The sequence below is a fragment of the Mycobacterium sp. genome (assembly GCF_036490025.1).
In the GTDB taxonomy this organism is placed as follows: domain Bacteria; phylum Actinomycetota; class Actinomycetes; order Mycobacteriales; family Mycobacteriaceae; genus Mycobacterium.
Map to the genome: position 1 here is coordinate 1 of NZ_DASXEP010000009.1, position 56,775 is coordinate 56,775.

Consider the following 56,775-nt stretch of genomic DNA (forward strand, 5'->3'; position numbering starts at 1 on the left):
AGCGAAACAAACATCCGGACACCCATGTGACGATGCTGATGCCGCGCCGCGCATACGGGCCCCTTGGACTGGTGTTGCATGACCGCACCGCCGACAAGATCGCCGAAGCCGTCAGCCGGACCCCGGGCTCCGCGGCCACGATCGTGCCCTACGAAGTACGCAGTCACAAATCAACGAAGCATTGATCGCGATCGTCGGCCGGTGAGTGTTGGCACGAAAAGCATTGGTGCTCAAGGGCTAAAGCTTTCCGCGCGTCACGCCAAGGTCTCAAGTTTGAATGTGATGCCCCCGCGGGTGCTGGTCCGAGAAATTTCCTGTCGAACTCCGCAGGCGGCAACCAAGGTCAACCCGTGACGCTTTGTGGCTTCAATTCAGCCCCACCGGGGCTGGCGCGGCGCGGCGATCGGCTTATCGCGTGCGGACACGTGCACCGCGTGGACGCCCGGTTTCTGCGACAGCTCTTCCAAGAGTCCCTCTAGATGCGCTTTGTCGGTGTGCCAGTGCTGCACCGACTCCGGCTTCTGCGACAGCTCCGCAAGGACGCGCCTGAGTTTCTCTTGCGTCTTGCTGTCCTTGTCGTTGCCCGCACCTTCGTTGTTGTCCCGCGAGCTAGCGCCACCTCCAGGCGAAATCGTTTCCTCCGCGGCACGGGGAACGGTATTCCCCAGCGCGCTGCCGGCCAGGCTTGCCAGCGCCATCTCACCAAGCAGGCCCCCCTGGCTGGACGCCGCGACCAACGGAGCGGCCGCCGGTCCAGTGGCCTCCAAGACGGTGGCGGCCAGCCTGACCGCCGGGGTGGCCACCGCCCAGCTCGGCGGCACCGACAACGACCCCACCAAACCGGCCTCCCCGACCCCCGCCGACATTGCCGACCCGGCCGCAGGACCGGCCGCGGACGCCGCCGACCCGGCCGTTGCGGTCGCAGTCGGGCCTACTAATGGCGGGTAAAGCTCTCCCGGCACAATTGGGGCTGGGACCTGCCCGGTACTGAATCCCCGCGCCAGCAGATTGAAAGCCAAGGTGCTACTGACCAGGGCATTTCTTGCCGGCAGCGACACCGTGGCCGGCAGTTCATAAAACTCGGCGCCTTTCTCAACCGGGGACAAAGAACCGAAGGGGTTCAGCACGTCCCTGATAAATAGGGACAGCCAGGACGGAAGCGAAGCTTGAGCCGGCGCGGTGGGGGCTGCGAGGGCGTGCAGTGCCGAGGGCGCTGCGGACATCGGCTGCCCCAATGCCGACTGCGCGCCGGTGCCGGCCGAGGTGCCGACGGCCTGGGCCGCCGTGGCGGACTGGGCAGCCTGTCCGCCGGGGTCCGTGGTCTGCGGAGGAGAGGTGAACGGCGTCACCTGCGCGGCGGTCGCGGACTGGCCGGCATAGCCGTACATTGCGGCGGCGTCTTGCGCCCACATGTCGGCGTACTGCGCCTCGGTGGCCGCGATCGCCGGCATGTTCTGCCCGAGAATGTTGGTCGCCACCAACGACGCCAGCGCAGCGCGGTTGGCCGCGACCACCGGCGGCGGCACGGTGGCCGCAAACGCCGCCTCGTAGGCGGCGGCCGCCGCCCGGGCCTGGGCGGAGGACTGCTCGGTCTGTGTCGCGGTGGCGCGCAGCCACGCCGCGTACGGGCCCGCCGCGGCCGCCATCGTGATCGATGACGGACCCTGCCAGTCGGCGGTCAGCCCGGAGATCGCCGAGGCGTAGGAGGCTGCCGTCGAACGAAGTTGGGCGGCCAGCCCGTCCCAGGCCGCCGCGGCGGCCAGCATCGAGCCCGAGCCGGGACCCGAATACATGCGCTCGGAGTTGATCTCCGGCGGCAAGGCTCCGAAATCCATTGCAACTCCAGTCCTTAAGTGGCCGCGACGGCGTTGGCGGCCTCGGTAGCGGCATAGGAGCCCGCGCTGGTTCCGAGCGTGTTGACGAACATCTCATGGATCGCCGCCGCATTCTGCGCGTTCATCTGCGAGCCGATGCCCGCCAACTCGCCGGCCGCCGCCAACTGTGCCGGCTGCGTAGTGACGAAAGACATGTCGTTACCCTTTCTCGTGGGCTCAACGGTGTTAGTCCTCCGGGATCACGATGATGGTGGCAGAGGTGGCCACGCCGTGAGCGGCGCCGGCGCCTCCCCCGATGGCGCCGGCAACCGGACCGCCGGTGCCGACCATGGCCCGACCCGCCAAACCCGACAAGGCCATATTGTTGAACAAGCCGCCCTGGCTCTCTGCCGCAACCGCCGCGGGAACGGCACCAACACTGGTTTGCGGCAACACGGCGGCGACGGTCCGGATCGCCGGGGCCGCACTCGCCCAACCTGGGGGCACCGACAGGCTTCCGACCAAACCGGCGCGGCCCATGCCGGGCGATAACGCGTCGCCTGCTGAGCCCGCGACGCGGATCCCTGGACCGAGCCCGCCGGCCGTCCCCGGACCCAGCGCGCCGACTGTCCCCGGAGCAACGCCGCCGGACGCGGGTGCCCCCACGCCAGCGATGGCATTTCCGTACGCCACCTGCATGTTGTAGTTGCTGAACGGAGCGAGGAAGCTCTGGGCGCCCAAGTCGTAAAAGGCGCCGAAGGGGTCATAAAGCTTTTCCGGGCTAAGTGGCCCGATGGTGCCGTTGAAATAGCTTGTCAACAGTGTCGCCCATATCTGCGCGGGGGTGAATAACGGGTCGCCCGGCGCAGCGGTCACCGCAGATGACACAGGTGCTGCGAGGCTTTGCAGCGACTGAGGCAACGAACCCATCAGCTGTGGCAACGACTGCGCCTGCGCGCCGGTGGCCTGGGTGACGGCGGGGGCCTGGCCGGTCGTCCCGGCCGGATTGGTGGTTTGCGGCGGAGGGTCGAACGGCGTGACCTGCGAGGCGGTCGCCGCAGAGCCGGCATAGCCGTACATCGCCACGGCATCCTGGGCCCACATTTGCGCGTATTGGGCCTCAGTAGCCGCGATCGCCGAAGCGTTCTGACCAAAAATGTTGGTCGCGATCAGTGACATCAGCAGAGCGCGGTTGGCTGCAATCACCGGCGGAGGAACCGTCGCCGCGAACGCGGTTTCGTAGGCGGCCGCCGCCGCCCTGGCCTGGGTAGCGGTCTGCTCAGCCTGGGTAGCAGTAGCGCGAATCCACACCGTATATGGAGCAACCGCATCAGCCATCGTGGTCGACGACGGACCCTGCCACTCAGCAGTCAGATCCGAGATCACCGAGGAGTAGGACGCCGCCGTCGACTGCAACTCAGCCGCCAAATCGTCCCAGCCGGCCGCGGCAGCGAGCATCGGCCCAGATCCCGGACCGGCATACATTCGACCGGAATTGATCTCCGGAGGCAGCAACCCGAAATCCATCATCGCACCCCTCCCGTGGCCACAAAGGGACGGCGGTCGCAGCGGGCCGCTAACTGTTCGGCATACCCTCGCAGATATCTGCCAAACGGGCCGCGCAGAATTTTCGTCGCCCTCGCCGGTGATGAACGCGAGCAAGGCGCCCCGGCAGTCGGTACGCCGGTCTTCATCGAAATCCCGAAAGGGCCGCCGACGCCCACCAAGCATCACATCACCAAACCGGCCACATTCAACTCGACCGCTTTCCGTACAGCGCCTGGCGGCAGGTACCTTGCAAGCACCTTTCTTCGGCGCGGCGCGAAACGCTCCGCGATAGGAAATGCCTTGGGCTGGCTCGATTCTCGACTGATTGAAGCCGTCGTCACCTCGTCATCGGGCATCGCCACTGGCGGGCCTCGCTGCCGAGCGAACACCGTTCTGCCAAACGGGTCGCGCCGCACCAATGTGGTTTTTCAGGACACCGTCGTTGTCGCCTGCACCTTTTCGGCGAACTCCGGTAATCGACCAGGACCGTCACCGTCCCCACCCCGAAGCGCCCGCGCGACCCGCGATCCCACGTCGTAGGCCACAATCTGCGGGCTCGCACCCGGAATTCGGCTGACCACCCGGGCGATCTTGTCGGCGGTGCGGTCATGCAACAACCGGCCCAGGAGCGGTGCGTACTCACGCCGCGGCAACAGGACCGTCACCATGGTGTCGGGATGGTCCCGTTTGACCTGCGAAACCAACTCGTCGGCGGCCCGGCTCAAGTTGCGATCCAGACACTCGACCAACCGCAACTCGGTGACGTATCCGAAGCGCTGCCAGCGCTCCCGCAACTGCCCGGCATGAGCCGGGTCCAACACAAAGTGCACCGCGACCAGCTCGTCGGCCTCCAACCCCTTGGCGTAGCGCATCGCCTCGACCTCGGCGAGATCGACGCTGTCCACGAAAACGAACACCCGGTGCCGGTCATGCTTGGCCAAGCCGGGACGCTCGGTGCGCGACATCTCCAGCACCGACGCCTCGGCGCGATACTGCCGGTTGAGCCGCATCAGCGCAAAGACCAAGAGCGGGAAGATAATGACAACCAGCCATGCACCTTCGGTGAATTTGGCCACCGCGAAGATTCCCACCACGATCGTCGACAACACTCCCGCGGAGAAGTTGATCACCAGCTTGGGCCGCCAGCCGGGCCCACGATGGGTCAGCCAGTGTTTGGTCATGCCGTAGCCGGCCATCGAGAAGCCGGTGAACACCCCGATTGCGTAGAACGGCACCAAGGCGTCGAGCGAACCACCCGTCACGATCAACAACGCCACCGCGAGCACGGTCAGCGCAATGATGCCGTTGGAGAACACCAGCCGATGACCACGCTTCATCAGCGGCCGCGGCAAAAAACGGTCCTCGGCAACGAAACTCGCCAACGCAGGGAAGCCGTTGAAGCTGGTATTGCCACCGGTGAACAAGATCAGCGCCGTCGATACCTGGACGAGAATGTAGAGCACCTTTCCAACGGTGCCGCTGCCGAAGATCATTCTGACGATCTCCGACAACATCGACGGATAGCCGTCGACGTACGGCATCGCGTGGGTGACGTGCGCCAGCCAGGCCACCCCTGCCAGCAAGAATGCCAGGATGCAGGCCATGACGGTGAGGACCTTGCGGGCGTTGAGCCCTTCAGGTTCACGAAAGCTGTTGACTGTGTTGGAGATGGCTTCGACTCCGGTGAGCGACGAACCACCGTTGGCGAATGCCCGCAGCACGATGAGCAGCGTCGCACCCATGATCAGGCCGTTGCCGTGATGAAGCGGCACTGTTCCCGCGATGTGCTCGGCGTCGTATGTGCCCAGATTCCCGAGAAGCTCGCGGATAACGCCGACCACGATCGTGAGCGAGACCATGCTCACAAAGAAGTAGGTCGGCAGCGCGAACGGCCGACCGGCTTCCCGTAAACCGCGCAGGTTGGCGAAACACATGAGCAGCACCACAGCGACAGTGATTTCCAGGCTGTAGGGACCGAGAGCGGGAATCATCGATGCCACCGCGACCGTGCCCGCCGCGCACTGCACTGCGACGGTGACCACATAGTCGATCAGCAACGCCGCGGCCGCGACCTGCGCGACCTTCGGACCGAAGTTGTCCCGTGCGACGACGTAGGAGCCGCCGGATCGGGTGTAGGCGATGACAACCTGGCGGTAGGAGGCTGCTACCAGCACAAGGATGAACAAGATGACGCCGGTGACCGGAATCAACAATGCGAATGCGGCCATTCCGGCCGCCGGCAGCAACTCGATCATGATCTGCTCGCTGCCGTAGGCAGTCGAGGATATCGCGTCGCATGAAAGCACCCCCAGTGCAACAGGATTCGACAATCTCTCGTGCTGCAACTGGTCGTTGATCATCGGCTTCCCAAGGAAGGTCCTCTTCCAGCCATCGGAAAAAGACGGCACGATCCGCTGCTCAAAAAAATCCGCCATCGGTTATTCCTAACCGGTGGCGCCACGTCGCCGCCGTCTTCATTACGGGATCTTGACGGCTGAAGGCGTTCCTTAACGCGATCTTGACACCCGCCGCGGCCCCGCCGTCGGTCAAGGATCCTGCGGAAACGCCGATACCCGGGCGTGCCGTGGAAGCAGCCTGAGATGATGGTCGACGTGGCAGACGAGGCGAACGGCGATTCCGTGAAATCACCGGGGACCGCAGACCCCGGCACAGTGTTCTCCGCGCTGGCCGAGATCATCTATCAGGGCTCGGAATCGAGCGAGGTTTACGCGGCGATCTGCGTCGCGGCGACGCTGGTGGTCACCGGATGCGATCACGCCAGCTTGCTGGTGCGCCGCGAGGGCCGCTACGTCACCGTCGGTGCCAGCGACCGCATCGCGCAGCAGGTCGACGACCTTGAACGCCTCGCCGGTGACGGACCGTGCGTCGACGCGATCGAAGAAGAGACGCCACAGATCGAAAGCGACCTGACCGCGCCGACGCAGTGGCCCAAGTTGGCGGCCCGGATGGTCGCCGAGACGCCGGTGCGCGGCGCGATGAGCTTTCGGATCCTGGTCGACAAGCGCAAGACCGGCGCGCTCAACCTGTTCAGCGACACGCCGAACGTCTTCGACACCCAGGCCGCCGGCCAGGCCGTCGTGCTGGCATCATTTGCCAGCGTGGCGATCAATGCCGTCGCGCAGGGCGAGGACGTCTCTACGCTGCGGCGCGGGCTGTTGTCCAACCGCGAGATCGGGAAGGCCGTCGGGATGCTGATGATGCTGCAGGGCGTGGACGAGCAGGAGGCCTTCAACGTGCTGCGCCGGTATTCGCAGGATCTCAACATCAAGCTCGCCGACGTTGCGCGCAGTGTCATCGAGAACCGTGGTAAGCCGATGTTCGGCGAGCACGACCAGTCGTCCCCCCGGCCCTAGAGTCGCCTATTCGGGCAGACGTAACTCGGGCTTTTCCACCTCTTCGATGTTGACGTCTTTGAAGGTGACAACCCGCACCTGCTTGACGAACCGGGCCGGCCGGTACATGTCCCACACCCATGCGTCGGACAGCCGCAGCTCGAAGTACACTTCGCCGTCGGCGTTGCGGGGAACCATCTCGACGCTGTTCGCCAAATAGAAGCGGCGTTCGGTTTCCACCACGTAGCTGAACTGTCCCACAATGTCCTTGTATTCGCGGTACAGCGAGAGCTCCATCTCGGTTTCATACTTTTCGAGATCTTCGGCACTCATCTGCTCAGCCGTCCTTCTCCATCCCGTGGTTGACCGCCGTGCTCCATCTTTCCCCACCCGTTCTCGGCCTGCTGACCCGGCTGGGCTGTATAGCCGGACTCCTTCTCGGGCCGATACCGGCCCGCATCGTCGCCCGGCAGGCACTCCGCCACCGTCCGGATACCCGAACTGGTCGCCACCCGACGCACATTGATGAATGAATGCCGGTGCTCCGAGCATGGCCCCAGCTCGTTGAGCGCGGCCGAGTGCGCCGGGGTGCTGTAGCCCTTGTGCACGGCGAAGCCATAACCCGGATGGTCGGTCTCCATCGCCACCATCAACCGGTCCCGGCTGACCTTGGCCAGCACGCTGGCCGCAGCGATGCACGCCGCCGCGGCGTCGCCTCCGATGACCGGCAGCGATGGCACGGGCAGCCCCGGCACCCGGAAGCCGTCGCTGAGCACATAGCCGGGACGAACCGCTAGCCCGGCCACCGCCCGTCGCATCCCTTCGATGTTGGCCACATGCACGCCGCGCCGGTCGACCTCGGTCGAGGGGATGAATACCACGTGGTAAGCCAGCGCGTATCGGCGAATCAGCGGGTACAACTTCTCCCGCGCCCTTTCGGTTAGCTTCTTCGAATCATCAAGAGCGGCAAGGCTTTCCAAACGACCCGAGCCAAGCACACACGCGGCGACCACCAGTGGTCCGGCGCACGCCCCGCGCCCGACCTCGTCGACCCCGGCCACGGGTCCAAGACCACTGCGGTACAGGGCCGACTCCAGGGTGCGCAGGCCCGATGATTTGCGGATCACCGTCCGCGGCGGCCAGGTGGTGACCATGACTAGTGGTTCTGCTGAGGATTCACCGCACGCACAGCACCCCATCGCGAGGGCGGCCACACAATGAATCTCGCCTTGCCGATGACGTTGTCGACCGGGACCGTGCCGGCCATCGGGTCACCGGTGCACAGCAGTCCGTTCATCGCATCGCCCGACGTGCTGGTGCAGTGCGCACGGGAGTCCGCGGAGTGAGTGCGGTTGTCCCCCATCACCCACAATCGTCCCTGCGGGACGCTGACGGGCCCGAACTCGGGCCCCAGGCAGGGGTAGACCGCAGGGTCGGTGTTCAGCGTGGCGGGATCCAGATACGGCTCGTTCAACCGCGTGCCGTTGACGGTCAGCCCGGTGGTGTTGCGGCACTGCACGGTCTGTCCGCCTACCGCGATGACGCGCTTGACCAAGTCGTTCTCGTCAGGAGGCACAAAGCCGATGAACGACAACGAGTTTTGCAGCCAGCGGATCGCCGCATCATGCGAGCGGATGGATTTGTAGCCCACATTCCACGGCGGCGGTCCTTTGAACACGATCACGTCGCCGGGCTGCGGTGAGCTGAACCGGAAGGTGACTTTGTCGACCATGATCCGGTCGCCGACGCAACCAGAGCAGCCGTGCAGCGTGGGTTCCATCGATTCCGACGGGATCAGGTAGGGACGGGCCACGAACGTCAACATGATGTAGTAGAGCACCAGGGCGATGACCGCCAGGATCACCGTTTCCCGCAGCGCCGCCCGCTTCTTGCCGACGTGTTCGTCCTCGTCAGCCGATCCATCCGGCTCTGGAATGGGCGGAGGGCTCGTTGCGACTTCTGGCTCGGCCGTACCGGATTTGGGTTGACCCTCAGGCGAGTCGGTCGGTTCAGTCACCGCTTCAGCGTAGTCAGCACCCCCGCGCGATTCGGCAGGGCTACGGCAAAATCGCCGACCGATCGGCGAAAATCAGCGCTTTTCCTTGATCTTGGCTTTCTTGCCGCGCAGCTCACGCAAGTAGTAGAGCTTGGCGCGTCGGACATCACCACGGGTCACGACGTCGATGTGGTCGATATTGGGCGAGTGCACCGGAAAGGTCCGCTCGACACCGACGCCGTAGCTCTCCTTGCGGACGGTGAAGGTCTCTCGGACCCCGCCCCCTTGGCGGCGCAGCACCACGCCCTTGAACACCTGGATGCGCTCCTTGGCGCCCTCGATGACTTTCACGTGCACATTGATCGTGTCACCGGGGTTGAAAGCCGGGAGGTCGTCGCGCAGCGACGTCTTGTCGACGAAGTCCAGCGTGTTCATGTCGGAAGACACTTCCTTGCAGTCGCGGCTGCGTGGTGCTGCTCACCGCTACGGGCATGTGAGCAGGCAACCTAGCCGATGGATCGGGCATCTGGGCGCGTCTCGCAGTGGGCGGGTGCGGGCCGGCCGGCCGACAACCGCTGGAGACAACTGGTCAATTGTGCCAGATCGGGACCACGCAGCGAAATCACGTCGAATCGCCGCCGCCTCCTGGCCGGCCGTGACGTCGCCGAATGGTACACATGACCGTGCATATGGCCATGCGAGCGCGGCTGCCGATCCTGCTGATCGCCACCGCTGCAATGCTGACGGTGTCGACGACCAGCTGCGCGACGGCGTACAGCTCGCCCGATGGCCCGCCGCCGGCGATCAATGCCCCCGACTCGCCGCCCGGGGCGCCCGCGGCCACGTTCGAGGGATTGCCGGCCCGCATCGCCCAGGCCACCGACGACGCCGCCGCCACCGGCGCCACCATCTCGATTGCCGTCCTCGACCGGATGACCAATCAGACATTGTCGAACAGCAATGACCAACCGGTCGCGATCGCGTCGGTGGCGAAGCTCTTCATCGCCGACGCTGTGCTGTCACAGGCGTCGAGCGACGGTGCCACCCAGCTCTCGTCGGCCGAGCGCCAGGCGCTGGACAGCATGCTGCGATCCTCCGACGACGGCGCCGCGGAGACGTTCTGGGCTGCGGGCGGCGGCGAGACGATCATCAACGACGTGGTGGGACGGTATGGGTTGACGTCCACCGCGCCGCCCAGCGACGGGCAGTGGTGGAACACCGTCAGCTCGGCCTCGGATCTGGTCCACTACTACGACATGCTGCTCAACGGGTCCGGCGGGTTGTCGGGCGAACGCGGCGAGATCATCGTCAACGACCTCGCCGGGTCGACGGCCACGGGAGCCGACGGCTACCCGCAGCGATTCGGCATTCCCGACGGGCTCTACGCCGAACCCGTCGCCGTCAAGCAGGGCTGGATGTGCTGCATGGACGGCAGCAGCTGGATGCACTTGTCCACCGGCATCATCGGCGCGGACCAGCGATACGTCATGGCGATCGAGTCGCTGCAACCCTCCGACGACGCCACCGCGCGGGCAACGATCACCCAGGCCGTCAAGACGATGTTTCCGTCCGGGCGGATCGAAGCCTAACCTCGGCCCCGCTGCCACAGGTCGGGACGGCGTTCGCGGGTGCGTTGCTCTGCGGCTTGCCGGCGCCACTCCTCGACGCGGGCGTGATCACCGGACAGCAACACCTCGGGGACATCGAGTCCACGCCAGCTCGGCGGCCGCGTGTACGACGGACCCTCCAGCACACCGGCGGAATGCGAATCATCTTGGTGGGAAAGGGGATTGCCCAACACGTTCGGCATCAGACGCAGTACCGACTCGATCATGACCAGTGCCGGCGACTCCCCGCCCGGCAACACGTAGTCCCCGATCGACACCTCCTCCACCCGCATCCGCTTACCGGCATCCTCGACGACCCGTTGGTCGATCCCCTCATAACGCCCACATGCGAACACCAGATGCGATTCATCGCCCCAGCGCCGCGCGGTCGACTGGGTGAACAATGCGCCCGCGGGCGTCGGGACCACGAGAAGCGTTGCCGGTGAACAGATCTCGTCGAGTGCCTCACCCCACACCGGCGCTCTCATCACCATCCCCGGACCGCCGCCATACGGCGCGTCGTCGACCGAGCGGTGCACGTCGTGCGTCCAGCGGCGGAGGTCATGCACCTCGAGCCGAACCAGACCGGACTCTATGGCCTTGCCCGGCAACGATTGTCGCAGCGGATCCAGGTACGACGGGAATATCGTCACGACGTCGATTCTCATCACCCTGTGCCCTCAGTTCTCCAGGTCCAAGAGCCCGTCGGGCGGATCGATCTCAACGACACGATCCTCCAGCGACACCGATGTGACGATCGCGCCGACGAACGGCACCAGCAACTCGGCGGCCTCGTCGCGCTTGACGGCCAGCAGTTCACCGGCCGCAGTGTGCAAAACCTCGGTGACAACCCCGATATCGCCGCCCGCGGCCGTCCGCACTCGCAGACCTTCGAGCTGGTGGTCGTAGTAGGTGTCCGGCTCATCGATGGGCGGCAAGTCGGCGGAGTCGACGACGAATACACAGCCCCGCAGCGTGTCGGCGCCATCGCGGTCGGCAACGCCGGACAACCGCACCAGCAGGCGGCTGCCGTGCGGACGGGCAGCCTCGACGGCATAGTTGCGCTCACGGCGATCAGATCCCCTGGCGCGCAACAGCGCACCGGGCGCGAACCGAAGCTCTGGGTCATCGGTGCGAACCTCGACGACGAGTTCTCCAGTGACGCCGTGCGCTTTGACGACGCGCCCGACTATCAACTCCAAGGGAGTTCCATCGGCTGGGCTCCGCTACTGGTCGGTGTCCACCACGTCGACGCGGATGCCGCGACCGCCGATGCCGGCAACCAGTGTGCGCAGCGCGGTCGCGGTGCGTCCGCCGCGCCCGATCACCTTGCCCAGATCGTCGGGGTGGACATGCACCTCGACGGTCCGGCCCCGCCTGCTGGTCACCAGATCAACGCGCACTTCGTCGGGGTTGTCGACGATCCCGCGGACCAGATGTTCGACGGCGTCGACGACGACGGTACTCATGGCGGTGGTCAGCTCTCGGTCGCCGGTTCGGCCTGCTCGGCGTCCTCGGCCGCCTTGGCGGCGTCGTCAGCCTTTTCGGCGTCGTCAGCCTTTTCGGCGGTGTCAGCCTTCTCGGCGGTGTCCGCGGGGGCGGCCTTCTCGGCGGCGGCCTTCTTCGCCGGAGCTTTCTTCTTCTTCGGCGTCGCAGCCTCGGTGTCGGGACCGCCGTCCGCAGCGGCCAGCGCGGCGTTGAACAGCTCGAGCTTGCTGGGCTTGGGCTCGGCGACCTTCAACCTGCCCTCAGCGCCGGGCAGTCCTTTGAACTTCTGCCAGTCACCGGTGATCTTGAGCAGCTTCAGGACGGGTTCGGTGGGCTGAGCTCCCACAGAAAGCCAGTACTGAGCGCGCTCGGAATCGATCTGGATCAGGCTCGGCTCTTCCTTGGGGTGATACCTGCCGATGACCTCGATTGCCCGGCCTTCGCGCCGCGTGCGTGAATCGGCGACGGCGACGCGGTACTGCGGGTTGCGGATCTTTCCGAGCCGGGTGAGCTTGATCTTTACAGCCATGGTTGAGCAACTTCTCCTACGGGTGTCACGCTGCAATTCAGCGATTCGGGCGGGATGCCCGGATCCGGTTTTGCCTCGCATGTGTGACCGCCGAGCAAGCACCGTGATTGCCGGTGGGTCGCGCGGCGGACAGCCGCCCATTGTGCCAGAACCAGGCACTAACTCAGAAATTCAGGTTGGGTGCGGCTTCTACAGGATTTTCTGGAAACACTTTGTTTCGACCCGACGGGTCATCCGCCAACCGTCGTCGGTGCGCTGGAAGTCGTCGTCGTACCACAACCCGCAGAACATCACCTGCTCCTTGTCACCGCCGAGCACCATCGGATTGAAGCAGATCGTCCGCGACGACGCGGTGTCCCCGTCGACGCGAACCGAGAAATTGCCCAGCATGTGTGCGTACATCGGAAAGTTCGGCAGCACCTCCGCCAACCAGGCCTTGACCTCCGGATAGCGCCCTTCAATGCCGCCCAGGGCGGTGTAGTCGATGTAGGCGTCGTGGGTGAAGACCGCGTCAAGGTCGTCGAAGCGGCGGGTATCGATCGCGGTGGAGTAATCAATGATCAGCTGCTGGATCTCCATCCGGTCAGAGATTTCGGCATGGCTCAACATTCGTCGATTGAACACCTCCGCGGACAACGGCGGACCGGCCGGCCCGATACTCCGCCCGGCGACGATGCGGGTTGTTCGGCAAGCCGAGGAGGAGCGGGCCGGTACGCTCTGTGGCCATGCGGATGCTTCTCGCCGCACTCGCGGCTGTGTTCTGCCTTGTCGGCACCGGCACTACTGCGTGGGCGGATGCCGGCGTTCAGCCGGTCGGTTCGGTGCCCATCCCCGATGGACCGGCGCAGACCTGGTTGGTCGCGGATCTCGATTCGGGTCAGATGCTGGCCGCGCGCGATGAGAACGTTCGTCATCCACCCGCCAGCACGATCAAGGTGCTGTTGGCACTGGTGGCGCTCGACCAGTTGAGCCTGGACTCGACTGTCGTCGCCGAACCGGCGGACAGCCAGGTCGAATGCAACTGCGTGGGCATCAAAGCCGGTCGCAGCTACACGGCGCGCCAACTGCTGGACGGGCTGCTGCTGGTGTCGGGTAACGACGCGGCCAACACGCTGGCGCGCATGATGGGCGGCGCGGACGCCACGGTGGCAAAGATGGACGCCAAAGCGGCATCGCTGGGCGCGGTGAACACCCATGCGTCGACCCCGTCGGGCTTGGACGGCCCCGGCGGATCGGGCTGGTCGACAGCCCACGACCTGGCGGTGATCTTCCGCGCGGCGATGGCCAACCCGGTGTTCGCTCAGATCACCGCCGAGCCGTCGGCTGTGTTTCCCGGCGACTCCAACAACGGCGGCGAGCGCCAGATCGTCAACCACGACGAGCTGCTGACCCGCTACCCGGGTGCAGTCGGCGGCAAGACCGGATTCACCGACGCGGCACGCAAGACGTTCGTCGGCGCCGCCGCTCGCGGGGGCCGCCGACTGGTGGTCGCGATGATGTACGGGTTGGTGCACGAGGGCGGGCCAAGCTATTGGGATCAGGCCGGCGGCCTGCTCGACTGGGGCTTCGCGCTCAACCCCGAGTCGGCGATCGGCATGCTGTAGGGCTTCGACGACACCCGCCGGGGATTGGGCTAGTCTTCCAGTGCCGTGGCAATCTATTGCGCAGGAGTCCGATATAACCGTTCACGGCCTCGCGTCGACACGAGTCGACACTGTCCGTGGGTTGAGTCGACAGCCGTTGCCAACGATGTCTGCGTCGCTAGCAGCCAAGGAATGAGAGATCGATAATGGCCGAAAACCAACATGCTGCGTCGGGGTCGCCACCTCAATCCGAGAAGGACGACTTCAGCGCCCATGCATCTGAGATGGAGGGGCTGGCGGTGGTGTCCGTCAGTGGAAGCGTGGACATGCTGACTGCCCCCGGGATGGCCGAGGCGATCGATTCCGCGCTGGCGACAAAGCCGAAAGGCCTGATCGTCGACTTGTCCAAGGTCGAATTCCTCGGGTCGGCCGGTATCAGTGTTTTGATGAAGACCCGGGATAACCTCGGCGAGTCCGCCCGGTTCTGCGTGGTCGCCGACGGGCCCGCCACCCACCGGCCACTCACCTTGCTGGGCATCAACGAGCTCATGAGTCTTTGCCGAAGACTGGACGACGCGGTCAGCAAACTCACCGACAGCTGACGGTCAGGCCGGCAGCCCAACTCCGCTCAACAACGACGACAGCAGGGCGATCCGTCGGTCTTCGATCTCAGGTTGCGGGAGCACTGCCCCCACCATCGCCGCACCGTCAAAGCTGTTGGTCAGCACCGCCACCAGGACCGGGAACGTCTCCCGTGAAAAATTCTCGGCGCCGGGCAGGGCACGCGCGGCGTCGCAGATCCTGCTGGTGTACTGCTCGAGGACGTTTTGCAAAGTGGCGTTGAGCTTTTTGTCGGTGCGCGCCGCGACCATCAGTTCGTAGAGCACCGCGTTGGTGGAACTACTGGTGATGTCCCGCAGGATCGTCAGTCCCGCCTCCAGCGCCGGCCGGTCGGAAGGTATCGCGGCCACCTGCTTGGTGAACGAATCCACTTGCCGCCGAAGCACTTCGTAGGCGGTGGCGGCCATGAAGTCGCCCATCGTGTCGAAGTGCCGGAACAAGGCGCCGACGGACACCCCGGCCCGCTTGGTGATCACGGCCGCCGAGGCCCGGGCATACCCGACCTCGATGATGGTGGCGATGCTGGCCTCGAGCAGTCGCGCCACCGTCTCTTCCCGGCGCTGCTGCTGGGTCCTTGCCATCCGCAGACCTATGCCTTCGAACCGACGAGTTGCGGTCGCCCGGCGGACGCTCGCAAGTAGCGGCCGGACTTCACGGTCTTGCCGTAGCCATCCCGGAATTCGCCGTTGCGGAAGACGATCGCACCGTTGATACCCGTTGCCACGACGGCGGCGTCGTTACGGTTGACCATGCGGCTCAGGCCGCCGTAGAACGGCACCTTCTCCTCGTGATAGCCGTCTACCGACCCGTCCAGGCCTACAGGATCGATCACCACGAAATCGGCGCGGTCGCCTTCCCGCAGCGTCCCGGCGTCCAGACCGAACCATTCGGCCACCTCTCCGGTCAGGCGATGCACCGCGCGTTCGATGGTGAGGAACGGCTGACCGTCTCGGTAAGCGTCCAGCGTGCGCTTGAGCAGCCGCAGCGAGTAGTTGTAGAAGGCCATGTTGCGTAAATGCGCGCCGGCATCCGAAAAGCCCATGTGGATGCTCGGATCGGCGGCCAACTTGTTCAGCTGCTTGGGCCGATCGTTGGCAACGACGGTGGTCCAGCGCACGTTGCGCTCACCGTTCTCGACGAGGATATCGAGGAAAGCATCCAGCGGATGTAGTCCCCGCTCCTCGGCAATCGCTCCGAAGCTCTTGCCGACCAACGTCTGGTCGGGGCAACCGACGATCACCGCTTCGTGAAAGTCCTTGTGCCACAGTGATGGTCCGAGTTTGACACGATCGAACTGTCGACGGAACTTGCGGCGGTACTCTTTGTCGGCCAGTAACTCGTTGCGCTCCAACTGGTCTCGCAGGTGTAGCGCCGCGGTGCCCGCGCCGAACTCCTCGAACACCGGCAAATCGATGCCGTCGGAGTACAGCTCGAAAGGCACCGGCAGGTGCTGGAAGCGCACCTTCGAGCCCAGCAGGAAGTTCATCAGCCGCGTGCCCAAGCCGAAGACGTGGACCGCCAACGGCATCGACTTGACATCGGCAGATACCAGCAGGCTCATGCGCACAGCTTTGCGCAGCCCGAACAGCGGGCTACTGGCCAGGAAGAACAGCAGCCCGGATTCGGCCTTGGCCACGTTGGGTGCGCTTTGCAGAATCCTGCCGCGCTTGCGCAGTACTTTGATCAGCTTGCGGCGTTCATGCCACGTCGCGAACGTCGAGGGCAGCGCCCGGGAGCGGAAGCGGTCGCCGTCGAGCTTGTCGATCGCCGCGTCCATCCCGGACATGCCGAGCATTCCTGCCTTGAGCGCATCGTCGAGCAATGCGGCCATCTTGTCGAGTTCGGCGTCGGTGGGCTGCACATCGCGGGTGGTGGCGCGATCAAGGCCGAGCACCGCGGTCCGCAGATCCGAATGACCAAGCAGCGAGCTGACATTCGGGCCCAACGGAAGGCCGTCGATCGCCTCGACGTATTCCGCGGCCGTCGACCACGTCTTGTTGTCCTGCAGCGCACCCAGGACGAATTTGCGCGGCACCGCCTCGACTCGGCTGAAAAGGTCGGCGGCATCATCGGCGCCGGCATAGACCGTCGACAGCGAGCACATGCCGAGCAGCACGGTGGTGACACCGTGGCGGACCGACTCACGTAGTCCGGGATCCAGCAATACCTCGGCGTCGTAGTGGGTGTGCACGTCGACAAATCCGGGGACGACCCATTTGCCCTTCGCGTCAATGATTTCGGGGCAACCGGTCTCGTCCAGCGGGCTCGATGACACTGTGCACACCACACCGTCGCGGATGCCCAACGTGCGGGTTTGCGGCGTGCGACCGGTGCCGTCGAACCACAATCCGTCGCGAATGATCACGTCGTAGCTCACTGCCGTCCTCCGCACCTTTGGGGTATGGCGACGCTATCATAGATAGCGAGTGCTCGCAATCTTTTTTGGGTCGGCCCGTTACAACCGGCCCCTGGCACGCGAACGCTGCGCCGCTGGACTCACCGCACCGAGCAGCGCCGCGAGCTCGGCTAGTGAGATCTCGTCCAGCCGGTGCACGGCGTCGATGATCTCGGCGCGTAGTGCGGTGTCGGCGAACGGTTCGGCGAGCCAGTGGAACTTCTCCACCACCCGATCCCATGACATGGGTCGGGTGGGTGATCCCTCGAAGTCGGACTGCTCGCGGTGAAAGTCGCGACCGTCCTTGAGCGTGATGTGCACGCGGGCCTGGGTGTGTTCGGGGTATGCCTGAGTCAAGTCCGGTGCGGCCTCGACATCCACCCTCGCCAGCAGATCTTGGACATCGCCGAGTCGGACACGTTGCGTCTCAAGCTGTTCGGGGCCTACTCGGCCGTCCAGCAGCGCCACGGCCACAAGATATTTGAGGTTGTAATCCGCTTGCTCCTTGGTCGACGGGTGCTCTTTGTTGCCGTAATGCCCACCGCCGGCGATGTCGAATGCACCCTGGAAGACCTCGAGCGTCACCGCCGCGACGTCGGCACCGGTGATGCCGTGCTGGTCGCGAAGGGCCAGCGTCGCATCGATGACCACCTGGCCATGGATCAGCGCGCAGTACCGCTTGAGATAGGTCTGCTCGACGGCGATCAGTGAGCGGTTCGACAAGTGCAAGTCGATAGGCTGGCCGAACAACTGCACCAGCCCGTTGGGGCCCTCGAAAAGCGCGCGGGGCCCGGTGATTCCGCGGCTCGCAAGCATGGTGGAGTAGACAGCCCGCATCCCGGTGATCGCCGGTGAGATACCCTTCCACGTCGAGACGGGTTCGGTATGCACGGCCGCAAGCGACACGTTGTCCACTGCGGAGGCAGCGACGGCACCCGCGGTCTGTCCAACTTCGAGATGGAGCAGCCTGGCCGAGCCGGCCGCCACCGAGATCGCCAATTGCAGCGCGTGGTTGAGACCGCGAGCCATCACGGGAACTTCTGCGCTGAACCGGCATTGGACCTCGTAGGCGACAGCGAGAGCCAGCAGGAAGTCCGCGCCGCTGGCGTCCACATGTTCGGCGACGGCGAACACCGCGCCGAAGTTGTCTGCCGGATGGCACAAGCCACCCGGGGTCAGATAGGTATCGAGCAAATCGGGATAGCGCACCAGCACCGCGTTGAAAAAGGCCGCCTGATCCACTGATGCACGTCCACCGCCGACGAAAGTCGTTGTCGGGCGGCCGCTGAACTGCTCGGCGTGTGTGCGGATCGCGGGGATGAGCTCACCGTCGAGGGCGCCCACCGCGCAGGCGACGCTATCGAGCACATTGCGTTTCAGCGTCGCCCATGCGTTCGCGCTGACGTCGGACTGATCAGCGTTGACAACGAATTCTGCGAGGTGGTCGACGGTGTAGGCGGGGCTTTGGTGAGTCATGACGTGCCTGTCTCGAAAACTGTCGCTGAATCGAGATTGCCCTCCCTGGCTACCTCGATTCGCCGATTCATGTCGTCGGACATATCCGGCATCTCGGCGAGATCGAACCAGCGGGCCTCGATGCTCTCCTCGTCTGCGGGGTATGGTTCGCCGGCCACCCAGTCCATCCGAAACACGTGATCGAGGTATTGCGCGTGATCCCCATTGGCGTGGACGGTCGGGCGGGTCACATGCACCCAGGCTAATCGCCTGGCGGTCGAGTGAACACCGCTCTCTTCGAACACTTCTCGGGCGGCGCACTCCGCCGGATTCTCCCCCGGCTCGACGATTCCGGTGACTGGTGTCCACGCGTGGTTGTCGGACCGTTTGATCAGCAGCACGTGCTGGTCGCGAACGACCACCGCGGTTACCCCGGGCAACCACAACGGCGCGTGTCCGATGTGCTGGCGAAGCGCGACGATGAATTCAGGGATCGGCACGGTGGGCCCGCCGGGTCAGTAGAACTGCCCGCGCAGGACGACCACGTCCGCGCGGTGCAGCACCTCAGGGCCGTAACGGGGATCGTCGTAGTAGCACAACATGTCTGCCGAAGCGCCGTCGTCCAATCCTGGACGGTCGAGCCACTCACGGGCGTCCCAGCACGCCGCGCCGAGCGCTTCGGTGGGGGTCATCCCGATGCGGGTCAGCGCCTCGACTTCGTCGCCGATCCGCCCGTGGGCGATCATGCCGCCCGCATCGGTGCCGGCATAGATCGGAACGCCGGCCTCTCGGGCCGCGGTCAACCGGGGATAGCAGTTGGCGTACAGGTCGCGCAGGTGGGCGGCGTAGACGGGATACTTTTGCGCGGCGTCGGCGATGCCGGGAAAGTTCTCGACGTTGATCAGGGTCGGCACCAGCGCGGTCCCGTATTCCACCATCAACTCGATGATGTCGTCGGTGAGCCCGGTGCCGTGCTCGATGCAGTCGATCCCCGACCGGATCAATCCGGGCAACGCGTCCTCGCCGAAGACGTGCGCGGTGACCCGCGCGCCATTGGCGTGGGCGGCGCCGATCGCTTCCGTCAGTACGTCGTCGGACCACAGCGGCGCCAAATCGCCTATGTCACGGTCGATCCAGTCGCCGATCAACTTGACCCAGCCGTCGCCACGTTGTGCCTGCAGCGCCACCGCCTCCGGGAGCTGTGATTCGTCCTCGATGTCGATCGGCAAGCCGGGGATGTACCGCTTGGGACGGGCCAGATGCCGACCGGCGCGAATGATGCGAGGCAAGTCGTCACGGCCGTCGAGGCTGCGGGTGTCGATCGGCGATCCGCAGTCGCGCAGCAGCAGCGCACCGACATCGCGCTCGGTCTCGGCCTGTGCGATCGCCTCGTCGAGTTCGACGCCGCCCTGCGGCCCCAGCCCGACATGGCAATGCGCGTCGACCAGCCCGGGCAGAATCCAGCCACCATCGAAAATCGTGTCAGCGCCGCCGAACGGTTCGCGGCTGATCCGACCGTCAACTATCCACAGTTCGATTGGTTTTTCGTCGGGCAGACCGATCCCTCGAACGTGTTGGGGCACTACTGGTTACCCGGGAACTTCAGCTTGGACAGATCGAAATCGGCCAAGCCGGGCGGCAATTCGTCCAACCCCTGCGGCATGTCGGACAGGTCGGGGAACCCGGCCGGCATACCCGCGCCGAGTGGACCGCGGGCCCTGGGCGGCGTCGGCCCACGCTTCTTGCCCTTCTTTCCCTTGCCGCCCTTGGCTTTTGCGTTCTTTCGGGTCGCCGACTTTCGGCCCAGCCCGGGTATGCCCATGCTGCTCACCATCGAGGACATCATCTTGCGGGCCTCGAAGAACCGGTCGACGAGTTGATTGACCTCGGACACCGCCACACCCGAACCGTTGGCGATGCGCAGGCGACGCGAGGCGTTGATGATCTTCGGGTCGGCTCGCTCCTGCGGCGTCATGCCGCGGATGATGGCCTGTAGCCGGTCGAGTTGGCTGTCGTCGACCGCCGCCAGGGCCTCCTTCATCTGGCCTGCGCCGGGCAGCATTCCCAGCAGATTGCCGATCGGACCCATTTTGCGGATCGCCAGCATCTGGTCGAGGAAGTCCTCCAGCGTCAACTCCCCGGACCCGATCTTGGCGGCGGCAGCTTCCGCCTGCTGCGCATCAAAGACCTGCTCGGCCTGCTCGATCAAGCTCAGCACGTCGCCCATGCCCAGGATGCGGCTGGCCATCCGGTCGGGGTGGAAGACGTCGAAGTCCTCCAGCTTTTCGCCAGCTGAGGCGAAAATTATTGGCACACCGGCTATTTCGCGGACAGATAGCGCAGCACCACCGCGGGCGTCGCCGTCCAGCTTGGTCAGCACCACACCGGTGAAGCCGACACCCTCGCCGAACGCCTGCGCGGTGGCCACGGCGTCCTGACCGACCATCGCGTCGAGAACGAACAACACCTCGTCGGGATCGACGGCAGTGCGAATCGCGCCGGCCTGGGCCATCATCTCCTCGTCGATACCCAACCGTCCGGCGGTGTCGACGATCACCACATCGAAGTGCTTGGCCCGCGCCTCCGCGAGTCCGGCCGCGGCGACGGCAACCGGATCACCGGGGCCGGCCTGTTGGTCGGCCTCCGCATCCGCCGAGGTGCCGGGGTGCGGCGCGAAGACCGCGACACCGGCCCGCTCCCCCACGATGCGCAGCTGACTGACCGCGCCGGGCCGCTGCAAGTCGCAGGCCACCAACAGCGGGGTGTGACCCTGGCCGCGCAGCCACAGCGCCAGCTTTCCGGCCAGCGTGGTCTTACCGGAGCCCTGTAGACCGGCCAGCATCACCACAGTCGGCGGCGTCTTCGCGAATGCCAGCTGACGGGTCTGCCCGCCAAGGATCGCTATGAGTTCCTCGTTGACGATCTTGACGACTTGCTGGGCCGGGTTGAGAGCCCCGGACACCTCCGCGCCCTTGGCGCGTTCTTTGATTCGACCGACGAACGACCGGACGACGGGCAACGAGACGTCGGCCTCCAACAGCGCCAACCGGATTTCGCGGCTGGTGGCGTCGATGTCGGCCTCGGTCAGCCGGCCCTTGCCGCGAAGTCCTTGCAGGGCACCGGTGAGCCGATCGGACAGCGATTCAAACACGCCGCCCAGCCTAGTGGGCGTTCGCCGAGCGTCGGGTTGTCGGGCGGGATAGCTGGTAAATGCAACGACAAGTCGACGTTGGACCAGGATGGACGCATGCTCGAGGTGATCGACAAGGGATCTGTCAGCCAAGCGCATCCGGTGCCGCTGTTGTTCGTCCACGGGGGCTGGCATTCCGCCTCATGCTGGGCCAATTTCGTGGACTACTTCGCCGATGCCGGCTATCGCGCGGTCGCAGTGAGTCTGCGCGGTCACGGCGGCAGTCCCACCGCGAAGCGATTTCACGCCTGCTCGATTGCCGACTACGTGGACGACGTCCGTGTCGCAGCTGACAGTCTCGGCGGCCACCCGGTGCTGATCGCTCACTCGCTGGGCGGCTTCGTGGTGCAGCGATACCTCGAGAACCACGACGCCCCGGCGGCCGTCCTGGTGGCGTCCGTGCCGCCGCGCGGCGTACTCGGCCTGGCGACGAGAATCTGGAGCCGCCACCCGTGGGTCTCCATGCGCTCGCTGCCGGTCGGCAATTTGACCGGTTTCATCGGAACCACACCACTCGTCCGCGAGTACCTTTTCAGCGCGCAAACACCCGATGACATCGTCGTATCGTGGGCGGCACGCGTGCAAACCGAGGCGGTGCGCGCGTCGCTGATCGACCCGCTGTTCCGACGGGTGAGAACCAACCGGGTCAGTACGCCGATGCTGGTCTTGGGCGCCGCGGACGACGGCATGGTCACCAACGCCGAGGTGCGCGCCACGGCAAAGGCTTACCGGACCGAGGCGGAATTCTTTCCCGACATGGGACACAACATGATGCAAGAGCCCGGCTGGGCCGGCGTCGCCGAACGCATTCACGCGTGGCTGCAGACCCGCGACCTCAGTTAGCCCGCGGCCGCGGCCGCGGGCGTTTCCAAAACGGCCAACAGGTGGTGCTCGATCGCCGATCGCGTGCCGGACCCGGGCTCGCCCTTGGCTTTGGCGGCAGCGGTTCGCGGCGGCAACGCGATGCAGAACACATCGTCGACCATCGACCCGCGCGTGCTCACCTTCGCCCAGTCGATGTTCACCCCGGCGCGCTCCAACGCACCGGTCAGCAGCGCGAGCAGAGCGGGGCGGTCGTTGGCCCGGATCTCGATGATCAATCGGCCCGGCGCGCCGTCGAACCACAAAATCCGCGGTGGGGCACTCAAATGATGGACCGGAACAGCGGTCGGCGCGTCGCCGACCGGCTTGGGGTTCGCAGCGGCCGACCGCTGCTCCAGCATGCCCAGGACGTCGGTCTGCCCGCCCAGCGCCCGGATCAGCTGCTGACGCAGCAGGCCGGCGGCGGGCGGGCTGCCGAAGTGCGGCGACACCACGAATTCGCTGATCGCGACTCCCTCTTGAATATTGATCGACGCCGAATGCACGCGCAGCGAGTTCAGCGTCAGCACACCGGCCGCTTTGGACAACAGCCCACGCTGGTCGGGGGCGATTACCACCGCGTGATGCAGGCGCTGATCGTGGCCGGGCCGCAGCTCGACGTGCACCGTGCGATCGGCAGTCAGCGCGATGTACTCGGGGTCGAGCGGGTCGGCTTGCGGCAGGGCCTCGCCGTTCATCGCCATCCGGCTGCGCCGCACCAAATCGCCGACCAGCGATGCCTTCCAGTCGCTCCACACCCCCGGACCGGTGGCCAGCGAATCGGCTTCGGTCAGCGCATGCAATACGTCCAGCAGCACCGGGTCTCCGTCCAGCGCCTCGCAAACGGCGGCGATGGTCTTCGGATCGTTGAGGTCTTGCCGGATAGCGACTTTCGACAACAGCAAGTGGTGATACACCAGCTTGGAAAGCATCTCGATATCTGACGGCCACATTCCGAGCCGGGTGCCGATCTGGGCGGCCAGCTGAGCCCCCAGCACACTGTGATCGACGTCGCGTCCCTTCCCGATGTCATGCAGCAGCGCGGCAAGGATCAGCAGGTCGGATCGGGCCACCCGGGTCGTGAAAATCCTTGCCCGCGAGACTGTTTCGGCAAGGTGGCGATCCACTGTCCAGATATGGACGACGTCGCGGGGCGGCAGGTCGCGCACCGCCCCCCACTCCGGGAACAGTCGGCCCCACAACCCGGTACGGTCCAGCGTCTCGATGACCGCGATCGTGTCGGGCCCGGCGGTCAACATGACCAACAGATTGTCCAATGCGTCGCGCGGCCACGGCGTGGAAAGTTCCGGCGCGGTATCGGCCAGCCGCGTCAGCGTGGACACCGCAATCGGCAATCCGGTGACCGCCGAGGCCGCGGCGACTCGCAGCAACAGTGCCGGGTCGCTTTGCGGTCGGGCATCGCGAGCGAGGACGATCTCGCCGGCGTACTCCACCACGCCCTCGTCCAGCGGTCGGCGCGGACGTCGCCGGATCGCCGTAATCCCGCGCCGCGGCAACGCGTTGGAGGCGGTTCGCAGCCCGGCGTCGACGCGGTAGCTGATCGTGCGGCCCACGTCGGACAGCGCCCGCGACAGGTCGAAGCGGTCGCCGATGTGCAACGCGGCGCTGATCTCGTCGGCAAACTGCGCCAACACCAGGTCATGCGCGCGCCCGGAGACCCGGTGGAGCTCGGTGCGGACGTTGAGCAGGGTCAGGTGGGCGCCGGTGAGCGAACCGAGCGGGTCGTCGGCCTCGCCGACGGTCAACCGGTCGGTCAGGTGAGCAACGGCCAGTGCGTCGAGCAGCTGAATATCGCGAAGGCCGCCGCGGCCCAATTTCAGATCGGGTTCGGCGCGGTGGGCGATCTCACCGCAGCGACGCCACCGGGCGTGCGTCTCGTCGACGACTTCACTGAACAGGGACTGGATTCCGGCCCGCCACTGGCGACGGATTCCGTCGATGAGCCGGCCGGAAAGCTCCTCGTCGCCGGCGATGTGCCGGGCATCAAGCATCGCCAGGCAGGCGGACACGTCCGCGCCGGCGACCTTCAGCGTCTGGGCAACGGTACGCACGCTGTGATCGAGCCGAATGTTGGCGTCCCACAACGGATACCACAGCAAATCGGCAGCCTGCCGGACGGCGTCGACGAGCATCTCATCATGCAACAGCAGCAGGTCGAGGTCGGAGTAGGGCACCAGCTCGCGACGGCCCAGCGAGCCAGTCGCGACGATCGCAAAGCCGCTCCCGGCCGCGATGCCGATCTCGGTGGCCTTTGTGGTCAGCCAGAATTCGTGCAGCTCGCCCCACGCTTCGCGTAGGCCGGCCGAATCAAGTTCATTCGGTCCCCGGGCGAGGAGCTTTTCCCGGGCAGCGGCCAAATCGCTGGCCGGGCTAGCGCTTTTGCCCGCGGCCTCCGGCTGTTTCATTCCCGTCCAAGTCGGATCGGCTACTCCGAAGGAGTCTTCATACAGCGTGTACTAGATGGCGTCGGCTCCGCGCTCACCGGTGCGTACCCGCACCACTGTTTCCACGGGGCTGACCCACACTTTGCCGTCGCCGATCTTACCGGTGCGTGCGGCTCGCACGATGCTGTCCAGGACCTTGTCTGTGTCGTAGTCTTCGACCAAGACCTCGATACGCACCTTCGGCACGAAGTCCACCGAGTACTCGGCACCCCGGTAAACCTCGGTGTGCCCCTTTTGGCGCCCGTACCCCTGAACTTCGCTAACCGTCATCCCCAGGGTTCCCACCTGTTCAAGGCTTGCCTTGATGTCCTCCAGCGTGAACGGCTTCACGATCGCAGTGATCAGCTTCATTTCTGCTCCGCCTCTACTTTGTCGTCCACTCGCTCATTCAGGGCGTAAGCGCTGTCCGGCAGACTCGCGGGAGGAAGAACCGAGCCGGTCGCTGCTGCGAAATCGTAACTGCTCTCCGCGTGCTCAGACTCATCGATGCCAGCCGCTTCTGCCTCAGGAGTCAGACGCAGCCCGATCGTGTATTTCAGTAACAAGGCAATGATAAGGGTGCCGAGCGCAGAGTAGAGGAGAACACTGAACGCGCCGACCGCCTGCCGTTCCAGCTGACTCCAACCACCGCCGTAGAACAGGCCTTTGGACACGCCGGTGACGCCGTTGATTGCCGGCGACTCGGGGGCGGCAAGCAGACCAACCAGCAGCGTGCCCGCCAGACCACCGATCAGGTGCACACCGACCACGTCCAGCGAGTCATCGAAGCCGAGCTTGAATTTCAGCCCGACGGCCAGCGCACACAGCACCCCAGCCGCCGCGCCGATCGCCAGGGCGCCCAACGCGTTGACTGACGAACAGGACGGTGTGATGGCGACCAGTCCGGCGACGATGCCGGAAGCCGCTCCCAGCGTCGTTGCATGGCCGTCGCGGATCCGCTCGGTGAGCAGCCAGAAGAGCATGGCCGTGGCCGTGGCGATGGTGGTGGTGATGAATGTCGACCCGGCGACGCCGTTGGAGCTGGTAGCCGAACCGGCGTTGAACCCGTACCAGCCGAACCACAGCAAGCCTGCACCGAGCATCACAAACGGCACATTGTGCGGGCGGAACAGCGTGGTGGGCCAGCCCTTGCGTTTGCCGAGGACGATCGCCAGGACCAATCCCGCCGTACCGGAGTTGATATGGACCGCAGTACCACCGGCGAAGTCGATTGCGTGCAGCTTGTTGGCGATCCATCCGCCGTGCTCGGACGCGAAACCGTCGAATGCGAAGACCCAGTGCGCTATCGGGAAGTAGACGATCGTCGCCCAGAGTCCGGCGAACACCAGCCAGGCGCTGAATTTCAGCCGGTCGGACACGGCCCCCGAGATCAAGGCGACCGTGATGATCGCGAACATCAGCTGGAACGCCACGAACACGGTCGCCGGCAGCGTACCGGCCAGCGGGATATCAGTCGCCGCAACGCCCTTGCTGGGGTCCGCGGCCACAGAGTTGCCACCGATGAGACCCTTCAGACCGAAGTATTCGGTCGGGTCACCGATGACGTCGTCCGTGTCGTTGCCGAAGGCCATCGAGTAGCCGTAGAGCACCCACAGCACCGTCACCACGCCCATCGCACTGATGCTCATCATGAGCATGTTGAGCACACTTCTGGCGCGCACCATGCCGCCGTAAAAGAACGCCAGACCGGGCGTCATCAACAGCACCAGCGCGGAACTCGCCAGCATCCAGGCGGTATCGCCGGTATCGGGCTGGCCCAGTATCGGGAATGTCACTCGCGTCACCTCCGGTCGGCCATCAACTGGCCGTCAGACAAGTGCCTGTGGCCTGAACCAGAACCTTGCGCAATGGTTGTTGCGGCAATGGGGCCAGCGTGTTTCGACAGGATTAACGTCACAGTCCCCCTGTGTCAGGGGTTATCAGCCAAGAAGTGCATCGACGAACGCGGCGGGCTCGAACGGGGCGAGGTCGTCAGGTCCCTCGCCCAGCCCGACCAGCTTGACCGGCACCCCGAGCTCCTGCTGGACCCGGAAAACGATGCCGCCCTTGGCCGTACCGTCCAGCTTGGTGAGTACTGCTCCGGTGATATCAACCACATCGGCGAACACCCGCGCCTGCGCGAGACCGTTCTGCCCGACGGTGGCGTCGAGCACCAGCAGCACCTCGTCGACCGCGGCACGCCGCGTCACCACGCGTTTGACCTTGCCCAGCTCGTCCATCAGCCCGGTCTTGGTGTGCAGCCGGCCCGCGGTGTCGATCACGACGACGTCGGCGCCCGCCTCGATGCCCTTGTCGACGGCGTCGAAAGCGACCGAAGCTGGGTCGGCACCCTCGGGTCCGCGCACCACGTCGGCGCCGGCGCGGGAAGCCCAGGCCTGCAACTGATCGGCGGCGGCGGCCCGGAAGGTGTCGGCAGCGCCCAGCACCACCCGTCGGCCGTCAGCGACCAGCACCCGCGCGAGTTTGCCGACCGTGGTGGTTTTGCCGGTGCCGTTGACGCCCACGACCAACAGGACCGACGGGTGGTGGTCGTGTGGCAGCGCACGCACCGAGCGGTCCAGCCCGGGTTGCAGCTCGGCGATCAACACCTCCCGCAGCACCGCGCGGGCGTCGGCCTCGCTGTGGACGTCGTTGCTGGCGAGCCTGCTGCGCAGCTGCGCAACCACCGAGCTGGTCACCGTTGGTCCCAGGTCGGCGATCAGCAGAGTGTCTTCGACTTGCTCCCAGGAATCCTCGTCGAGGTCGCCGCCGCCGATGAGCCCTAATAGGCTGCGGCCCAATGCATTCTGCGACTTGGCGAGCCGGCCGCGCAGCCGTTCCAGCCGCCCTTCGGTCGGTGCGATGGTCTCCGGCCCAGCCGCGGCATCCGGTTCGGGCAGTTGAAGATCAGAGATCGAGCGCTTCGGCGCATCGCGCGGAACCGTCGCATCGTCGCCGACAGCGGGCAGCCCGGTGGTGTCGACTCGGTCCTCAGTTTCGGTGCGGCTGAACGTGATTCCCGACGATGCGGTGTAGCCCCCGGAGCGATCCAGGGTGGGAGTCTGCTCGCCGGCCGACAGACTGATCTGCCGTCGGCGGTAACGCACCAGCCCCAGCACCAGGACGGCGATGGCGATCAGTGCGGCAGCGACCGCAATCGCGATCCACAGAGCTTGCGGCAACGTGTTCCTCGCTTAGGTAGTCGTGACCAACTCGTTGACCTGCTGACCGCGCATCCGTTGAGAGATCACGGTGGTGATGCCGTCGTCACGCATCGTCACCCCGTACAGCGAGTCAGCGACCTCCATGGTCGGCTTCTGATGGGTGATGATGATCAGCTGCGACTTCGCCCGCAGCAGCTCGAACAGACCGATCAGCCGCCGCAGGTTGGTGTCGTCGAGCGCCGCCTCGACCTCGTCCATGATGTAGAACGGCGACGGGCGGGCCCGGAAGATGGCGACCAGCATCGCCACCGCGGTCAGCGCCTTCTCCCCGCCGGACAGCAGCGACAGCCGTTTGACCTTCTTGCCAGGCGGACGGGCCTCGACCTCGATCCCGGTGGTGAGCATGTCGTCGGGGTTTGTCAGCAGCAGCCGACCTTCGCCGCCAGGGAACAGGGCGGCGAAAACCCCTCGGAATTCCCGCTCCACATCGGCATAGGCATCGGTGAACACCTGCAGGATGCGTTCATCGACGTCGGCCACGACCTCGAGCAGACCTTTGCGCGCGGCCTTGACGTCTTCGAGTTGGGTGGACAGGAAGTTGTACCGCTCCTCCAGCGCCGCGAATTCCTCGAGCGCCAACGGGTTGACCCGGCCCAGCTCGGCCAGCTCTCGTTCGGCGCGCTTGGCGCGCCGCTCCTGGGTCGGTCGGTCGAACGGTAGCGGGGCCGGCGTCGTCACCTGCTCGCCGCGCTCGCGGGCCTGCTCGTACTCGGCCATCTCCAGTTCCGTCGGCGGCAACGAGACCTCCGGGCCGTATTCGGCGACCAGCACATCGGGTGCCATCCCGAATTGCTCGAGCACCATCTGCTCGAGTTGCTCGATGCGCAGTGCGGCTTGGGCTTTGGCCACCTCGTCGCGGTGTAGCGCCTCGGTCAGCGTGCTGAGGCGGATGCCCAGCGTGTTCGCCTCGTCGCGGACCGCCGCCATAGCGACCGACCGCTGCTGACGCTCGGCGGCCAGCACGTCACGGTGTTGCGATGCGGCCCCGACCACCTGGCTCACCCGGGCGGCAAGCCGCCGCCCGGCGTCGGCAACCGCAGCGGCCACCGCGGCCGCATGCTCACGCGCGGCGCGGGCCTGCTGGGCCCGCAGCCGGGCTTCACGCTCCGCGGCGGCCGTACGGCGCAGCGAATCCGCTTTTCCACAAACGGCATTGGCACGTTCTTCGGCGGTGCGCACCGCCAACCGGGCTTCCACTTCGACACCACGGGCGACCTCAGCCGCCGCCGCGATCTGCTGCCGGTCGACGGGCTCGGCGGTAACGTTCTGCGTCTGCTCGACGTTGCTCAGCCGGGTCTCGAGTTCGCCGAGCTCCCCGAGAGTATCGGCACGGCCGGTCTCCAACTCTTCGCGTTGACGAATCAGTCGGCGCCACTCCTCGTCGGCAGCGCGGGCATCCTGACCCAGCCGCCCGAGCTGCTCGTAGATCGCCGACATGGCCGCGTCGGATTCGTTGAGCGCTGCCAGCGCCTGCTCGGCGGAGTCCTGGCGAGCGGCCTGTTCGCTCATTGCCCCGGACAATGCCGCAACGAGCTCACTGGTCTGCGCCTCGGCCGCGGCGAGTTCGGCCCGCGCCTTGGCGATTTCGGAGGTGATCTCCAGCGTGGACGGCTTACGGTCGGAACCACCGCTGACCCAACCGGCACCCACCAGATCGCCGTCGTGGGTGACCGCGCGCAATTGAGGGCGGGCGGCTACCAGACTCATCGCGTCGGTCAGGCCGCCGACCACAGCGACCCCAGAAAGCATGGCCACCAAAGCACCGCGCAACCGCGTCGGCACCTCGACGAGGTCCACAGCCCAGCGCGCGCCGTCGGGCAAAGCGCCCGCCGGCGCCGGATCGTGTGCGGGCCAGTCGCTCAGCACGATGGCCACCCGGCCGCCGTCGGCCTGTTTCAGCGCGGTCACCGCATCGGCCGCAGCGGTGAAGCTGTCGGCCGCCAGCGCGTCAGCGGCCGCGCCAAGAACCGCGGCCAGCGCAGCCTCATAACCCGGCTGCACCTTGACGAGCTTTGCAACTGAGCCGAAAATTCCTGCGCTGCCGAGGTTTTGGGTCAACCAGGCGGCGCCGTCCTTGCGCTCCAGCCCCACCGACAATGCGTCGATTCTGGCCCGCAGCGAGGCCACTTGGCGTTCAGCGCCCCGCTCGGCGGATTGCAGTTCGGCGACGCGCTCGTCCGCCGACCGTAACGCGGCGATCGTCCGGTCGTGATGCTCGTCGAGGCCCATCTCGCCCTGGTCCAGTTCGCCGACCCGGCCCTGCACGGTTTCGAACTCGGCCTTGGCTTGCTGGGCACGTGCGGCGGCTTCTTCGATGCGCTCCGACAGCTTGGCCACACCGTCGTCGATCGACTCCACCCGCGCCCGCATCGTCTCCACTTGGCCGGCCAGCCGGGCCAAGCCCTCGCGGCGGTCGGCCTCGGCCTGCACCGCCGCCAAGTGGGCCTGTTCGGCCTCGGTGGCGGCACGCTCGCGGTCGGCGAGCTCGGCACGCGCGGCATCAAGCCGGCCGCGGGTGGCGGCCAGCTCGTGGAGTAGCTGCTGCTCGGCGGCGGCCACCTCGGCGGCCTCGGCCTCCAGTTCGTCGGGGTCGGGGCCACCGGTCGTCACGGTCTCGACGTCCAGATGCTGCGCCCGCTCGCTGGCGATGCGCACGGTCGCGCCGAGGCGTTCGGCTAACGCGGACAACCGAAACCAGGTCTGCTGAGCGGATTCCGCTCGCTCAGACAACGCCGTCAATGCCGACTCGTGGGCGGCCAGTTCCCCGGAGGCCACCGCCATCCGGGCCGAGGCTTCGTCGTGCTCGCGACGCAAGGTCGCCTCGGCCTCATTGGTGTTGTTGAGCTCGGACTGGCGCGTGACTACGTCGTCGGCGGCCAGCCGCAGCCGGGCGTCACGCAGATCGGCCTGAATGGTCTGGGCCCGCCGGGCCACTTCGGCTTGGCGGCCAAGCGGTTTGAGCTGGCGGCGTAGCTCGGTGGTCAGGTCGGTCAACCGGGCCAGGTTCGCCGACATCGACTCGAGTTTGCGGACGGCCTTTTCTTTGCGCTTGCGGTGCTTGAGCACACCGGCGGCTTCCTCGATGAACGCCCGACGATCTTCGGGCCGGGATTCCAGGATTTCGTTGAGCTTGCCCTGTCCGACGATGACGTGCATTTCGCGGCCGATCCCGGAATCGCTCAGCAACTCCTGGACATCCATCAAACGGCAAGAGCTGCCGTTGATTTCGTACTCGCTGGCGCCATCCCGGAACATCCGCCGGGTGATCGACACCTCGGAGTACTCGATCGGCAAGGCGTTGTCGGAGTTGTCGATGGTGACGGTGACCTCGGCGCGGCCCAGCGGGGCGCGGGAGGAGGTGCCCGCGAAGATGACGTCTTCCATCTTGCCGCCGCGCAGCGTCTTGGCCCCCTGCTCCCCCATCACCCAGGCCAGCGCGTCGACCACGTTGGATTTGCCCGACCCGTTGGGGCCGACCACTACGGTGATGCCGGGCTCAAACCGCAGAGTCGTCGGCGAGGCGAAGGACTTGAAGCCCTTCAGCGTCAGGCTCTTGAGGTACACGGCGTGCAGACTACCGCTCCGTGAAGCCGCTGATGGCTTCGCCGCGCGGCGACCAGTCGGCGACAACAGTGTCGACCTGGCCCGGTGTTTTTGCACTCTGCAACATGCGTAACAGCTGTTCACAGGCGTCACGCGATCCTTGCGCGACCACCTGCACCCGGCCGTCGGGCCGGTTGGCGGCGTACCCGGTCAGACCCAACTCCAGCGCGCGGGAACGGGTCCACCACCGAAAGCCGACGCCCTGCACCCGGCCGTGCACCCACGCGGTGAGCCGGACGTCAGGTTCCGACATCGACTACCTCGAAGGTGACTGTGGTGCCGGATTTGAGCGTGCGACCCACCGTGCACACCTGGTCGACTGCGCGCTGAACAACGGTCAGCACCCGCGCCTTCTCGTCGCCGCTCAAACCCGACAGGTCGATCTCGAGGGTCTCTTGCAGCAGTGGATAGCGTTCCTGCTCGCGGTCGGCCGCGCCCGACACCCGCACGGTCGCCCGGTAGTCATCGCCGAGCCGACGAGCCAACGGCAGGTCGCTGGACATCCCACTACACGCGGCGAGCGCGATCTTGAGCAACTCGCCAGGGGTGAATACGTCCTCGACGTCCTCGGAGCCGATGAGCACCTGCGCACCGCGTGAGCTGTGCCCGATGTACCGCCGCACCCCGGTGCGCTCCACCCACAGTTCGGTCATGGCTCATTTCTACCGGGCGGCCTGCCGTCGAGATCGACCTGACGGTCCGCCTCAATCGCGCAGAGTGCGTCCTTGAGCGTCCTTGACGTTGCCGGTGAGCATCATGATTGCATCGACAAACGGCCATATCCCGCCGATGCCGAGAGTCAAAAAGGTCACCGCGATCTGGGCGATCCCGATACCGGTGTAGCCGAGATAGAACCGACCAACGCCGAATCCACCCAGAAAAAGCTCCAACAGTCCAGCGGTGAGCTTGCTCTTGTCCGACAGCGGCCGGCCGTAGGCGTCCACCAACGGTGCGCCGGGTGGATACGGCGTCCCCGGCGGATGCGGTGCCTGCGAACCTGGATAGCCGCCCGGCGGCGGCGGATACGGTCCCTGCTGCGGACGCGGCGGATTCTCGAAGCCGTACGGCTGTTCTGGCACTGTCACGCACATGATGATGACCCACACGTGCGTCTGAGTCTCGCGGTCGGCGGAATCCGTTGAAACGGGCAGCCGTGGATCAGTGCCGCGGCCGCGGCTGGCACCGTGGGCAGTAGAACGATGAGCGGTTCATGAACTTCGCCCGTCGGATCACCGCGCCGCACCGCCGGCAGTGTTCGCCCTCGCGGCCATAGACATTCAACGACCGCTCGAAGTAGCCGGACTGGCCGTTGACATTGACATACAACGAATCGAACGACGTGCCGCCCTGCGCCAGGGCGTCGCGCATCACGTCGGCGGCCGCTTCCAGCACGGCCACCAATGTTTTTCGGGTGAGCGTGTCGGCGATCCGCGCGCCATTCACCTTTGCCCGCCACAATGCTTCGTCTGCGTAGATGTTGCCGATGCCCGACACGACGGTCTGGTCGAGTAGCTGGCGTTTGATCTCAGAATGCTTGCGCCGCAACACCTTCACCACGGCGTCGATGTCGAAGCGGAGGTCCAGCGGGTCTCGTGCCAGGTGCGCGACGGGGCCCGGCACCGCGCTGCCGTCGACGGTGACCAGGTCGGCCAACAGCCAGCCGCCGAACGTCCGCTGATCGACGAAGCTCAGCGTGGTGCCGTCGTCGAGGAGCGCGGCGATGCGCAGGTGTCCGGCATTCGGGACGGTCCCGAGCAGCATTTGTCCGCTCATGCCGAGGTGCACGACGAGCGCCTGGTCATCGCCGCTCGGCCCTCCCAGGGTGAGCCACAGATACTTGCCGCGCCGGTCGCTGCCGGTGACGCGGGCGTCCAGCAGCCGCGCGGTCAGATCACCGGGGCCGGCCTCGTGCCGGCGGACCGCGCGGGGGTGATGCACACGCACGGCGGTGATGGTTTTGCCCACCACGTGGGCCTGCAATCCGCGCCGGACCACCTCGACCTCGGGTAGTTCGGGCATCTAGCCGGACGTCTCCCCGGGTAGCGCCCTGTCGAGCTGGTTCAACGCCTGGCACGCCATTTCGGCGGCTTTCTGCTCGGCTTCTTTCTTGGTCCTGCCGGTTCCGGACCCGTACCGGGTGTCCATCACGACGGCGACCGCGGTGAATTCTCGCTGGTGGTCGGGCCCGGTGGAGGTGACCTCGTAGGACACTGTGCCGAGGCCTCGGGCCGCGGTCAACTCCTGCAGGCTGGTCTTCCAATCCAAAAGGCCACCGGCGTCGAGCAATTCACTGAATAGCCGCAGGATCACCTTGCGGGCGGCCTCGATGCCGTGGTGCAGATAGATTGCACCGAGCAAGGACTCCAAACTGTCGGCGAGAATGCTGGATTTGTCGGCCCCACCGGACTTGAGCTCGCCGCGTCCCAGTAGCAGATGAGCACCGAGTCCTTGGCCGGTCAGCGAACGCGCAACGTCGGCCAGCGCCTGCGTATTGACCACGCCCGCACGCATTTTCGCCAGATCACTCTCCGGGCGTCCGGGGTGCCGGTGGAACAGTTCGTCGGTCACCGTCAGGCCCAGCACGGCGTCACCGAGAAACTCCAGACGCTCGTTGGTGGGCAGGCCGCCATGCTCGTAGGCGTAGCTGCGGTGCGTCAGCGCCAGGGTCAGCAACTCGTCTGGCAGATCGATCTCGAGCGCGTCGAGCAGATCACTCATCGCCGGCTCGCTCCTTGTCGGAGCGCATCTTGGTGGTCAGCTTGGCCCAGCGCGGGTCGATCTCGTCGTGATGATGGCCCGGGTCGGCGGTTGCCAGCGCGACGCCACACTTGGGACACAATCCCGGGCAATCGGTCCGGCATACCGGCGAGAAGGGCAGCTCCATCCCGACAGCGTCGATGATCGGCTGTTCCAGGTCGACCATGTCGCCGATGACCCGGCCGACCTCGTCTTCCTCGGTGGTCGCTTCGGTGATGCTGTCCGGGTAGGCGAACAGCTCGGTCAAGTTGACCTCGATGCGCTCACTGAACGGTGTCAGGCAGCGCGAGCATTCGCCGGTGATCGGCGCCGACAGCGTCCCGCTCACCAGGACGCCTTCCGAAACCGACTCCACGCGAAGATCGAGGTCCAAGGCCGCGCCGGGCACGATTCCGATCATCTCCAGGCCGATACGCGCCGGGCTGGCCACCGTTTTCTGCAATCCGAACATCGCTCCCGGGCGCCGGCCCAGCCGTGCGATGTCGACGACCAGCGGCGAACCCGGGTGCGGTTGTGCCGTTTGGCGGTGCTGCCGGGCCATGGCCGCAATTCTACGGGCGCCTACCAACCGACTCGCGCCGCTGGTAGGACTGCTACCGCTGCGCGTAGTCGTGCACGCCCGCCGCCGTGCGCAGTTGATGACGGCCGCGGTTGACCGAACGCAGGGTGGTGTTGAGGTGCTCCTCGAACTCGGCGAGCTTGCTGTCGACGTAAATGTCGCATTCGCCGCGCAACCGGTCGGCCTCGACGTGCGCCGCGTCGATCAGCCGGGCCGACTCGGCGTTGGCCGATTGCACGACTTCGGTCTGCGACACGAGGCGCTGCTGTTCTTTGATGCCTTCTTGCACGGCTTTCTCGTAGGAGATGTTCCCGTTCTCGACGAGCCGGTCGGCTTCCGATTTGGCGCGGCCGGTGGCGGCCTCGTACTCGCGTTTTGCCGCCGCGGCGATACGGGCCGCTTCGTCGCGGGCCTCGCCGACCATCCGTTCGCTGTGCTGGCGGGCCTCACCGACCATGCGATCGGCTTGCGCCTTGGCATCGGCCAGTATCCGGTCGGCTTCGGCGCGGGCGTGGTTGAGCATCGACTCGGACTCCGTGGTCGCCGAGGACACCGTCGAATCCGCGTGCGCCTTGGCCTCGTGCAGCAGTGAATCGCGGGCGTCGAGCACGTCCTGGGCGTCATCGAGTTCGCCAGGGATCGCGTCCTTGATGTCATCGATCAGTTCAAGCACGTCGCCACGCGGTACCACGCAGCCGGCGGTCATCGGCACGCCACGAGCTTCCTCGACAATGGCGCCCAGTTCATCGAGCGCCTCAAAAACTCGGTACACGGCAACACCCTCCCGGCATCGTTGTTGTTACCAGTGTGCCTGGTGTTGCTTCTGTGACTGCGTTGCCAGGCTCGGTGTGTCGGCTTTTAGGCCCAAAACGGTCCCAATTACCTGCACACTTGACGTAATTATGTCGACTTTCGCGCTTCGGCGGCAACGCCGGACCAGCGCGAAATCCAGTTGGAAGCGACGGTAGGCGACCCGGAATACCCCCTAGGGGTATTCCGTTGGAGGTGCAATGACACGCGAAGCGGCCGATGCGGCGGGCCACGCGTTGGCGCTGGCAGGGTCCATGACGTGGGAGATCCTGTGGGCCTTGATCCTGGGTTTCGCCCTGTCGGCGGTGGTGCAGGCCGTTGTGCGCCGATCGACCATCGTGGCGCTGCTCGGCGATGACCGGCCCCGCACCCTGGCCGTCGCGGCGGGTCTGGGCGCCGCGTCCTCATCATGCTCGTACGCCGCGGTGGCCCTGGCCCGGTCGTTGTTCCGCAAGGGCGCGAACTTCACCGCCGCGATGGCCTTCGAAATCGGCTCGACGAACCTGGTCGTGGAGTTGGGCATCATCTTGGCCTTGCTCATGGGCTGGCAGTTCACCGCCGCGGAGTTCGTCGGCGGTCCGGTGATGATCGTGGCGCTTGCGCTGTTGTTCCGGCTGTTCGTGCGATCGCGACTCGTCGATGCCGCTCGCCGGCAGGCCGATCGCGGGCTGGCCGGTTCGATGGAAGGCCATGCGGCCATGGACATGTCGGTTCAACGCGAGGGTTCGTTTTGCCGGCGGCTGTCGTCGCGGGAGGGGTTCACATCCGTCGCGCACGTGTTTGTCATGGAGTGGGCGGCAATCCTTCGCGATCTGGTGGTGGGGCTGCTGATCGCGGGCGCCATCGCGGCCTGGGTGCCCGAATCTTTCTGGCAGCACTTCTTTTTCGCTGATCACCCAGTGCTGTCCGCGTTGTGGGGACCGGTCGTGGCTCCGGTCGTGGCGATCTTCTCGTTCGTCTGCTCGATCGGTAACGTGCCGCTGGCCGCCGTGTTGTGGAACGGCGGCATCAGTTTTGGCGGAGTCGTCGCGTTCATCTTTGCCGACCTGCTCATCCTGCCGATCCTGAACATCTACCGGAAGTACTACGGCACCGCGATGATGCTGACCTTGCTGGGCACCTTCTATGCCGCCATGGTAACGGCCGGCTATCTCGTCGAGTTAACCTTCGGCGCAGCAGGTCTCATCCCGTCGCACCGCAACGCCACAGTGATGGAAGCCGGCATCTCGTGGAATTACACCACCTGGCTGAATATCGTCTTTCTGGCGCTGGCGGCTGTACTCATCGTCCGATTCGTGACAACGGGCGGCATCCCGATGCTCCGCGCGATGGGCGGCTCCCCCGACGCCGAACCCGACCATGGCCATCACTGCCACCACAGCCACTAGCGAGGACTACTTCCGTTCTGCCCCAACTACCCTGGGAGACGCACACGCTTTGGCATCGTCAATTGACGGGTTCCCGGCGCGGTAAAGCAACAGTTTGAGTTGACGTCGATCGGCGAGACTGAGGTGGGCCAGTAGCTGTTCATCGGACGACGCGACCGCCGCCTCAGCGCGCCAGAGAAGCGCGCTGCCCTTGCGGGTGAGCTGAGCCGGCAGGGCACGGCCGGATGGCGCCGACGCAGGGCGGGTCACCAGGCCCCGCTCTTGCAGCCCCTGTAAAACCTGGTTCATCGCTTGGGCGGTCACGTGGGTGTGGCGAGCGAGCTCGGCGCCGGTGCGGCCCGGATCTTCGTCCAATATGCGCATGCAGACGAATTCGGGCAGTCCGAGTCCGAGCGGTCGCAATGCCTGGACCGCATACGGGCGCAGCCGCGCCATCAATCCGCGTACCAAAAAACCCAGCGGTTGATCCTCGAATTCGGTCATCCCCATCATGCTGGCATGGAAGTACAGGCTTAGTGCCACATTCGTCGGCGCGTCAGCACAGCGCCGGACAACGACTCGGGTGTCCTCCTCATCCTCATATCAAGTTTGTTGACACGACTCTGTCGGCCGAGTATCAAGGAGCTAGATATACAAAGTTGGTGGCTGGCCGATCGGCTCGTCGCCTTACCTGAAGGAGAACAAGGATGTTCGGTGGCGGATTTTCTGACGGACCCGGTTGGGGCGGGCCCGGCTTCGGTGGACCCGGATTCGGCGGGCCTGGTTTTGGTGGACCTGGATTCGGGGGCCACGGCTTTGGTGGTCACGGCTGGAGTGGACCCGGATCGGGCGGGCACGGTTTCGGCAAGCACCGCAAGCGCGCGGTGGTCGGCACCGCCGCTTTGCTGCTCGACGGGCCGGCGAATGCCGAGCAGATTGTGCAGCGGGTCTCTGAGGCGACCGATGGTGCTTTCAGCCCTCCGCAGGGGGTGGTCGAGGTTGCCATCGGGCTGCTGGCGGGCCGCGGCTTGGTCACGGTCAACGACGGAGTAGCAACCCTGACCGAGCTGGGCACAAATGTGTTGGCGTGGAAGGGCATCAGCAGCGAGACCGCCCACGCGTTTCTTGGCCGCGCCGCAAAGTTCGGCGACGTCGCCAAAATCCGTTGGGGACTTTTCGAGATCGCCGGGCTGGCGCGGACCATCGTCTGGTCGGGCACCGATGCGCAGAAGGCAAAGCTTGCCGAAGCGCGTACCAAGGTTCTGACGGCGATCACCGAGGCGAAGCAGTCGCTGCACGCCGCACTCGCTGAGAGCTGAGAGTGAACCGCCCCGGTGAGTTCGGAGACCTTCTGATTTGAGGACTCAGCTGGCGGCTGGCCTCCGGCGTTGAGCGTAATAGGCCGCCTCCAGCGCGGCCGGTGGGGCGTCAGGCCGTTCGCGCTCGAACTCCGAGTCCGGACCGTCCTTGTCCGAGGTCAGCACCAGGGCGTGGCCACCCTCCTCGAAGAACTTCCGTAACCCCCGCGCCCCCAGGCCACAGCCCAGCATTTGACCGGGCGTGAAGTCGACCTTCGATGGGGTCGTCCAGGATGTGCCGTCTGGGTAGCTCTTGATCACCGGGATACTGTCGCGGGGGTACTTCGGCGGGTACCCGGTGAGCGGACCGGGATACAACACCATCACAACTTGGCCATCAGTTTCTCCTGAAATGCGGTTTCGGGTGGGTTCATCGGTGATCTGCGACAGCATCTATCGGTGAATTCGGGCGCTGCGTCTGAGCGCCTATCGCCCGTCCAGCCGGGTAAGCCGACAGTCAGGTCCCAGCGCTGGCGCGAAAAGCGGCATGTGCAGGTGGTGTCCGCGCCGGTCGAGACTAGACCCTAAAAACCTTGCCGCGGTGGCAGCATCAGAGCTAGTGCGGCTGATTGGCCACGCTGAGCCGAATCTTCGCCGCCATGGGCGGGGCCGACGCTATGCACACCGAACCGCTGTGAGATATGGATCGACCGAAGGAGCGTCAGGACGATGCGAGCGATGCGGTCTGTCGTCGCCGACACGTTAGGCGAACCGTCCCAGGTCCTGAACCTGCAGACCCGCCCGATTCCAGAGCCCGGTCCCGGCCAGGTCCGGATCCGGGTAACAGCTGCACCTGTCCATGCCAGCGATCTGCATACCATCCGCGGCCGATACGGATTCACCCCGGAGTTCCCCACCGTACCCGGAATCGAATCCGTCGGTGTGATCGACGAACTCGGTAGCGGCGCAGACGGTCTGACCGTCGGGCAACGCGTCATCACGATCGGAGTCACGGGCACGTGGCAGGAGTATGTTGTTGCCGATGCCTCGCGGGTCTTGCCTGTTCCCGCCGGCATGAGCAATTCCACGGCCGCCCAGATTCTCAGCAATCCACTCACCGCCGTGATCTTGACCGGTGATGAACTCGGTGTTCGACCGGGTGAATGGCTCCTGCAGACCGCGGCGGGTTCAACCGTGGGCCAGTCGGTCATCCAACTCGGAGCGCACGTCGGCTTCAAGACGCTGAACGTGGTCCGCCGTCGATCCGCGGTCGAGGACATCCTCACGCTGGGGGGCACCGCGGTGATCTGCACCGAGGATGAGGACCTGCGCGAACGGGTGGCCGACATAGCAGGCCACGACGGCGTGTCCAAGGCGATCGACTGTGTCAGCGGTCAGGTGGGTGCAGACGTGTCGCGCGCGCTGGCACCGCACGGTGAGCTGATCGTCTACGGCGCGCTGTCCACGCACCGCCAAACCGATCCCGACAAACTCGCCATCCCGATCTTCGCGCGCTCGCTGATCTACGAAACCAAGACCGTTCGGGGATTCTGGCTGTTCCGCTGGTTCACCGAGACCCCGAAGGATCGGATGGCCGCAACGATCAACCGGACAGTTCAGCTCGCCAACAGCGGCGCGCTGCGCGTGCCGGAGGGCCAGCCCATCCCCGTCGAAAAGTTCAGCGAAGCCGTCTATTTGGCCGAAGCTCCCGCACACGGGGGCAAACCGCTGCTGGTGTTCGAACCGTAGCAGGAGATAGCAGCGGGTAGTCGGCGAGGTTCCTGCACTGTTCGGGTTATGAGGCTGCGAGTGCCTCGAGTGCTTTTGCCGAATCACTGCCCGGCTCGGGGTGGTAAATGAACACCTGAGTGTCGGAGTCGGGGACGCTGAGCCTCGTGCGGCGAAGGTAGAGATCACCCGCTAGGGGATGGCGCATGTGGAGGATGCCGGTGCGGTATCCGACATCTGCGCGTGCCCAGAGTTCGCGGAATCGGTCGCGGGCTGCCGAGAGCTCGTCGATCAAGGCGCGTAAGCGGGGATCGCCCACATCGCCGGCCGCGGATTCCCGTAGACCACTCACCGCGACCTCAGTTGCCTCGTCCCAGTCGACGAAGAAATCGCCAGCAGCCGGTGCCAGCAGCCGCCACCGCAAGAAGTTTTCGCCGGGGGCGAACCCTGGTGACAATGCGCGGGCAATCGCATTGGCGGCCAACACATCCTGGTATCGGTTGGTGACGATCGCAGGAAGCGAGATCTGATCGATCAGTTGATCGAGACCGTCCGCCGCCGTCTCTGCAACAGATCGCGGGCTATGTGCCACCTGCAAGCCCGCAAGCCGATACAGATGTTCTGTGGCTTTGATATCCAGTCGCAGCGCCCGGGCGAGCGCATCGAGCACCTGTGAGGACGGGTGCTGGTCACGGCCTTGCTCGAGTCGCAGGTAGTAGTCGACGCCAATCCCAGCGAGCATCGCCAATTCCTCGCGACGCAATCCCGGGACGCGCCTGCGAGGTCCGGAATCCAACCCGACGTCCTCGGGTCGGATTTGTTCGCGGCGCGCGCGCAGGAAGTTACCCAGCGCGCTGGCCGTTGACGCCATCGCCCGATCTTAAGGCTGTCCCTCCCAATACCAGGATCATTAAGGAATGCCTGCGTAGGTCCAAGCAGGAATTCGGATTGGCGGCGATGCGCTTCCCGTGGACGAAAGATCAATTCCATCAAGCAAGGAGGACACGATGTCCACGATTCATTTCCACCGGTCGACAGCATCTACCCCGGAGCAGTTCATCGCCGGGCTCACTGACTTCGGACCGGGCCGTTCCGCTATCTTTCCGAACAGCGCGGACGGCGACCTCATAGTGCACCACAAGGGCGCGCGTTACGCCGATGTCACCGAAGGCTCAGGCGGCATCTGGGAACGCCTGCACTACGACTGGTCCGATCCCAACCACGTCACGCTGAAGACCACCGACTCGAACACCTGGGGAGGCGCGTCGGGCTACGTCTACACCCTCAGCCCGCGTCCCGACGGCACCACGAATGTGGACGTCGTCATTGTCCGCGAGGGCAAAAACCTCAAGGGACGCGTCCTGGCGGCCGTACTCGGCACCATCGGCAAGGGCGTATTAAGGAAGGCATTCGTCCAGAGCGTCAAGGCCATCGAGACGCGCAGCGACGCCGAAATTCGGCGATAACCGCTGTCAAAATTAACCAGCCTAGCCACATAACCTTCAATGGAGAGGAATTGATATGCGCGCCATCCAGATTGAACGGTTCGGCGACCCCGCACAGGTGCTCCGCGTCGTCGACATCGAGGAGCCGCCGCCACCGGGCCCGCATGAGGTTCTGGTGAGCGTTGAGCTCTCGCCGTTGAACAAACACGACCTACTGGTTGTCAGCGGCGTGCTGGCGCAACCACCCCTGCCCCACATACCCGGCGCAGAGGGGGTCGCGCGCGTGCTTGCCACTGGCGCCGAGGTCGATGGACTGCAGGTCGGCGATCTGGTCGTGCTACCCCTGTATGCCGGAGCGTGGCGTGAGCGGCTCGTCGTGCCCGCCGACGGCCTGTTCGCACTCCCCGACGGCGGCGACATCGAGCAGTACTCGATGCTGGGCAGCAACCCCCCGACGGCAGGGTTGATGCTCAGTGAATGCACACCCTTGCAGCCCGGTGACTGGGTGGTGCAGAACGCCGCGAACTCCGGTGTGGGACGGTCATTGATCGCGCTAGCCGAACTTCGTGGACTGAAGACGATCAACCTGGCCCGTGACGATGCAACGTTCGCCGAGCTCACAGCAGCCGGGGCCGACGTGGTCCACGTCGATGACCCCGATGCGGTCGGCGATGTTCGAGCAGTGATCGGCGACGCGCGAGTGGCGCTGGCAGTGGAAGCCGTCGGTGGTCCGGGGGTGGGGCGGCTGCTCGAATTGCTGTCCGACGGTGGATGCTTGGTCAGCTATTCCTGGGCCAGGGACGAACCCATGTGGGTCGATACCTCGACACTGGTCGCCAAGCACCTCACCGTCCGCGGATTCTTTATCGGCGACTTCGACTACCGCGACAAGGTGGTGCCTGTCATTCGTGAGGCGGCACCGCTGGTGGCCGATGGCACCCTCGTGGTCCCGGTGGCGGGCGTGTATCCCCTGGAGCACGTCGAGGACGCGGTGCAACATCTCCTCCGTGGCGGCAAGATCCTGCTGAAAGTGGCGGGGCGATGAACGCGCGCAAAGCGGGCGGCTGAAGATTGGGCACTTTCGTCAGACAAACGTGAGACAAAGTTGTTCGCCACGAGCTGAGAACTGGCCCGCCACGGCTCTGGCGTCGGCTGGGCTCCCGCTTGATCTGGTCGTAATAGGTCGATGGGGCGATCGGCACACCCAGCTCGGTCAGCTGTGCGCAGATCGACTCGACACCCCACCGCAGACCATCGGGGCCGTCGCAGTGGCCCTGACGGTCTGCAATAAACCGGGCGATTAGTGCTGTGGCCGGTCGAGCTCGGCCGTGAAGAAAGCCGACGCGGTCTTCAAAATAGCGTTGGCCCTTCGCAATTGGGCGTTCTCACGCCGCAGCGCTTCGGCTCAGCCGATTCGTCGGTTGTGATTCCGGGCCGCCGAGCCGACATCAACCTGGCCCTGGCGCACCCACTTGCGCACCGTCTCCGCGCAGCCGACCCCGAGCAGCCGGGCAACCTCGCTGATCGCTACCCACTCCGAATCGTGCTGATCGCTGATCTCTGCAACCATCCGAACCGCGCGCTCACGCAGCTCCGGCGGATACCTTCTCGACGAACCACCTGACATGACCCCAACTTCCCAAGAAGTGGAGTCTCTGGAAATGCCGGGGCGGTTCAGAGAGCTGAGAGCTGACGTAACCAAACCGCCAGCGCGACCGTGGCTTACGCCCGGTCGCGCTGGCGCAGCTTTTCGGCCAACCGGCGGTTCACCGCAGCGGGCAGCAGCTCGGACACATCACCGCCAAGCAGCGCGACCTCTTTGGCCAGCGACGACGACACGAACGAATACCGCGGCGTGGTGGCTACGAAGAACGTGTCGACGCTGGCCACATGCTTGTTCATCTGCGCCATCTGCAGTTCGTATTCGAAGTCGGTGCCTGTTCGCAGACCCTTGACGATGGCCGTCATCCCGCGGGACCTGACGAAGTCGACAACCAAACCTTGTCCGGCCTCCACGCGCAAGTTGGGCAGATGCGTCGTCGACTCCTCGATCATCGCGATCCGCTCGTCGATGTCGAACATGCCCTTCTTGGCGGGATTGATCAGGATCGCCGCGACCACTTCGTCGAATTGCGCCGTGGCCCGTTCAAGGACATCGATGTGGCCCAACGTCACCGGATCGAAGGACCCCGGGCACACGGCGCCGCTCATACGCGCGGCCGACGATGCAGAGCGAAGCGATGACGAGGAGCGGCGCTCATGACCCGCGCCGCCGACGATGCAGAGCGAAGCGATGAGGAGGAGCGGCGCCCATGACCGATGACGGTACACGTTGACTTACAGCCATTCGGCCAGCTCCAGGCGGGTGTCGCCGTAAACCCGCTGCTGCCAGGGCTGCCAACCGCGCGCCCAGTTCAGCGAAGGACTTGCGGCAGCACGCTCCACCACGACGACGCTTCCTTCGCGCACCCAGCCGTTACCGGCCAATGCGGTCAGCAGGGCCTCGACGTCGCTCGCCGCGACGTCGTACGGCGGATCGGCGAGCACAAGGTCTACCGGCGCTGCGGGTCGGGCAGCCAGCACGGCCGCCACCAGTCCGCGCCGCACCGTCGCACCGGGCAGGCCGAGTGTTGCAATGTTGCGCTCGAGCACCGTCACCGCCCGGCGGTCGGACTCGACGAACAGCGCCGACACCGCGCCGCGCGACAGTGCCTCGAGGCCCAGCGCGCCCGAGCCCGCATACAGGTCGAGCACCCTGAGACCGGTCAGGTCCAGGCGCGCCGTCACGATGCCGAACAGCGATTCGCGCACCCGATCGGTGGTCGGCCGGGTTCCCCGGGGCGGGACGGTGATGCGCCGCCCCCCGGCGACCCCGCCGACGATGCGCGTCAGGCGAGCACCACCAGCAAGTCCCCGCCCTCAACCTGCGCGGTGGCCGACACCGCCACCCGCTCTACGGTTCCGTCAGCGGGGGCGGTGATCGGGGCTTCCATCTTCATTGCCTCGATGGTGGCAATGGTCTGGCCGGCGCTGACCTTGTCGCCGACCGATACGCCGACGGTGACAACGCCGGCGAAGGGCGCAGCGACGTGGTTCGGGTTGGCCCGGTCCGCCTTCTCGGCGGCCGGAATCGCGCTGGCGATGCTGCGATCACGCACCTCCACCGGTCGGAGTTGACCGTTGATGATGCACATCACCGTGCGCATGGCGCGTTCGTCCGGCTCGGAAATCGCCTCGAGGCCGATCAACAGCTCCACGCCGGGTTCCAGTTGCACCCGGTGCTCCTCGCCTTGTCGCAGGCCATAGAAGAACTGGTTGGCCGATAACCGCGACGTGTCGCCGTAGGCCTCTCGGTGGGCTTCGAATTCCTTTGTCGGACCGGGGAATAGCAGGCGGTTGAGGGTGGCCTGACGCTTCTGCCCCAGCAGCGCCAGCGTGTTCTCGTCCTCCGGAGTCAATTCCTGCACCGGCTTGGCTTCGGCCCGGCCGGCCAAAGCTTTGGTGCGCAGGGGTTCGGGCCAACCGCCGACCGGATCGCCCAACTCGCCGCGCAGGAACCCAAGAACCGACTCAGGGATGTCGAAATGCCCCGGATCCGAGGCGAATTCATCGGCGCTCAGCCCCGCACCGACAAGCGCCAGCGCCAAGTCACCAACCACCTTGGACGATGGCGTGACCTTGATCAGCCTGCCCAGCACCCGATCGGCGCCGGCGTAGGCCTCTTCGACCTCCTCGAACCGGTCCCCCAGCCCGAGTGCAATGGCTTGCTGACGCAGGTTCGACAGCTGGCCGCCGGGGATCTCGTGGTGATAGACCCGTCCGGTCGGTCCCGGCAACCCGGATTCGAAGGGCGCGTAGACCTTTCGCAGCGCTTCCCAATACGGCTCGAGTTCGCAGACCGCCGACAGCGACAGTCCGGTGTCGTACTCGGTGTGCGCGGCGGCCGCGACGATCGAGCTCAGCGCGGGCTGGCTGGTGGTTCCCGCCATCGGAGCGGCCGCGCCGTCGACCGCGTCCGCACCGGCCTGCCAAGCCGCAATGTAGCTGGCCAGCTGGCCTCCGGGCGTGTCGTGGGTGTGCACATGCACCGGCAAGTCGAAGCGACTGCGCAACGCACCGACCAATTGCCGCGCGGCCTGCGGCCGTAGCAGCCCGGCCATGTCCTTGATGGCCAGCACGTGTGCGCCGGCGTCCACAATTTGCTCGGCGAACTTCAGGTAGTAATCCAACGTGTACAGGTTCTCGTCCGGATCGGACAGGTCCCCGGTGTAGCACATCGCGACTTCGGCTATGGCGGTTCCGGTTTCACGCACCGCGTCGATCGCCGGGCGCATCGAGTCGAGATTGTTCAGCGCGTCGAAAATCCGGAAGATGTCGATGCCGGTGGCGGTGGCCTCCTCGACGAATGCCGAGGTGACCAGCTCTGGATACGGCGTGTAGCCAACGGTGTTGCGGCCGCGCAGCAGCATCTGCAAGCAGATGTTGGGTATCGCTTCGCGCAATTCCGCCAGCCGTTCCCAGGGATCCTCTTTGAGAAAGCGCAGCGCCACATCGTATGTCGCGCCACCCCAGCACTCCACGGACAACAGATGCGGCATCGTCCGGGCCAGATATGGAGCCACCATGTTCAACCCGCTGGTGCGTACCCGGGTGGCCAACAGCGACTGATGCGCGTCGCGGAAGGTCGTGTCGGTGACGCGCACCCCGGATGAATCACGCAGCCAGCGAGCAAAACCCTCGGGCCCCAATTCGATCAACAGCTGCTTGGAACCGGGGGGCGGAGCTTTCGCCAGATCGACGTCGGGCAGTTTGTCGTGCGGATACACCGTCGACCGTCGCGAGCCGTGTGGCTTGTTGACGGTCACGTCGGCCAGGTAGTTGAGAATCTTGGTGCCGCGGTCGGCTGACGACCGCGCCGTGAGCAACTGCGGACGTTCGTCGATGAACGACGTGGTGACGTGGCCGGCCTGAAAGTCCGGGTCGTCCAGAACCGCTTGCAAGAACGGGATATTCGTCGACACACCACGGATGCGGAACTCGGCGATGGCACGCCGCGCCCGGCTGACCGCCGTCGAAAAGTCGCGTCCTCGGCAGGTCAGCTTGACCAGCATGGAATCGAAGTGGGCACTGATCTCTGCGCCGAGATTGGTGCCGCCGTCCAGCCGGATGCCTGCCCCGCCCGGACTCCGGTAGGCGCTGATGCGCCCGGTGTCGGGCCGGAATCCGTTGGCCGGGTCTTCGGTGGTGATCCGGCACTGCAGCGCCGCGCCGTGCGGACGGATGTTCTCCTGGCTCAGGCCCAAATCGTCGAGAGATTCCCCGGACGCGATGCGCAGCTGGCTGGAGACCAGGTCGACATCGGTGATCTCCTCGGTCACGGTGTGCTCGACCTGGATCCGCGGATTCATCTCGATGAATACGTGATGCCCGCGCTCGTCGAGCAGGAACTCCACCGTGCCCGCGCAGCTGTATCCGATGTGGCGCGCGAAAGCCACCGCGTCGTCACAGATCTTGGCCCGCAGATCCTCGGCCAGGTTGGGGGCGGGTGCCAGCTCCACCACCTTCTGGTGGCGCCGCTGCACGCTGCAGTCCCGCTCGTAGAGGTGGATCACATTGCCATACGTGTCGGCCAGGATCTGGACCTCGATATGGCGCGGATTGATCACCGCCTGCTCGAGGTAGACCGTCGGATCCCCGAACGCGGACTCCGCTTCGCGGCTGGCTGCCTCGATCGCCTCGGGCAGCGCGGCGGCGTCGCTGACCCGCCGCATCCCGCGACCCCCGCCCCCGGCAACCGCTTTGACGAACAACGGGAATTGCATGTCGCCCGCGGCGGATACCAGCTCGTCGACCGATGCCGACGGTGCCGAGGACGTCAGCACAGGCAGGCCGGCTTCGCGCGCGGCCGCGACGGCACGCGACTTGTTACCGGTCAGCTGAAGCACTTCGGCGCTGGGGCCGACGAATGTGATGCCCGATCGCGCGCAGGCGGCAGCCAACTCGGGGTTCTCCGACAAGAAGCCGTATCCGGGATACACCGCATCGGCACCCGCACCACGGGCAGTGGCGACGATGTCGCGGACAGATAAATAAGCGCGCACCGGGTGGCCGACGTCGCCGATCTGATAGGACTCATCGGCCTTCAGGCGGTGCAGCGAATTTCGGTCCTCGTACGGGTAGACAGCGACGGTGCCGACACCAAGCTCGTAGGCGGCCCGAAAGGCCCGGATGGCGATCTCGCCGCGATTGGCAACCAGCACTTTGGAGATCACGTGTGTCCCTATCTTCGGTTTCAGATCAACGTCGACCAGTAGTCCCAGAACCGCGCCACGATCAGCAGGAAAACGGCGGTGAACCAGAGTGTGGCAATCGACCACCGCCAATGGTAGAGCCCGCGCGCAACGAGCCCGCCACGGTCTTCACCCGCTGGCCCGAACGCGATCGAGGCAACCACAACCAGCAGCGAGATGGTCGCCACCCACACCACCATGCAGTACGGGCATAACGCCCCGATCCGGTAGAGGCTCTGGAATATCAGCCAGTGCACGAACCCGGCGCCGGCCAGTGTCCCCAGTGTCATACCAATCCAATACCAATGCGGCAGCGGCACTTTCGTTATCGCCAACACGCCGGTGACCGTGACGACCGCGAACGCGCCGATTCCGATCAGCGAGTTCGGAAAGCCCAGCGCCGATGCTTGCGGCGTGGTCATCACCGATCCGCACGACACGATCGGGTTGATGTTGCACGACGGAACGTACGACGGGTTGAGCAGGATCTCGATCTTCTCGACCGTCAGCGTGGCCGAGGAGATCAATCCGAGCACTCCCGCGATCAGTATCCACCACGCGCCGGCCACTGAGACGGCCGCCGAAGATCCTAAGGGCGATATCGAATTCTCTACCGGTCCATCGGGTTTGGCTGACGCCGTGGCGGTCATGACGCCGGTGGGGTCGCAGCCGAGTCGATTCCGGGCACATCCCCGACGATCTCTTTGACCTTGGCGACGAACGCATCCGGGGTCGACCACTGATAGTCCTGGCCGTTGATGCGCACCGTCGGGGTGGCGTGAATACCGGCCGACGTGGCCAATCCATCGACCATGGGGAGGTACTTGCCGGCCTTGACGCACTCCGGGACCTTGCCGACGACCCCGGCCTCGCGGGCCAACTCGATCAGCTTCGCGTTGTCGGGGAACGTCGTTCCGGTCTCCGACGGCTGAATGTCCTTGGTGTACAACGCGGTGTGGAATCGCCGGAAGGCATCGATCGACTCGTCGGCGACGCAATAGGCGGCGTTACCGGCCCGCGACGAGTAGTCCTCGTTCTGCGCCCTGCTCAGCAGCCCGACCATGTAATAGTCGGCGGCGATCGCACCGTTGTCGATCAGCTTCGACACCGTCGGCCCAAACCCCCGCTCGAAATTACCGCAGGCCGGGCAGAGGAAGTCCTCATAGAACGACACCACCGCTTTCGGATCGTGACCGCCGTCCTTGGTGACCAGCTTGCTCGACGTCACCCGGATCGCCCGTGCGCCGTTGGCTGCCGTCTTCTTGTCATGCGAGATCACGATGTAACCGACGAGGACGACGGCGAACAGCACCACGATCGAGGTGAGACCGATTCTGACCAGCAGGTCGCGTCGGCGCCCCGCGGCGTTCAGGTCGTATCTGGCTGGACGGTTTGATTTGGCGGCTTTATCGCCCATGGGGTTGCTCACACTCCGGATAGTCGGCTTCGCAGTCCGACCGCGGTGCGATCGGCGATAGCGCCTAAGCCTACCGGCGGCGGTACCGCCAGGTCAGACGCGGCTGAGGTGTGCCCGCAAGGCTGAAATCAACTCCGTGGTCGCCTGCGCGCTACCGCCGCCCAGTGGAAACAAGCTGGCGAACCCGTGCGTCAGCGATCCCATCGACCGCAGGTCGACGGGCGTGCCGGCCGCGCTCAGTGCCGCTGCGTAGCGGTCACCTTCGTCACGCAACGGATCGAAGCCCGCGGTTGCGATCAGCGCGGGCGGCAACCCGGCCAGCGACTCGGCCAACAGCGGCGAAACCCTTGGGTCCGCGCGGTCGAGGGCGGAGCCGCCCAGGTACTGCTCGCTGAACCAGTCGATATCGGCTTTGGTGAGCAGAAGACCGTCGGCGAACAAGCTCAGCGACCTGGTCCGGGCAGTGAAGTCGGTGGCCGGGTAGATCAGCCACTGCAGCGCCGGTTGTGGGCCCTGGGGATCCTTGTCGCGCGCCAGCTGCGACACGACGGCCGCCAGGTTGCCTCCGGCGCTGTCGCCGCCGACGGCCACCTTGTCCGGGATCGCGCCGAGGTCTTCGGCGTGTTCGCAGGCCCACTTGAACGCCGCATAGGCGTCGTCGACCGCGGCCGGTGCCGGGTGCTCTGGGGCCAGCCGGTAGTCGATGGACAGCACGTGGACGTCGGCATCACGGCAGGTCAGCCGGCATAGCGGGTCATGGGTGTCCAGGTCGCCGATGGTCCAGCCGCCGCCGTGGTAGAAGACCACCAGCGGTGCCGGATCCGAGGTCGCCGGGAGGTAATGCCGCGCAGCGATCGGGCCGGCAGGTCCCGGGATCGAGACGTCGCGGACGCCCACATGGATCTGCGGAACGGCGAAGGCAACCGTCATCTCACGCAGCTGAGCCCGCGAGATGGCGGCGTCTTGACCCAGCACCAGGCCGTTCAAACCGAACGCTCGCAGCCCGGACAGTGCCAGCTGCAAGGTGAGGTCCAGTGTGTTGCCGTCGATGATGACCGCACGGCCGCCCGACAACAACCGTTTGGCACTGGTGGGCACCCAGGGAATCACCTTGAGGCCGACGCTGGTGGCCACGCTCTGCAGCCGGTTGGCCCAGCCACCGGGCCTGAGCTGCTGATCCGGCACACCTGGCAGACTTCGTGTCATGGCTGTCCCCTTAGTCACGCTCAACGACGGTAATTCCATCCCCGCGGTCGGATTCGGCGTCTTCAAGATCCCGCCCACCGACACCGAGGAGGCGGTGAGCACCGCGCTGCACGCCGGATACCGACACATCGATACTGCGGCCGTGTACGGCAACGAACGCGAAACTGGCCGCGCGGTCGCCGAGTCCGGCGTGCCCAGGGACGAACTTTACTTGGCCACCAAACTGTGGAACTCCGAGCAGGGTTACGACAGCACACTGGCCGCGTTCGATGCCAGCATGGACCGGCTGGGGCTCGATTACCTGGACCTTTATCTGGTGCATTGGCCGATGCCCAAGCTGAATAAGTTCGTCGACACCTTCAAGGCGTTCGCCCACCTGCGTGACCAGGGCCGGATCCGGTCGATCGGAGTCAGCAATTTCCAGCCCGAGCACCTCGGTGTTCTCGTCGACGCCACCGGGATCGTGCCAGCCGTCAACCAGGTCGAGCTGCATCCGCGGCTGCCGCAAACCGAGCTCCGGGAGGTTCACGCCCGCCTCGGCATCGCGACCGAGGCATGGGGACCGCTCGGGCAGGGCTCGCTGCTGACCGATCGCACCGTCACCGCGGTAGCCGAGCGCTGTGGGCGAACACCCGCCCAGGTTCTGATTCGATGGCATATTCAGCTCGGTAATATCGTGATCCCCAAGTCGGTGAACCCTGAGCGGATTGCGAGCAACTTCGGCGTGTTCGATTTCGAACTAAGCGAAAAGGACATGGCGTCAATCTCTTCGCTCGACGACGGAAACCGGCTCGGTCCTGATCCACGAACCTTCGACTTCACAGGCAGGTGAATGATGCCGGGCGGCCCTGACCTTTCTGTCCCCTCCATTGCGCTCAACGACGAGAACACCATGCCGGTGATCGGCCTCGGCGTCGCGGAATTGTCCGACGACAAAACCGAGCGGGCCGTCTCCACCGCGCTGGAAATCGGCTACCGGCTGATCGACACCGCCGCGGCGTACGGCAACGAAGCCGCCGTCGGCCGTGCGATCGCGGCGTCCGGGATTCCCCGCGCGGAGCTGTTCGTCACCACCAAGGTGGCCAATGCCGACCAGGGTTTCAACACCACGCAGGACGCCGTGAAGGTCAGCCTGGACAAGCTCGGGCTGGACTATGTCGACCTCTTCCTCATCCACTGGCCGATGGCGCAGCTGGGTAAATACGTGGATTCATTCGGCGGCTTGATCCAGTCTCGCGGCAACGGACACACCCGGTCGATCGGGGTGTGCAACTTCAACGAGGAATACCTGGAGACGGTGATCGACCTGACCTTCTTCACCCCCGCGGTCAATCAGATCGAATTGCACCCGCTGCTCAACCAGGCCGACATGCGCGCGGAGAACGCGAAGCACAACGTCGTCACCGAGGCCTATAGCCCGCTGGCGGTCGGCAGGCTGGTGGACAACCCCACGGTGACCTCGGTCGCCGGCGAATACGGCCGCACCCCTGCCCAGGTGCTGATCCGGTGGAGCATTCAGCTTGGCAACGTGGTGATCCCGCGTTCCGGCAACCCCGAGCGGATCGCCAGCAATTTCGACGTCTTCGATTTCGAGTTGGCGGCCGAACACATGGAAGCCCTCAACGGACTCAATGACGGCACCCGGGTGCGCGAGGATCCGCTGACCTACACCGGCACCTAGCCCCACTATCCGGTCGGGCAGGTCGCTGCGGCCTGACGCAGAACGTTGCTCGACACCAGATCGACGGGGAGCCCGTAACCGCGTGACACCGCGATGAATTGCATCGCGTACTGGCACCAGAACGCGTGGTTCGGCGGCATCCAGAGACCCGGCTGGGAGTCGCTCTTGTCCTCGTTGGCCGGACCCGACACCGCGAGCAAGTTGGCCGGGTCGTTGGCGAAGCGGATGCGCTGGGCGACGGGCCAGTCGTAGGCTCCCATGTCCCAGGCCAGCGCCAGCGGCACGATGTGGTCGATCTGCACCGCCTCGCCGATCTTGGCGCCGCGGTGAAAGTTGATCGTGGCGCTGGTGTACGGGTCATGCAGGGTGCCGGTCTCGACGGCGTCGGGGCAGTGTTTGGTCCACCCGAATGTCTTGTCGAGCAGGTCGCGGTTGAGGATGTCGTCGCGGGTATCGCATCCGTTGTGTCCGCCGGGCGCATCGTTGTCGTCGGTCCAGGCGTCGCCAAAAGCTGCACGACGGTAGTCGTAGCGATGAATTCGCAGCGGCGCCACCGTGATTCCGCCCAGCGCGTCAGCGCCGGGTTGCAGTGTCGGCACGTCGGCCCGGGCCGCGAACTCCCGGTTGCGTTCTCCCGCCGACGTGACTATCACCTGATAGGCGACCAGCACGGCGAGTATCGCGGTCGCCGACAGCCATAGCAACGTCCTGCGCGTCATGACTTGTCCAGGAATTCGATGCGTTCGCTGCCGGTGAAAGGTGCTGCCAGTAGCGACAATCCGGGATGTGAGCCCTGGTCGTCGTAGACCTGCTCACAGAAGTGGCGAGCCGCCTCGATGACGTCGCGATGATCGATCAGCGAGAGTAGTCGCAGCGTGATTGCACGGCCGGACTGGCTGCGGCCCAACACATCTCCTTCACGGCGTTCCCGCAGATCCAAGTCGGCGAGTTCGAACCCGTCGAGTGTCCCGGCCACCGCGCTCAACCGCCGGCCCGGCCGGGAATGCGGCGCGGCCCAGCTGGCCAGCAGACAGATGCTGGCGTGTTCGCCCCTACCGATGCGGCCACGCAGTTGATGCAGCTGGCTGATGCCGAAGCGGTCGGCGTCCATCACCAGCATCACAGTTGCGTTGGGAACGTCGACGCCGACTTCGATGACGGTGGTGCAGACCAGCACATCGATCTCGCCGGCACGAAATGCCGCCATCACGGCGTCCTTCTCGTCGGCGGTCAGCCGCCCATGCATGAGTCCCAGCCGAAGACCGGCCAGCTGGTCGCTGCCTAACCGCGCATAGAGTTCTTCCACTGTCGCCGAAGGCCTTTGATGCTCCTCGCTCTGGCCGCCGCTGTCGGTGTCATCGATTCGCGGGGCCACCACGTAGGCCTGGCGTCCTTCGGCGACTTCTTCGATGATGCGATGCCAGGCCCGGTCCAGCCAGCCCGGTTTGTCGTTAACGAAGATGGCGGTGGTGGTAATCGGCTGGCGCCCACGGGGAAGTTCGCGCAACGTCGACGTTTCCAGGTCGCCGTAAACGGTCAGGGCCACCGTCCGCGGTATCGGCGTGGCGGTCATCACCAGCAGATGCGGGGTGATCCCGGCAGGCGCCTTGGCGCGCAACTGGTCTCGCTGCTCCACGCCGAACCGATGCTGCTCGTCGACGACGACCATGCCGAGCCGGTGGAACTCGACTGCGCCCTGCAGCAGTGCATGCGTGCCGACCGCGATTCCGACCTGGCCGCCGGCGATTTCGCCGCGAACTTGCTTCTTCTGGGCCGGCGACAACGAGCCGGTCAGCAGCGCCAGCCGGGTGGCATTGTCGTCACCGCCGAGCTGACCGCCCATCGCCAGTGGCCCGAGTATGCCGCTGATTGACTGAAGATGCTGTGCTGCAAGTACTTCCGTCGGTGCCAGCAGTGCACATTGGTAGCCGGCGTCGACCATCTGCAGCATCGCCAACACCGAAAGGATCGTCTTGCCGGAACCGACTTCGCCTTGCAACAGTCGGTTCATCGGCCGGGTCGCGGCGGTTTCGGCGGAGAGCATCTCGAGCACCTCGCGCTGGCCGGTGGTCAACTCGAATGGCAAGCGCTGCAGCAGTTCCTGCTTGAGCCCGTCCGCCCTCGACGGCGCCGGCGGACCGGATTGGGCCAGCTCGCCGTGGCGCCGACCGACCAGTGCCCACTGCAGGCCCACCGCCTCGTCGAAGGCCAACCGTTCACGGGCTCGCCGCCGGTCGGCGTCGTTCTCGGCAAGGTGGATAGCACGCAGGGCCTCATCTTCGGATGCCAGATGGTGTGCGGCACAGAGTTTCTCGGGTAGCGGGTCGGGTACGGGATCGAGCACCTCGAGTACCTGCCGAACGCAGTTGAAGATATCCCAGCTCTGCAACTTGGTGCTGGCCGGATAGATCGGGTAGAAGGTGCGCTCGAACTCTTGCTGCAACACTTCCCCGCTCACCGCACGCGAGGCGTCGGCGATCATCTTCAGCGCCCTGCTGCCGTGATTCTTTCCATCCGCTGAATCCAGCACCAGGAAGTCGGGGTGGGTGAGTTGCATGGCGCCGCGAAAGTAGCCCACTTCCCCGGACAGCATGACGCGGGCGCCTTTGGCCAGTTGTTGCTGAATCCACTTCTTCGGGTGGAAGAACGTCGCGGTGACCTTGCCTCGGCCGGACCCCAGCGTGACACGAAACAGCTTGTCCTTGGGGCGGCTTTTGATCGAAAGCAATGCTGTGTCGGTGATCTCGTCGACCAGCGTGACGTGTTCACCTTCCGGCGGTTGTTCATCGTCGGCGCCCCGAACGGTGGTGCCTTCGACGTAACTACGCGGGTAGTGGCGGAGCAGGTCGTCGACCGTGCGGATACCGAACACCTCGTCGAGCGGGTTCGCGGCCTTGGCACCGACGACGTAGTCCAGGCGGTCGCTGAGCGTCGCCACGGCTACTCGACCCCGATCAGCAGCGCGTCGCCGCGGTGCCCGGTCCGATAGATCGCGAGTTCACTGCCGGGGTGGTGGTCGTGCACGTGCGCCCGCAGCCCCGACTCGACGGAGTCCACGTCGATGCCCGCACCGACGAGCACGGTCACCAGCTCACCGCCGGCACCCAGCAGTAGATCGATCAGGCCGGTCGCGGCGGAGACCACGTCGGGTGCCACGATCAGCACTTCGCCGCCGGCAATGCCCAGCCCGTTGCCGGGGTCGCAGGTGCCTGCCCAGGTCAACGCCGTTTCGGTCGCGACCCGCACTGCCCCGTGCCGGGCGCTGCCCGCGGCGTGCGCCATCGTGTAGCCGTCGTTGACGGCTTGGCGGCCCGGTTCGTGCACCGCGAGCGCGGCCAGGCCCTGCACCATCGACCCGGCGGGCAGCGGCACCACGTCGATACCCCACCCGATCGCCGCCGTGCAGCCGGCCACCAGTTCCTCGGCGAGCACGTAGCCGTTGGGCAGCACCATCACCTGGGCGGCGCCGGTGTCGACGACGGCGCGCAACAGCTGCTGAGCGGTGATCACCGTCGTCGGGTCCTCGGCCAGTGGGTCGGGCCGCAGCACGCAGGCACCTTCCCCGCCGAACAACGCAGCCGCGCCGTCACCGTCGACGACAGCGAGCACGGCGCGTTCTCGGGTCCAGCTGCCCGGCGGCAGTCCGCCGGTGCCGCTGGTCAGCATCGATATCTGGATTCGCCGCGGGTCGCCGAACGCGAGACCCGCTTCGATCGCCGCCCCGGCGTCATCGGTGTGGACATGGACCGAATAACCACCGACGACACCCGAGGTCGCGATGGCCACCGACTCACCCAGCCCATCCAACCGCTCACGCAAGAAGTCGGCGCCCTCGGTGTCGCACCCGCCCAGCAGATACATCACCTCGAATTGGGGCGCCGGGGGCCGCGCGGCGATCTCGACCGGCTGGCGGCGCGGGGCCGGCTCGTACACCTTGCGACTCGGCGCCTGCCCGGTGACCGTCGAGCGCAGCGCGTCGAGAAGAACCAGCAGGCCCCGGCCACCGGCGTCGACCACGCCCGCATCACCGAGCACGTCGAGCTGCTCGGGAGTTTTCTCCAGCGCGACCACCGCGGCGTCACCAGCGGCGGTGACCGCCCCCGACAGCCCTCGGCCGGCGTTCGCGGCCTGTTCGACCGCCTCACCGGCGGCCTTGAGCACCGAGACGATCGTCCCCGGGATCTCACGGCCGCCCATCGATGTGACCACCAGGTCGACCCCGCGGTGCAATGACGCGCCGAGCAGCGCGTCGTCGATCTCATACAGTTCGCCGGCGGACTCGGCGGCGGCGCGGGCGGTGACGTCGGCGATGCCGCGCAGGATCTGGGACAGGATCACCCCCGAATTGCCTCGGGCGCCGTTCAGCGCGCCTGCGGAGAGTGCCGCGGCTGTTTTAACGACGTCGGTGGAGTTCGCCTCGGTGTTGGCCTCTGCCAGCGCCGAGCGCATGGTGAACAGCATGTTCACCCCGGTGTCGGAATCGGCGACCGGGAACACGTTGAGCCG

54 protein-coding genes and 3 pseudogenes (1 of these 57 only partly in view) are annotated in these 56,775 nt (G+C 65.7%); 13 read left to right on the top strand and 44 right to left on the bottom strand.

Going from position 1 to position 56,775, the window contains the following annotated elements; translation table 11 throughout:
* Nucleotides 1–185, top strand: a 185-nt coding sequence (locus VGG53_RS00845; protein WP_331516058.1) for a hypothetical protein, incomplete at its 5' end; no start/stop codon positions are given.
* A gap of 186 nt (nt 186–371) precedes the next feature.
* On the opposite strand, the gene VGG53_RS00850 is transcribed toward VGG53_RS00845, so the two are convergent.
* The 4 genes and pseudogenes from VGG53_RS00850 to VGG53_RS00865 all read right to left on the bottom strand — a co-directional run.
* On the bottom strand, nt 372–1,835 hold the full coding sequence (locus VGG53_RS00850; RefSeq protein ID WP_331516059.1) for a PPE family protein: 1,464 nt from the start codon (nt 1,833–1,835) through the stop codon (nt 372–374).
* A gap of 14 nt (nt 1,836–1,849) precedes the next feature.
* Entirely contained in the window at nt 1,850–2,029 is a 180-nt protein-coding gene (locus VGG53_RS00855; protein WP_331516060.1) for a PE domain-containing protein, read from the bottom strand.
* 31 nt (nt 2,030–2,060) lie between these two features.
* On the bottom strand, nt 2,061–3,341 hold the full coding sequence (locus VGG53_RS00860) for a PPE family protein (RefSeq protein ID WP_331516061.1): 1,281 nt from the start codon (nt 3,339–3,341) through the stop codon (nt 2,061–2,063).
* Between the two features lie 530 nt (nt 3,342–3,871).
* A pseudogene (locus VGG53_RS00865) lies at nt 3,872–5,797 on the bottom strand (APC family permease); the annotation flags it as partial.
* Between the two features lie 168 nt (nt 5,798–5,965).
* Here VGG53_RS00865 and VGG53_RS00870 point away from each other — a divergent pair.
* Entirely contained in the window at nt 5,966–6,736 is a 771-nt protein-coding gene (locus VGG53_RS00870) for a GAF and ANTAR domain-containing protein (protein ID WP_331516113.1), read from the top strand.
* A 6-nt stretch (nt 6,737–6,742) separates the two neighbouring features.
* Here the strand turns inward: VGG53_RS00870 and VGG53_RS00875 are convergent, their stop codons facing one another.
* The 4 genes from VGG53_RS00875 to rplS form a co-directional block, all read right to left on the bottom strand.
* A complete protein-coding gene (locus VGG53_RS00875; RefSeq protein ID WP_007171389.1) occupies nt 6,743–7,048 on the bottom strand; it encodes a DUF2469 domain-containing protein in 306 nt (101 codons plus the stop codon).
* Nucleotides 7,045–7,869 (bottom strand): ribonuclease HII, encoded by an 825-nt coding sequence (locus VGG53_RS00880; RefSeq protein ID WP_331516062.1) that lies wholly within the window; start codon nt 7,867–7,869, stop codon nt 7,045–7,047. Before VGG53_RS00880 ends, VGG53_RS00875 begins: the two co-directional genes overlap by 4 nt.
* A gap of 2 nt (nt 7,870–7,871) precedes the next feature.
* A complete protein-coding gene (gene lepB, locus VGG53_RS00885; RefSeq protein ID WP_331516063.1) occupies nt 7,872–8,732 on the bottom strand; it encodes a signal peptidase I in 861 nt (286 codons plus the stop codon).
* A gap of 72 nt (nt 8,733–8,804) precedes the next feature.
* A complete protein-coding gene (gene rplS, locus VGG53_RS00890) occupies nt 8,805–9,146 on the bottom strand; it encodes a 50S ribosomal protein L19 (RefSeq protein WP_325694368.1) in 342 nt (113 codons plus the stop codon).
* A 260-nt stretch (nt 9,147–9,406) separates the two neighbouring features.
* Here rplS and VGG53_RS00895 point away from each other — a divergent pair, with 260 nt between their 5' ends.
* Nucleotides 9,407–10,300, top strand: coding sequence for a hypothetical protein (locus tag VGG53_RS00895; RefSeq protein ID WP_331516114.1), 894 nt, complete (start codon nt 9,407–9,409; stop codon nt 10,298–10,300).
* Here VGG53_RS00895 and trmD read toward each other — a convergent pair.
* The 5 genes from trmD to VGG53_RS00920 all read right to left on the bottom strand — a co-directional run bounded on the left by trmD (nt 10,297) and on the right by VGG53_RS00920 (nt 12,944).
* Nucleotides 10,297–10,986 (bottom strand): tRNA (guanosine(37)-N1)-methyltransferase TrmD, encoded by a 690-nt coding sequence (gene trmD, locus VGG53_RS00900; RefSeq protein WP_331516064.1) that lies wholly within the window; start codon nt 10,984–10,986, stop codon nt 10,297–10,299. The genes VGG53_RS00895 and trmD overlap by 4 nt on opposite strands.
* A gap of 12 nt (nt 10,987–10,998) precedes the next feature.
* On the bottom strand, nt 10,999–11,520 hold the full coding sequence (rimM, locus tag VGG53_RS00905) for a ribosome maturation factor RimM (RefSeq protein ID WP_331516065.1): 522 nt from the start codon (nt 11,518–11,520) through the stop codon (nt 10,999–11,001).
* Nucleotides 11,521–11,544: 24 nt separating this feature from the next.
* Complete coding sequence (locus VGG53_RS00910; protein ID WP_325681425.1) at nt 11,545–11,787, bottom strand: RNA-binding protein; 243 nt, start codon at nt 11,785–11,787, stop codon at nt 11,545–11,547.
* Nucleotides 11,788–11,795: 8 nt separating this feature from the next.
* Nucleotides 11,796–12,335, bottom strand: a complete 540-nt coding sequence (rpsP, locus tag VGG53_RS00915; protein WP_331516066.1) for a 30S ribosomal protein S16 — start codon at nt 12,333–12,335, stop codon at nt 11,796–11,798.
* A 189-nt stretch (nt 12,336–12,524) separates the two neighbouring features.
* The gene (locus VGG53_RS00920; protein ID WP_331516067.1) at nt 12,525–12,944 is read right to left on the bottom strand and encodes a nuclear transport factor 2 family protein; all 420 of its coding nucleotides are present in this window, start codon (nt 12,942–12,944) and stop codon (nt 12,525–12,527) included.
* Nucleotides 12,945–13,060: 116 nt separating this feature from the next.
* On the opposite strand from VGG53_RS00920, the gene VGG53_RS00925 reads away from it, so the two are divergent.
* Together VGG53_RS00925 and VGG53_RS00930 are read left to right on the top strand one after the other, a co-directional pair.
* Nucleotides 13,061–13,939 carry a D-alanyl-D-alanine carboxypeptidase family protein gene (locus tag VGG53_RS00925; protein WP_331516069.1) on the top strand — a complete coding sequence of 293 codons (879 nt, stop codon included), beginning with the start codon at nt 13,061–13,063 and terminating at the stop codon, nt 13,937–13,939.
* A 185-nt stretch (nt 13,940–14,124) separates the two neighbouring features.
* Nucleotides 14,125–14,520 carry an STAS domain-containing protein gene (locus VGG53_RS00930; protein ID WP_331516070.1) on the top strand — a complete coding sequence of 132 codons (396 nt, stop codon included), beginning with the start codon at nt 14,125–14,127 and terminating at the stop codon, nt 14,518–14,520.
* 3 nt (nt 14,521–14,523) lie between these two features.
* On the opposite strand, the gene VGG53_RS00935 is transcribed toward VGG53_RS00930, so the two are convergent.
* From VGG53_RS00935 to ffh, 6 genes are all read right to left on the bottom strand, one after another.
* The gene (locus VGG53_RS00935) at nt 14,524–15,120 is read right to left on the bottom strand and encodes a TetR/AcrR family transcriptional regulator (RefSeq protein ID WP_331516071.1); all 597 of its coding nucleotides are present in this window, start codon (nt 15,118–15,120) and stop codon (nt 14,524–14,526) included.
* A gap of 8 nt (nt 15,121–15,128) precedes the next feature.
* Nucleotides 15,129–16,931 (bottom strand): amidohydrolase family protein, encoded by a 1,803-nt coding sequence (locus VGG53_RS00940; RefSeq protein WP_331516072.1) that lies wholly within the window; start codon nt 16,929–16,931, stop codon nt 15,129–15,131.
* 63 nt (nt 16,932–16,994) lie between these two features.
* Nucleotides 16,995–18,410: an MmgE/PrpD family protein gene (locus VGG53_RS00945; RefSeq protein WP_331516073.1), complete on the bottom strand. Its 1,416-nt coding sequence runs from the start codon at nt 18,408–18,410 to the stop codon at nt 16,995–16,997.
* A complete protein-coding gene (locus VGG53_RS00950; RefSeq protein WP_331516074.1) occupies nt 18,407–18,889 on the bottom strand; it encodes an NUDIX domain-containing protein in 483 nt (160 codons plus the stop codon). Before VGG53_RS00950 ends, VGG53_RS00945 begins: the two co-directional genes overlap by 4 nt.
* 15 nt (nt 18,890–18,904) lie before the next feature.
* Nucleotides 18,905–19,972 (bottom strand): amidohydrolase family protein, encoded by a 1,068-nt coding sequence (locus VGG53_RS00955; RefSeq protein ID WP_331516076.1) that lies wholly within the window; start codon nt 19,970–19,972, stop codon nt 18,905–18,907.
* Nucleotides 19,972–21,540, bottom strand: a complete 1,569-nt coding sequence (ffh, locus tag VGG53_RS00960; RefSeq protein WP_331516077.1) for a signal recognition particle protein — start codon at nt 21,538–21,540, stop codon at nt 19,972–19,974. Before ffh ends, VGG53_RS00955 begins: the two co-directional genes overlap by 1 nt.
* Before the next feature lie 96 nt (nt 21,541–21,636).
* Between ffh and VGG53_RS00965 the strand changes: the two genes are divergently transcribed.
* Nucleotides 21,637–22,422, top strand: coding sequence for an alpha/beta hydrolase (locus VGG53_RS00965; RefSeq protein WP_331516078.1), 786 nt, complete (start codon nt 21,637–21,639; stop codon nt 22,420–22,422).
* Here the strand turns inward: VGG53_RS00965 and VGG53_RS00970 are convergent.
* The 12 genes from VGG53_RS00970 to sepIVA form a co-directional block, all read right to left on the bottom strand.
* Nucleotides 22,419–24,866: a [protein-PII] uridylyltransferase gene (locus tag VGG53_RS00970; protein ID WP_331516079.1), complete on the bottom strand. Its 2,448-nt coding sequence runs from the start codon at nt 24,864–24,866 to the stop codon at nt 22,419–22,421. The two genes, VGG53_RS00965 and VGG53_RS00970, sit on opposite strands and share 4 nt — an antisense overlap.
* A gap of 51 nt (nt 24,867–24,917) precedes the next feature.
* Nucleotides 24,918–25,256 (bottom strand): P-II family nitrogen regulator, encoded by a 339-nt coding sequence (locus tag VGG53_RS00975; protein WP_331516080.1) that lies wholly within the window; start codon nt 25,254–25,256, stop codon nt 24,918–24,920.
* The gene (locus VGG53_RS00980; protein WP_331516115.1) at nt 25,253–26,632 is read right to left on the bottom strand and encodes an ammonium transporter; all 1,380 of its coding nucleotides are present in this window, start codon (nt 26,630–26,632) and stop codon (nt 25,253–25,255) included. The genes VGG53_RS00975 and VGG53_RS00980 overlap by 4 nt, the downstream gene beginning before the upstream one ends.
* Nucleotides 26,633–26,824: 192 nt before the next feature.
* Nucleotides 26,825–28,066, bottom strand: a complete 1,242-nt coding sequence (gene ftsY / locus VGG53_RS00985) for a signal recognition particle-docking protein FtsY (protein ID WP_331516081.1) — start codon at nt 28,064–28,066, stop codon at nt 26,825–26,827.
* A gap of 12 nt (nt 28,067–28,078) precedes the next feature.
* Nucleotides 28,079–31,672 (bottom strand): chromosome segregation protein SMC, encoded by a 3,594-nt coding sequence (smc, locus tag VGG53_RS00990; protein WP_331516082.1) that lies wholly within the window; start codon nt 31,670–31,672, stop codon nt 28,079–28,081.
* Nucleotides 31,673–31,682: 10 nt separating this feature from the next.
* Nucleotides 31,683–31,964, bottom strand: a complete 282-nt coding sequence (locus VGG53_RS00995; protein ID WP_331516083.1) for an acylphosphatase — start codon at nt 31,962–31,964, stop codon at nt 31,683–31,685.
* Entirely contained in the window at nt 31,951–32,364 is a 414-nt protein-coding gene (locus tag VGG53_RS01000) for an OsmC family protein (protein ID WP_331516084.1), read from the bottom strand. The genes VGG53_RS00995 and VGG53_RS01000 overlap by 14 nt, the downstream gene beginning before the upstream one ends.
* A 51-nt stretch (nt 32,365–32,415) precedes the next feature.
* The gene (locus VGG53_RS01005) at nt 32,416–32,796 is read right to left on the bottom strand and encodes a TM2 domain-containing protein (protein ID WP_331516085.1); all 381 of its coding nucleotides are present in this window, start codon (nt 32,794–32,796) and stop codon (nt 32,416–32,418) included.
* Nucleotides 32,797–32,869: 73 nt separating this feature from the next.
* Nucleotides 32,870–33,730 (bottom strand): DNA-formamidopyrimidine glycosylase, encoded by an 861-nt coding sequence (mutM, locus tag VGG53_RS01010; protein ID WP_331516086.1) that lies wholly within the window; start codon nt 33,728–33,730, stop codon nt 32,870–32,872.
* Nucleotides 33,731–34,429 (bottom strand): ribonuclease III, encoded by a 699-nt coding sequence (rnc, locus tag VGG53_RS01015; RefSeq protein WP_331516087.1) that lies wholly within the window; start codon nt 34,427–34,429, stop codon nt 33,731–33,733.
* Complete coding sequence (locus VGG53_RS01020; protein ID WP_331516088.1) at nt 34,422–35,009, bottom strand: DUF177 domain-containing protein; 588 nt, start codon at nt 35,007–35,009, stop codon at nt 34,422–34,424. Before VGG53_RS01020 ends, rnc begins: the two co-directional genes overlap by 8 nt.
* Nucleotides 35,010–35,061: 52 nt before the next feature.
* On the bottom strand, nt 35,062–35,799 hold the full coding sequence (gene sepIVA, locus VGG53_RS01025) for a cell division protein SepIVA (protein WP_331516089.1): 738 nt from the start codon (nt 35,797–35,799) through the stop codon (nt 35,062–35,064).
* Between the two features lie 238 nt (nt 35,800–36,037).
* Between sepIVA and VGG53_RS01030 the strand changes: the two genes are divergently transcribed.
* Nucleotides 36,038–37,225, top strand: coding sequence for a permease (locus tag VGG53_RS01030; protein ID WP_331516091.1), 1,188 nt, complete (start codon nt 36,038–36,040; stop codon nt 37,223–37,225).
* A gap of 6 nt (nt 37,226–37,231) precedes the next feature.
* Here VGG53_RS01030 and VGG53_RS01035 read toward each other — a convergent pair whose 3' ends face one another.
* A complete protein-coding gene (locus VGG53_RS01035) occupies nt 37,232–37,717 on the bottom strand; it encodes a MarR family winged helix-turn-helix transcriptional regulator (protein WP_414688846.1) in 486 nt (161 codons plus the stop codon).
* 194 nt (nt 37,718–37,911) lie between these two features.
* On the opposite strand from VGG53_RS01035, the gene VGG53_RS01040 reads away from it, so the two are divergent.
* The gene (locus VGG53_RS01040; RefSeq protein WP_331516093.1) at nt 37,912–38,523 is read left to right on the top strand and encodes a hypothetical protein; all 612 of its coding nucleotides are present in this window, start codon (nt 37,912–37,914) and stop codon (nt 38,521–38,523) included.
* A 105-nt stretch (nt 38,524–38,628) separates the two neighbouring features.
* Here the strand turns inward: VGG53_RS01040 and VGG53_RS01045 are convergent.
* Nucleotides 38,629–38,886, bottom strand: a pseudogene (locus tag VGG53_RS01045) (NAD-dependent formate dehydrogenase); the annotation flags it as partial.
* A gap of 354 nt (nt 38,887–39,240) precedes the next feature.
* Here VGG53_RS01045 and VGG53_RS01050 point away from each other — a divergent pair.
* Entirely contained in the window at nt 39,241–40,251 is a 1,011-nt protein-coding gene (locus tag VGG53_RS01050) for a zinc-dependent alcohol dehydrogenase family protein (RefSeq protein ID WP_331516094.1), read from the top strand.
* Nucleotides 40,252–40,297: 46 nt separating this feature from the next.
* Here the strand turns inward: VGG53_RS01050 and VGG53_RS01055 are convergent, their stop codons facing one another.
* Nucleotides 40,298–41,101, bottom strand: coding sequence for a helix-turn-helix transcriptional regulator (locus VGG53_RS01055; RefSeq protein WP_331516095.1), 804 nt, complete (start codon nt 41,099–41,101; stop codon nt 40,298–40,300).
* 136 nt (nt 41,102–41,237) lie between these two features.
* Between VGG53_RS01055 and VGG53_RS01060 the strand changes: the two genes are divergently transcribed.
* Complete coding sequence (locus VGG53_RS01060) at nt 41,238–41,696, top strand: hypothetical protein (protein WP_331516096.1); 459 nt, start codon at nt 41,238–41,240, stop codon at nt 41,694–41,696.
* Between the two features lie 55 nt (nt 41,697–41,751).
* Complete coding sequence (locus VGG53_RS01065; protein WP_331516097.1) at nt 41,752–42,720, top strand: zinc-dependent alcohol dehydrogenase family protein; 969 nt, start codon at nt 41,752–41,754, stop codon at nt 42,718–42,720.
* An 85-nt stretch (nt 42,721–42,805) separates the two neighbouring features.
* Here the strand turns inward: VGG53_RS01065 and VGG53_RS01070 are convergent.
* The 7 genes and pseudogenes from VGG53_RS01070 to VGG53_RS01100 all read right to left on the bottom strand — a co-directional run.
* Nucleotides 42,806–43,302, bottom strand: a pseudogene (locus VGG53_RS01070) (transposase); the annotation flags it as partial.
* 95 nt (nt 43,303–43,397) lie between these two features.
* Entirely contained in the window at nt 43,398–43,886 is a 489-nt protein-coding gene (gene coaD / locus VGG53_RS01075; RefSeq protein WP_331516099.1) for a pantetheine-phosphate adenylyltransferase, read from the bottom strand.
* Between the two features lie 126 nt (nt 43,887–44,012).
* A complete protein-coding gene (gene rsmD / locus VGG53_RS01080) occupies nt 44,013–44,567 on the bottom strand; it encodes a 16S rRNA (guanine(966)-N(2))-methyltransferase RsmD (protein WP_331516116.1) in 555 nt (184 codons plus the stop codon).
* Nucleotides 44,564–47,947 carry a pyruvate carboxylase gene (locus tag VGG53_RS01085; RefSeq protein ID WP_331516100.1) on the bottom strand — a complete coding sequence of 1,128 codons (3,384 nt, stop codon included), beginning with the start codon at nt 47,945–47,947 and terminating at the stop codon, nt 44,564–44,566. Before VGG53_RS01085 ends, rsmD begins: the two co-directional genes overlap by 4 nt.
* A 20-nt stretch (nt 47,948–47,967) precedes the next feature.
* A complete protein-coding gene (locus VGG53_RS01090; RefSeq protein WP_414688847.1) occupies nt 47,968–48,615 on the bottom strand; it encodes a vitamin K epoxide reductase family protein in 648 nt (215 codons plus the stop codon).
* Nucleotides 48,612–49,382, bottom strand: coding sequence for a DsbA family protein (locus VGG53_RS01095; protein ID WP_331516118.1), 771 nt, complete (start codon nt 49,380–49,382; stop codon nt 48,612–48,614). Before VGG53_RS01095 ends, VGG53_RS01090 begins: the two co-directional genes overlap by 4 nt.
* A gap of 93 nt (nt 49,383–49,475) precedes the next feature.
* Nucleotides 49,476–50,588: an alpha/beta hydrolase gene (locus VGG53_RS01100; RefSeq protein ID WP_331516101.1), complete on the bottom strand. Its 1,113-nt coding sequence runs from the start codon at nt 50,586–50,588 to the stop codon at nt 49,476–49,478.
* Here VGG53_RS01100 and VGG53_RS01105 point away from each other — a divergent pair.
* Both VGG53_RS01105 and VGG53_RS01110 read left to right on the top strand, forming a co-directional pair.
* Nucleotides 50,587–51,420: an aldo/keto reductase gene (locus VGG53_RS01105; RefSeq protein ID WP_331516103.1), complete on the top strand. Its 834-nt coding sequence runs from the start codon at nt 50,587–50,589 to the stop codon at nt 51,418–51,420. The two genes, VGG53_RS01100 and VGG53_RS01105, sit on opposite strands and share 2 nt — an antisense overlap.
* Nucleotides 51,421–52,269, top strand: a complete 849-nt coding sequence (locus tag VGG53_RS01110; RefSeq protein ID WP_331516104.1) for an aldo/keto reductase — start codon at nt 51,421–51,423, stop codon at nt 52,267–52,269.
* Nucleotides 52,270–52,274: 5 nt separating this feature from the next.
* Here the strand turns inward: VGG53_RS01110 and VGG53_RS01115 are convergent, their stop codons facing one another.
* The 3 genes in view from VGG53_RS01115 to VGG53_RS01125 are tightly spaced (at most 2 nt apart) and all read right to left on the bottom strand, a layout consistent with a single transcriptional unit that may run on beyond the window.
* Nucleotides 52,275–52,988: an HNH endonuclease family protein gene (locus tag VGG53_RS01115; RefSeq protein ID WP_331516105.1), complete on the bottom strand. Its 714-nt coding sequence runs from the start codon at nt 52,986–52,988 to the stop codon at nt 52,275–52,277.
* Nucleotides 52,985–55,207, bottom strand: a complete 2,223-nt coding sequence (gene recG, locus VGG53_RS01120) for an ATP-dependent DNA helicase RecG (protein ID WP_331516106.1) — start codon at nt 55,205–55,207, stop codon at nt 52,985–52,987. The genes VGG53_RS01115 and recG overlap by 4 nt, the downstream gene beginning before the upstream one ends.
* Before the next feature lie 2 nt (nt 55,208–55,209).
* On the bottom strand, nt 55,210–56,775 hold the 3' portion of the coding sequence (locus tag VGG53_RS01125; protein ID WP_414688848.1) for a DAK2 domain-containing protein. 117 nt of this gene lie beyond the right edge of the window; the window shows 1,566 of its 1,683 coding nt (coding positions 118–1,683); its start codon lies off the right edge, out of view — the gene reads right to left on this strand; it ends in the stop codon at nt 55,210–55,212.

Excerpts from the sequence above, each read along its gene's own strand:
- VGG53_RS01050 (WP_331516094.1), top strand. The coding sequence starts at position 39,241 with ATGCGGTCTGTCGTCGCCGACACGTTAGGCGAACCGTCCCAGGTCCTG.
- VGG53_RS01055 (WP_331516095.1), bottom strand. The coding sequence starts at position 41,101 with ATGGCGTCAACGGCCAGCGCGCTGGGTAACTTCCTGCGCGCGCGCCGC.
- VGG53_RS00970 (WP_331516079.1), bottom strand. The coding sequence starts at position 24,866 with ATGAAACAGCCGGAGGCCGCGGGCAAAAGCGCTAGCCCGGCCAGCGAT.
- VGG53_RS00980 (WP_331516115.1), bottom strand. The coding sequence starts at position 26,632 with ATGCTGGCGAGTTCCGCGCTGGTGCTGTTGATGACGCCCGGTCTGGCG.
- VGG53_RS01065 (WP_331516097.1), top strand. The coding sequence starts at position 41,752 with ATGCGCGCCATCCAGATTGAACGGTTCGGCGACCCCGCACAGGTGCTC.
- VGG53_RS01020 (WP_331516088.1), bottom strand. The coding sequence starts at position 35,009 with ATGGCCCGGCAGCACCGCCAAACGGCACAACCGCACCCGGGTTCGCCG.
- VGG53_RS00930 (WP_331516070.1), top strand. The coding sequence starts at position 14,125 with ATGGCCGAAAACCAACATGCTGCGTCGGGGTCGCCACCTCAATCCGAG.
- VGG53_RS00975 (WP_331516080.1), bottom strand. The coding sequence starts at position 25,256 with ATGAAGCTGATCACTGCGATCGTGAAGCCGTTCACGCTGGAGGACATC.
- VGG53_RS00925 (WP_331516069.1), top strand. The coding sequence starts at position 13,061 with ATGCGGATGCTTCTCGCCGCACTCGCGGCTGTGTTCTGCCTTGTCGGC.
- VGG53_RS01100 (WP_331516101.1), bottom strand. The coding sequence starts at position 50,588 with ATGACACGAAGTCTGCCAGGTGTGCCGGATCAGCAGCTCAGGCCCGGT.
- VGG53_RS00920 (WP_331516067.1), bottom strand. The coding sequence starts at position 12,944 with ATGTTGAGCCATGCCGAAATCTCTGACCGGATGGAGATCCAGCAGCTG.
- VGG53_RS00875 (WP_007171389.1), bottom strand. The coding sequence starts at position 7,048 with ATGAGTGCCGAAGATCTCGAAAAGTATGAAACCGAGATGGAGCTCTCG.
- VGG53_RS01105 (WP_331516103.1), top strand. The coding sequence starts at position 50,587 with ATGGCTGTCCCCTTAGTCACGCTCAACGACGGTAATTCCATCCCCGCG.
- rpsP (WP_331516066.1), bottom strand. The coding sequence starts at position 12,335 with ATGGCTGTAAAGATCAAGCTCACCCGGCTCGGAAAGATCCGCAACCCG.
- VGG53_RS00945 (WP_331516073.1), bottom strand. The coding sequence starts at position 18,410 with ATGACTCACCAAAGCCCCGCCTACACCGTCGACCACCTCGCAGAATTC.
- trmD (WP_331516064.1), bottom strand. The coding sequence starts at position 10,986 with ATGAGAATCGACGTCGTGACGATATTCCCGTCGTACCTGGATCCGCTG.
- VGG53_RS00860 (WP_331516061.1), bottom strand. The coding sequence starts at position 3,341 with ATGGATTTCGGGTTGCTGCCTCCGGAGATCAATTCCGGTCGAATGTAT.
- VGG53_RS01115 (WP_331516105.1), bottom strand. The coding sequence starts at position 52,988 with ATGACGCGCAGGACGTTGCTATGGCTGTCGGCGACCGCGATACTCGCC.
- mutM (WP_331516086.1), bottom strand. The coding sequence starts at position 33,730 with ATGCCCGAACTACCCGAGGTCGAGGTGGTCCGGCGCGGATTGCAGGCC.
- VGG53_RS01035 (WP_414688846.1), bottom strand. The coding sequence starts at position 37,717 with ATGATGGGGATGACCGAATTCGAGGATCAACCGCTGGGTTTTTTGGTA.
- VGG53_RS01040 (WP_331516093.1), top strand. The coding sequence starts at position 37,912 with ATGTTCGGTGGCGGATTTTCTGACGGACCCGGTTGGGGCGGGCCCGGC.
- rplS (WP_325694368.1), bottom strand. The coding sequence starts at position 9,146 with ATGAACACGCTGGACTTCGTCGACAAGACGTCGCTGCGCGACGACCTC.
- VGG53_RS00850 (WP_331516059.1), bottom strand. The coding sequence starts at position 1,835 with ATGGATTTCGGAGCCTTGCCGCCGGAGATCAACTCCGAGCGCATGTAT.
- VGG53_RS01095 (WP_331516118.1), bottom strand. The coding sequence starts at position 49,382 with ATGGGCGATAAAGCCGCCAAATCAAACCGTCCAGCCAGATACGACCTG.
- VGG53_RS01000 (WP_331516084.1), bottom strand. The coding sequence starts at position 32,364 with ATGACCGAACTGTGGGTGGAGCGCACCGGGGTGCGGCGGTACATCGGG.
- VGG53_RS00880 (WP_331516062.1), bottom strand. The coding sequence starts at position 7,869 with ATGGTCACCACCTGGCCGCCGCGGACGGTGATCCGCAAATCATCGGGC.
- VGG53_RS00855 (WP_331516060.1), bottom strand. The coding sequence starts at position 2,029 with ATGTCTTTCGTCACTACGCAGCCGGCACAGTTGGCGGCGGCCGGCGAG.
- VGG53_RS01060 (WP_331516096.1), top strand. The coding sequence starts at position 41,238 with ATGTCCACGATTCATTTCCACCGGTCGACAGCATCTACCCCGGAGCAG.
- VGG53_RS00895 (WP_331516114.1), top strand. The coding sequence starts at position 9,407 with ATGCGAGCGCGGCTGCCGATCCTGCTGATCGCCACCGCTGCAATGCTG.
- rnc (WP_331516087.1), bottom strand. The coding sequence starts at position 34,429 with ATGAGTGATCTGCTCGACGCGCTCGAGATCGATCTGCCAGACGAGTTG.
- coaD (WP_331516099.1), bottom strand. The coding sequence starts at position 43,886 with ATGAGCGGCGCCGTGTGCCCGGGGTCCTTCGATCCGGTGACGTTGGGC.
- VGG53_RS00965 (WP_331516078.1), top strand. The coding sequence starts at position 21,637 with ATGCTCGAGGTGATCGACAAGGGATCTGTCAGCCAAGCGCATCCGGTG.
- VGG53_RS00910 (WP_325681425.1), bottom strand. The coding sequence starts at position 11,787 with ATGAGTACCGTCGTCGTCGACGCCGTCGAACATCTGGTCCGCGGGATC.
- VGG53_RS00995 (WP_331516083.1), bottom strand. The coding sequence starts at position 31,964 with ATGTCGGAACCTGACGTCCGGCTCACCGCGTGGGTGCACGGCCGGGTG.
- VGG53_RS01090 (WP_414688847.1), bottom strand. The coding sequence starts at position 48,615 with ATGACCGCCACGGCGTCAGCCAAACCCGATGGACCGGTAGAGAATTCG.
- VGG53_RS00935 (WP_331516071.1), bottom strand. The coding sequence starts at position 15,120 with ATGGCAAGGACCCAGCAGCAGCGCCGGGAAGAGACGGTGGCGCGACTG.
- VGG53_RS01030 (WP_331516091.1), top strand. The coding sequence starts at position 36,038 with ATGACACGCGAAGCGGCCGATGCGGCGGGCCACGCGTTGGCGCTGGCA.
- VGG53_RS00870 (WP_331516113.1), top strand. The coding sequence starts at position 5,966 with ATGGTCGACGTGGCAGACGAGGCGAACGGCGATTCCGTGAAATCACCG.
- VGG53_RS01110 (WP_331516104.1), top strand. The coding sequence starts at position 51,421 with ATGATGCCGGGCGGCCCTGACCTTTCTGTCCCCTCCATTGCGCTCAAC.